The organism is Allosalinactinospora lopnorensis, from assembly GCF_000981225.1.
In the GTDB taxonomy this organism is placed as follows: domain Bacteria; phylum Actinomycetota; class Actinomycetes; order Streptosporangiales; family Streptosporangiaceae; genus Allosalinactinospora; species Allosalinactinospora lopnorensis.
Genome location: NZ_LAJC01000012.1, coordinates 1 through 57671 on the forward strand (window position 1 = coordinate 1; position 57671 = coordinate 57671).

At 69.7% G+C, this 57671-nt stretch carries 48 protein-coding genes and 2 pseudogenes (1 of these 50 running past the window's edge); 19 read left to right on the forward strand and 31 right to left on the reverse strand.

From position 1 onward, the window contains the following. The 5 genes from VS93_RS06315 to VS93_RS06335 form a co-directional block, all read left to right on the forward strand. Positions 1 to 1052, forward strand: a 1052-nt coding sequence (locus VS93_RS06315) for a CHAT domain-containing protein (protein ID WP_156184701.1), incomplete at its 5' end; no start/stop codon positions are given. Positions 1053 to 1124: 72 nt separating this feature from the next. Then, positions 1125 to 1568 (forward strand): DUF2203 domain-containing protein, encoded by a 444-nt coding sequence (locus tag VS93_RS06320; RefSeq protein WP_046469078.1) that lies wholly within the window; start codon positions 1125 to 1127, stop codon positions 1566 to 1568. A gap of 100 nt (positions 1569 to 1668) precedes the next feature. Beyond that, positions 1669 to 2067 carry an IS200/IS605 family transposase gene (tnpA, locus tag VS93_RS06325; RefSeq protein ID WP_046469079.1) on the forward strand — a complete coding sequence of 133 codons (399 nt, stop codon included), beginning with the start codon at positions 1669 to 1671 and terminating at the stop codon, positions 2065 to 2067. Positions 2068 to 2085: 18 nt separating this feature from the next. Then, positions 2086 to 3267 carry an RNA-guided endonuclease InsQ/TnpB family protein gene (locus VS93_RS06330; RefSeq protein WP_449353789.1) on the forward strand — a complete coding sequence of 394 codons (1182 nt, stop codon included), beginning with the start codon at positions 2086 to 2088 and terminating at the stop codon, positions 3265 to 3267. A 168-nt stretch (positions 3268 to 3435) separates the two neighbouring features. Beyond that, positions 3436 to 3870 carry a DUF5709 domain-containing protein gene (locus VS93_RS06335; protein ID WP_046469080.1) on the forward strand — a complete coding sequence of 145 codons (435 nt, stop codon included), beginning with the start codon at positions 3436 to 3438 and terminating at the stop codon, positions 3868 to 3870. A gap of 55 nt (positions 3871 to 3925) precedes the next feature. Here VS93_RS06335 and VS93_RS06340 read toward each other — a convergent pair whose 3' ends face one another. The 6 genes and pseudogenes from VS93_RS06340 to VS93_RS06365 form a co-directional block, all read right to left on the reverse strand. Beyond that, on the reverse strand, positions 3926 to 4579 hold the full coding sequence (locus tag VS93_RS06340; protein ID WP_046469139.1) for an MBL fold metallo-hydrolase: 654 nt from the start codon (positions 4577 to 4579) through the stop codon (positions 3926 to 3928). A gap of 73 nt (positions 4580 to 4652) precedes the next feature. After that, positions 4653 to 5435, reverse strand: coding sequence for an enoyl-CoA hydratase-related protein (locus VS93_RS06345; protein WP_046469081.1), 783 nt, complete (start codon positions 5433 to 5435; stop codon positions 4653 to 4655). 67 nt (positions 5436 to 5502) lie between these two features. Continuing rightward, complete coding sequence (locus VS93_RS06350; protein ID WP_046469082.1) at positions 5503 to 5973, reverse strand: peroxiredoxin; 471 nt, start codon at positions 5971 to 5973, stop codon at positions 5503 to 5505. An 11-nt stretch (positions 5974 to 5984) separates the two neighbouring features. After that, entirely contained in the window at positions 5985 to 7121 is a 1137-nt protein-coding gene (locus VS93_RS06355) for an alkaline phosphatase family protein (RefSeq protein ID WP_046469083.1), read from the reverse strand. Between the two features lie 29 nt (positions 7122 to 7150). After that, the gene (locus VS93_RS06360; protein ID WP_046469084.1) at positions 7151 to 7726 is read right to left on the reverse strand and encodes a DUF5998 family protein; all 576 of its coding nucleotides are present in this window, start codon (positions 7724 to 7726) and stop codon (positions 7151 to 7153) included. A gap of 411 nt (positions 7727 to 8137) precedes the next feature. Then, positions 8138 to 10863 (reverse strand): annotated as a pseudogene (locus VS93_RS06365) (bifunctional acetate--CoA ligase family protein/GNAT family N-acetyltransferase). Positions 10864 to 11104: 241 nt separating this feature from the next. Between VS93_RS06365 and VS93_RS06370 the strand changes: the two are divergent. From VS93_RS06370 to gndA, 3 genes are all read left to right on the forward strand, one after another. Then, positions 11105 to 12001 (forward strand): carbohydrate kinase family protein, encoded by an 897-nt coding sequence (locus VS93_RS06370; RefSeq protein WP_046469085.1) that lies wholly within the window; start codon positions 11105 to 11107, stop codon positions 11999 to 12001. Positions 12002 to 12178: 177 nt separating this feature from the next. Beyond that, complete coding sequence (locus tag VS93_RS06375; protein WP_236700377.1) at positions 12179 to 12766, forward strand: DM13 domain-containing protein; 588 nt, start codon at positions 12179 to 12181, stop codon at positions 12764 to 12766. A 325-nt stretch (positions 12767 to 13091) separates the two neighbouring features. Next, a complete protein-coding gene (gene gndA, locus VS93_RS06380; protein ID WP_046469086.1) occupies positions 13092 to 14531 on the forward strand; it encodes an NADP-dependent phosphogluconate dehydrogenase in 1440 nt (479 codons plus the stop codon). Between the two features lie 63 nt (positions 14532 to 14594). On the opposite strand, the gene VS93_RS06385 is transcribed toward gndA, so the two are convergent. The 9 genes from VS93_RS06385 to mbhE all read right to left on the reverse strand — a co-directional run bounded on the left by VS93_RS06385 (position 14595) and on the right by mbhE (position 24071). Continuing rightward, complete coding sequence (locus VS93_RS06385; protein ID WP_046469087.1) at positions 14595 to 16739, reverse strand: RecQ family ATP-dependent DNA helicase; 2145 nt, start codon at positions 16737 to 16739, stop codon at positions 14595 to 14597. A 96-nt stretch (positions 16740 to 16835) separates the two neighbouring features. After that, the gene (locus VS93_RS06390; protein WP_046469088.1) at positions 16836 to 17591 is read right to left on the reverse strand and encodes a sugar isomerase domain-containing protein; all 756 of its coding nucleotides are present in this window, start codon (positions 17589 to 17591) and stop codon (positions 16836 to 16838) included. A 220-nt stretch (positions 17592 to 17811) separates the two neighbouring features. Continuing rightward, a complete protein-coding gene (gene mnhG / locus VS93_RS06395) occupies positions 17812 to 18195 on the reverse strand; it encodes a monovalent cation/H(+) antiporter subunit G (protein ID WP_046469089.1) in 384 nt (127 codons plus the stop codon). Continuing rightward, a complete protein-coding gene (locus VS93_RS06400) occupies positions 18182 to 18460 on the reverse strand; it encodes a monovalent cation/H+ antiporter complex subunit F (RefSeq protein WP_046469090.1) in 279 nt (92 codons plus the stop codon). Before VS93_RS06400 ends, mnhG begins: the two co-directional genes overlap by 14 nt. After that, complete coding sequence (locus tag VS93_RS06405) at positions 18457 to 19089, reverse strand: Na+/H+ antiporter subunit E (RefSeq protein WP_046469091.1); 633 nt, start codon at positions 19087 to 19089, stop codon at positions 18457 to 18459. The genes VS93_RS06400 and VS93_RS06405 overlap by 4 nt, the downstream gene beginning before the upstream one ends. Further along, on the reverse strand, positions 19086 to 20612 hold the full coding sequence (locus tag VS93_RS06410; RefSeq protein ID WP_046469092.1) for a Na+/H+ antiporter subunit D: 1527 nt from the start codon (positions 20610 to 20612) through the stop codon (positions 19086 to 19088). The genes VS93_RS06405 and VS93_RS06410 overlap by 4 nt, the downstream gene beginning before the upstream one ends. Further along, entirely contained in the window at positions 20609 to 20983 is a 375-nt protein-coding gene (locus tag VS93_RS06415; protein ID WP_046469093.1) for a sodium:proton antiporter, read from the reverse strand. Before VS93_RS06415 ends, VS93_RS06410 begins: the two co-directional genes overlap by 4 nt. Then, positions 20980 to 21597: an MnhB domain-containing protein gene (locus VS93_RS06420; protein ID WP_236700378.1), complete on the reverse strand. Its 618-nt coding sequence runs from the start codon at positions 21595 to 21597 to the stop codon at positions 20980 to 20982. The genes VS93_RS06415 and VS93_RS06420 overlap by 4 nt, the downstream gene beginning before the upstream one ends. Next, complete coding sequence (mbhE, locus tag VS93_RS06425) at positions 21594 to 24071, reverse strand: hydrogen gas-evolving membrane-bound hydrogenase subunit E (RefSeq protein WP_082126662.1); 2478 nt, start codon at positions 24069 to 24071, stop codon at positions 21594 to 21596. Before mbhE ends, VS93_RS06420 begins: the two co-directional genes overlap by 4 nt. 509 nt (positions 24072 to 24580) lie before the next feature. Between mbhE and VS93_RS06430 the strand changes: the two genes are divergently transcribed. The 4 genes from VS93_RS06430 to VS93_RS06445 all read left to right on the forward strand — a co-directional run bounded on the left by VS93_RS06430 (position 24581) and on the right by VS93_RS06445 (position 29451). After that, on the forward strand, positions 24581 to 27067 hold the full coding sequence (locus VS93_RS06430; protein WP_046469094.1) for a DNA gyrase/topoisomerase IV subunit A: 2487 nt from the start codon (positions 24581 to 24583) through the stop codon (positions 27065 to 27067). A gap of 87 nt (positions 27068 to 27154) precedes the next feature. Beyond that, on the forward strand, positions 27155 to 27658 hold the full coding sequence (locus VS93_RS06435; RefSeq protein WP_173434271.1) for a beta-class carbonic anhydrase: 504 nt from the start codon (positions 27155 to 27157) through the stop codon (positions 27656 to 27658). A 58-nt stretch (positions 27659 to 27716) separates the two neighbouring features. Further along, positions 27717 to 28043, forward strand: coding sequence for a tetratricopeptide repeat protein (locus tag VS93_RS06440; RefSeq protein WP_046469096.1), 327 nt, complete (start codon positions 27717 to 27719; stop codon positions 28041 to 28043). 283 nt (positions 28044 to 28326) lie between these two features. Beyond that, positions 28327 to 29451, forward strand: coding sequence for an L-cysteine desulfhydrase Cds1 (locus VS93_RS06445; RefSeq protein ID WP_046469097.1), 1125 nt, complete (start codon positions 28327 to 28329; stop codon positions 29449 to 29451). Between the two features lie 9 nt (positions 29452 to 29460). On the opposite strand, the gene VS93_RS06450 is transcribed toward VS93_RS06445, so the two are convergent. Continuing rightward, positions 29461 to 31569: a DNA gyrase/topoisomerase IV subunit B gene (locus VS93_RS06450; RefSeq protein WP_046469098.1), complete on the reverse strand. Its 2109-nt coding sequence runs from the start codon at positions 31567 to 31569 to the stop codon at positions 29461 to 29463. Positions 31570 to 32089: 520 nt separating this feature from the next. Between VS93_RS06450 and VS93_RS06455 the strand changes: the two genes are divergently transcribed. Then, positions 32090 to 32320 carry a DUF7455 domain-containing protein gene (locus VS93_RS06455; protein ID WP_046469099.1) on the forward strand — a complete coding sequence of 77 codons (231 nt, stop codon included), beginning with the start codon at positions 32090 to 32092 and terminating at the stop codon, positions 32318 to 32320. On the opposite strand, the gene VS93_RS06460 is transcribed toward VS93_RS06455, so the two are convergent. Further along, the gene (locus tag VS93_RS06460) at positions 32317 to 33090 is read right to left on the reverse strand and encodes a GNAT family N-acetyltransferase (RefSeq protein ID WP_082126663.1); all 774 of its coding nucleotides are present in this window, start codon (positions 33088 to 33090) and stop codon (positions 32317 to 32319) included. The genes VS93_RS06455 and VS93_RS06460 overlap by 4 nt on opposite strands. 234 nt (positions 33091 to 33324) lie before the next feature. On the opposite strand from VS93_RS06460, the gene yaaA reads away from it, so the two are divergent. Beyond that, positions 33325 to 34122, forward strand: coding sequence for a peroxide stress protein YaaA (gene yaaA, locus VS93_RS06465; RefSeq protein ID WP_046469100.1), 798 nt, complete (start codon positions 33325 to 33327; stop codon positions 34120 to 34122). Positions 34123 to 34416: 294 nt separating this feature from the next. Here the strand turns inward: yaaA and VS93_RS06470 are convergent, their stop codons facing one another. Continuing rightward, complete coding sequence (locus tag VS93_RS06470) at positions 34417 to 36120, reverse strand: RNA polymerase sigma factor (protein WP_082126668.1); 1704 nt, start codon at positions 36118 to 36120, stop codon at positions 34417 to 34419. Positions 36121 to 36474: 354 nt separating this feature from the next. After that, entirely contained in the window at positions 36475 to 38574 is a 2100-nt protein-coding gene (locus tag VS93_RS06475) for a SpoIIE family protein phosphatase (RefSeq protein ID WP_046469101.1), read from the reverse strand. A gap of 846 nt (positions 38575 to 39420) precedes the next feature. On the opposite strand from VS93_RS06475, the gene VS93_RS06480 reads away from it, so the two are divergent. Together VS93_RS06480 and VS93_RS06485 are read left to right on the forward strand one after the other, a co-directional pair. Beyond that, positions 39421 to 39678, forward strand: a complete 258-nt coding sequence (locus VS93_RS06480) for a hypothetical protein (protein ID WP_046469102.1) — start codon at positions 39421 to 39423, stop codon at positions 39676 to 39678. Positions 39679 to 39846: 168 nt separating this feature from the next. Further along, complete coding sequence (locus tag VS93_RS06485; RefSeq protein WP_046469145.1) at positions 39847 to 41433, forward strand: hypothetical protein; 1587 nt, start codon at positions 39847 to 39849, stop codon at positions 41431 to 41433. Positions 41434 to 41447: 14 nt separating this feature from the next. Here the strand turns inward: VS93_RS06485 and VS93_RS06490 are convergent, their stop codons facing one another. From VS93_RS06490 to VS93_RS06505, 4 genes are all read right to left on the reverse strand, one after another. Beyond that, positions 41448 to 42269 carry a tyrosine-protein phosphatase gene (locus VS93_RS06490; RefSeq protein ID WP_046469103.1) on the reverse strand — a complete coding sequence of 274 codons (822 nt, stop codon included), beginning with the start codon at positions 42267 to 42269 and terminating at the stop codon, positions 41448 to 41450. 38 nt (positions 42270 to 42307) lie between these two features. Beyond that, complete coding sequence (locus VS93_RS06495; RefSeq protein WP_046469104.1) at positions 42308 to 43036, reverse strand: nucleotidyltransferase family protein; 729 nt, start codon at positions 43034 to 43036, stop codon at positions 42308 to 42310. 60 nt (positions 43037 to 43096) lie between these two features. Continuing rightward, positions 43097 to 45532: an AAA family ATPase gene (locus VS93_RS06500; RefSeq protein WP_046469105.1), complete on the reverse strand. Its 2436-nt coding sequence runs from the start codon at positions 45530 to 45532 to the stop codon at positions 43097 to 43099. 230 nt (positions 45533 to 45762) lie between these two features. Then, positions 45763 to 46455, reverse strand: coding sequence for a ribonuclease HII (locus tag VS93_RS06505; RefSeq protein WP_046469106.1), 693 nt, complete (start codon positions 46453 to 46455; stop codon positions 45763 to 45765). A gap of 153 nt (positions 46456 to 46608) precedes the next feature. Here VS93_RS06505 and VS93_RS06510 point away from each other — a divergent pair, with 153 nt between their 5' ends. The 3 genes from VS93_RS06510 to VS93_RS06520 all read left to right on the forward strand — a co-directional run bounded on the left by VS93_RS06510 (position 46609) and on the right by VS93_RS06520 (position 48261). Further along, positions 46609 to 47169 carry a DoxX family protein gene (locus tag VS93_RS06510; RefSeq protein ID WP_052745566.1) on the forward strand — a complete coding sequence of 187 codons (561 nt, stop codon included), beginning with the start codon at positions 46609 to 46611 and terminating at the stop codon, positions 47167 to 47169. A gap of 68 nt (positions 47170 to 47237) precedes the next feature. Beyond that, positions 47238 to 47930 carry a hypothetical protein gene (locus tag VS93_RS06515; RefSeq protein WP_046469108.1) on the forward strand — a complete coding sequence of 231 codons (693 nt, stop codon included), beginning with the start codon at positions 47238 to 47240 and terminating at the stop codon, positions 47928 to 47930. A gap of 139 nt (positions 47931 to 48069) precedes the next feature. Next, positions 48070 to 48261 (forward strand): hypothetical protein, encoded by a 192-nt coding sequence (locus tag VS93_RS06520; protein ID WP_046469109.1) that lies wholly within the window; start codon positions 48070 to 48072, stop codon positions 48259 to 48261. Between the two features lie 297 nt (positions 48262 to 48558). Here VS93_RS06520 and VS93_RS06525 read toward each other — a convergent pair whose 3' ends face one another. The 8 genes and pseudogenes from VS93_RS06525 to nrdR form a co-directional block, all read right to left on the reverse strand. Then, a complete protein-coding gene (locus tag VS93_RS06525; protein WP_046469110.1) occupies positions 48559 to 50007 on the reverse strand; it encodes an SPFH domain-containing protein in 1449 nt (482 codons plus the stop codon). Continuing rightward, complete coding sequence (locus VS93_RS06530; protein WP_082126666.1) at positions 50008 to 51654, reverse strand: SPFH domain-containing protein; 1647 nt, start codon at positions 51652 to 51654, stop codon at positions 50008 to 50010. It abuts the gene before it with no gap. A 177-nt stretch (positions 51655 to 51831) separates the two neighbouring features. Then, positions 51832 to 52776 (reverse strand): ornithine cyclodeaminase family protein, encoded by a 945-nt coding sequence (locus VS93_RS06535; RefSeq protein WP_046469147.1) that lies wholly within the window; start codon positions 52774 to 52776, stop codon positions 51832 to 51834. A 119-nt stretch (positions 52777 to 52895) separates the two neighbouring features. After that, positions 52896 to 53324, reverse strand: a complete 429-nt coding sequence (locus tag VS93_RS06540) for a CBS domain-containing protein (RefSeq protein WP_046469148.1) — start codon at positions 53322 to 53324, stop codon at positions 52896 to 52898. 263 nt (positions 53325 to 53587) lie between these two features. Beyond that, the gene (locus VS93_RS06545; protein ID WP_046469111.1) at positions 53588 to 54022 is read right to left on the reverse strand and encodes a type II toxin-antitoxin system VapC family toxin; all 435 of its coding nucleotides are present in this window, start codon (positions 54020 to 54022) and stop codon (positions 53588 to 53590) included. After that, a complete protein-coding gene (locus VS93_RS30270) occupies positions 54004 to 54372 on the reverse strand; it encodes a hypothetical protein (protein ID WP_201776561.1) in 369 nt (122 codons plus the stop codon). The genes VS93_RS06545 and VS93_RS30270 overlap by 19 nt, the downstream gene beginning before the upstream one ends. Positions 54373 to 54664: 292 nt before the next feature. Continuing rightward, positions 54665 to 57515: pseudogene (locus VS93_RS06555) on the reverse strand (vitamin B12-dependent ribonucleotide reductase). Between the two features lie 115 nt (positions 57516 to 57630). Continuing rightward, a protein-coding gene (nrdR, locus tag VS93_RS06560; protein WP_046469150.1) for a transcriptional regulator NrdR crosses the window boundary here: on the reverse strand, positions 57631 to 57671 show its 3' portion. The gene runs 427 nt beyond the window's last position; the window shows 41 of its 468 coding nt (coding positions 428-468); the start codon falls outside the window, past its right edge — the gene reads right to left on this strand; the stop codon is at positions 57631 to 57633.

The window sequence follows — 57671 nt, forward strand, 5'->3', positions numbered from 1 at the left end:
GACACGCCCTGGAGGAGCTGCGCCGGCTCGCGCCGCGGCTCGGAACGGCGCAATGGCACCGCGACTGCTCGGCAGACGCGAGCACCGCCGCCTCCGGCTCCGTCCAGCCGGTAACCGCGGAGCTGGCCGCGGCTCTGGACGATCACGTGTTCCTCTGCTTTACGCACACCCGCCGCGGAGCGGCCGCCATCACCATCGCGGACGGCGCCGCCAGCGCTTACGACCTCGCGCCGGCCGCGGATATCGCGGACGCCGTGGCGAAACTGCTGCACGCGGCACGATCAGCGGCTCTCTTCCCCGGCGCCCGGGGACGTGACACCGTGCGTCCGGGCGCGCTGGTGGAGCGGCTGCTCCTCGCCCCGGTGGCCGCCGCCTTGGGCACCCGCCCCCTGGTCATCGCCCCTGCCCCCTACACACGGGACCTGCCATGGGGCATGCTGCCGGGGCTTCGCGGGAGGGCGGTCACCGTCGTCCCGTCCGGGCGGAGCTGGCTCGACTGCCGGAACCGCGCTGCAGGACGCGGGCGCCGGGCACGGCGCGTGCTGCTCGCAGCGGGCCGGGAGCTGGCCGGCGCCGCGGCGGAGGTCGAGTCGCTGCGCCCGCGCTATCCCGAAGCCACCGTGCTCACCGGCCCGGCGGCGCGGGTCCCAGACGTCCTGCGCGGACTCGGCCGGGCCGACGTCGCGCACCTCAGCGCGCACGGGTCGGCCCCCGCCGACACCCCCATGCTCTCGGGGATCTTCCTTGCCGATGGTCCCCTCTTCGCCTACGACCTCGAACGGTTACCGGAGTCTCCGGCCCTGACCGTCCTGTCGTCGTGCTGGGTCGGGCGCTGCGCGCCTTCGCCGTCCGGGTTCCCGTTAGGGCTGAGCACGTCCCTTCTGGCTACGGGCGGGGTGACCGTCATCGCGGGTGTGCTTCCGGTCAGCGACGGCGAGACCACCCCGGGCATGCTCCGCCTGCACGACGCGCTGGCAGCGGATGTCCCCCCGGCCCGGGCGGTCGCGGACCATCTGGCCGATAGCGGTTTCGTCTGTTTCGGGGCCGGATGACCGTCCGCGCCGGACGGAGGCGTTCCGGTGTCCCGTTCCCACAGCTCCCGCCGCTGCCGATAGCGTTCAGGTATGAGCGACGACGTCACGCCCCCGTCCGGCGCCGCGGAGGCGAGCGGCCCGAGCGAACCGCGCATCTTCACCCTCGCCGAGGCCCGCGCCCTGATCCCCGAGGTGCGCGAGCGTGTCTCGGAGCTCGTGACGCTCAGGGCGGACTTCGCCGAGCTCGCCGCCGACCTGGATCCGCAGCGAGGGGGCGGGGAGTCGGCTCTGGGCGGCCGGGCGGAGCTGAAAGCGATGGAGGCGCGCGTCAGCGAGCTCCAGGCGTGGTTCCCGGAGCAGGGGATCGAGGTGAAGGGCCTGGCACCGGTCCTTATCGACTTCCCCGCCCTGCTCGACGGCATCTCGGTACGGCTGTGCTGGCTTGAAGGCGAATTCGAGCTCGCCTGGTACCACCGCAGCGACCTCGGCTTCATCGCACGCCGTCCCCTGCCGCCCACGACGACCGAGGGCTGATCGAAGTTCTAGCGGCGCAGACCCCCGGCTTCAGCCGTGGGGTTAGCCGCTTCTTTCGAAAGCATGAGCGATAGATATCTGTCTGCAGTATACTGCCAAGGTGGCTGTGACGTTGAGGTCGAACGGCAACGTCGTGTTCCAGTGCGCCTTCCACGTGGTGTGGTGTCCCAAGTACCGGCGCCGTGTGCTGGGTGGCCGGATCGAGGCGCGGCTGAAAGAGATCATCCGTGAGGTGGTCGCCGAGAAGGGGGCTTGGCTGGTGGAGATGGAGGTCATGGCCGACCACGTGCACCTGCTCGTGGAGGTCGACCCCCGGTTCGGCGCGCACCGGCTCGTCAAGGCCATCAAGGGGCGTTCCTCCCGCATCTTGCGCCAGGAGTTTCCGACCCTGAAGTCGCGCCTGCCCACGCTGTGGACCAACAGCTACTTCGTGGCCACGGTGGGCGGTGCCCCGCTGGAGCAGATCAAGGCCTACGTCGAGGACCAGAAGAACCGCTGATGAGGAGGGAGGTGTTCCATGCTGTCGGGCCGCAGGTACCGGCTGAAGCTCACTGAGGAGCAGGCCGCGCTGTGTTCTGAGTTCGGGGCGGTCTGCCGCGCGGTGTGGAACACCGCCCTGGACCAGCGCCGACAAGCCGTGGCCCGCTGGCAGCGCGGCTTCGACACCCCGTTTTGCGGCTACCACCTCCAGGCCGCCCAGCTCGCCGAGGCCAAACGCGAGGAGGACTGGCTGCGCGCCGCCCCCTCGCACGTGCTCCAGCAGAGCCTGCTGGACCTGGACCGGGCGTGCCAGGAACGGGGGACGTTCACCGTGGGTTGGCGGGCCAAACACCGCTGGAACCCCTCGTTTCGGTTCCCGGTCGGCAACCTCATCACCGTGGAGAAGATCAACCGCCGGTGGGGCCGGGCCAAGCTGCCCAAGTTGGGCTGGGTGGTCTTGCGCCGCACCCGCCCGCTGGGCGGCACGGTCCGCTCGGCCACGGTGTCCTACAAGGCCGGGCACTGGTGGATCTCCTTCCTTGTCGAGGACGGTCTGCTCACCCCCGAGCACCATCTCGGCGATCCGGTCGGGGTGGATCGGGGAGTGGTCGTGGCCGCCACCACGTCCACGGGCGAGTTTCACAACCGGAAGTTCGCCACTGTCGGTGAGAAGGCGCGACACCGCCGGTTGCAGCAGAAGCTGTCCCGGCAGAAGAAGGGCAGCGCGAACCGCCGCAAGACCCTGAAGTCGATGGGTCGGATCTCCAGCCGCGCGGTCGACCGCCGCGGCGACTTCTGCTCCCAGACCGCGCGCCACCTGGCGGACAAGCATTCGGTGGTCGTACTGGAGGACCTGCGCACCGCCGACATGACGTCCTCCGCCCGGGGCAGCGTGGCCGAGCCCGGGGCGCGTGTGCCTCAGAAGGCCGGGTTGAACCGGGCCATCCTCGACAAGGGATGGCACCGACTGGAACTTGCCCTCACCAACGCGGCCCGCACCACCGGGACGCAGATCGTCAAGGTCAACCCCGCCAACACGTCCCAGACCTCTTTGAGTGCCAGTATCTGGACCCGGCATCGCGTGAGAGCCAAGCGCGGTTCCGGTGCACCCGGTGCGCCCACGCAGATCACGCGGACGTCAACGCGGCCAAGAACATCCTTCGCGCCGCAGGGCATGCGGTGCCGGCCTGTGGAGACCTCGCCGTTGGGCGGTCTGTGAAGCAGGAACCAGTGGGAACCCGCGAGGAAGTACCACTCCAGCCAGAACTCCCTCCGGTTGGAATCCCCCGGCTTTAGCCGTGGAGAAGGAAGTCAATCCCGACGCGTTCGGCCCGATCCGGGACGGCCGCCCTCGAATACGACACCCCGTCCCGGTTAGCGGCCGGGTATGGACGAGAAGTACACCGAGAACAGCGAAGACCCCATCAACGACGAGGCCGTCGACTGGGAGGAAGCAGGGCTGCCCGCCCAGGAGGACAGCACGGAGGACCAGCCGCTGCCCAGCGACCGGCCCTCCGCGATGGGCGAGCACGGCAGCGGCGGTACCGAGAAGGAGGCCGGGGAATCACTGGACACCGCCCTGTCGCGGAACCGCCCCGACACCCCGGAGGCAACGGGCAGTGCCGCGCCCACCGGCACCGGGCGGCACGGGCCGCCGGCCGACGAACAGGTCGCGGGAACCCGCCTGGTCGAGGAGGACGAGGGGATCCGCGAGGACGAGGAGAAGGCGCTGACCGCCGAGGACGTCGGCGAGGACCGCGGCGCCTACAGCCCCGAGGAGCAGGCGGTGCGCACGGAGGAAGAGGGACCGGGCACGGTTTGAGGGGGCAGTGCGCCCCGGACCGCCCCGGCCGCTCCGCAACCGCGGGGAACCAGGCTCACCAACCGCGGGCGCGCCACTCGGGAAGCTGCGGGCGCTCGGCCCCAAGCGTGGTGTCGCGGCCGTGTCCGGGGTAAACCCAGGTGTCGTCGCCCATCTGGGCGAAGATCCGCTCTTCGACGTCGCCCAGCAGGGAGCGGAAGTCCACCTCCCCGCCGGTCTTTCCGACCCCTCCGGGAAACAGGCTGTCCCCGGTGAACAGGTGCGTGTGGCCGGACGGGTCGTCGTAGCGCAGCGCGATCGATCCGGGCGTGTGCCCGCGCAGGTGGATGACCTCGAGTTCGCATTCGCCGACCGGGACCCGGGCTCCGTGCTCGACCGGGTCGTCCACGGAAACGGGAAGCTCCTCGGCGTCGATCGGGTGCGCAACGGTGCGGGCCCCTGTCGTCCCGACCACCTCAGCGAGTGCCTGCCAGTGGTCCTGGTGCCGATGGGTGGTGATCACCCGGGACAGACCGGTGGGGCCGACGAGCTCCAGGATCCGGTCCGCCTCGTTCGCGGCGTCGATCAGCACCGCCTCGCCGCTGGTGGTGCAGCGCAGCAGGTAGGTGTTGTTGTCCATCGGGCCCACAGCGAGCTTGCTGATGGTCAGCTCGGACAGTTCGCGTACGTCGGCGGGTCCCCCGACCCGCATATCTCCGGAATAAGTCACGTCCCCCATTGTGGCGTCACGAGGTGCCGCGCGCTATTCCGCCCTTCTTCCCGGTCTCAGCCGGCCTGCGAACTCACAGAGTCCAGCGGGGCGGACGCTTCTCGAAGAAAGCCGCCCGCCCCTCAGCGGCGTCCTCGCTGTCGAAGAATTCCTTGGAAAGCGCTCCCATCTCGGTGAAGGCCTCCGCGCGCCCGGCGGCGCCGGCGGCACCGAGCAGAGTCTTGGTGCGAGCCAGCGCACGCGGCGCGCCCCGCCGCAGGCTCTCCAGGATCCGCTCGCTCACAACGGGAAGCTCCTCAGCGGGAACCGCACAGGTCAGCAGGCCGGCTTCGGCGGCAGCCGCGGCATCGAAGGCCTCGCCGGTAAGGAAATACCGGCTGAGGTGGCGATCGTGCATCCGGGCCATGACCGGAACCGAGATGATCGCCGGTACCACGCCGATGCGCACCTCGGTGAACGCGAACGTCGCACTGTCCGGCGCGATGGCGATGTCGGCCGCGGCGACCAGGCCGATCCCGCCCGCGCGCGCTGGGCCGTTCAGCCGAGCGACGACCGGCTTGGGCGCCTCCATGATCGCCGAGAACAGCTCCGGCATGCCGGGCGCATCGGGGAGCGCCTGTCCGGCCCGTTCCGCGGCCACCTCCTTCAGATCCGCTCCCGCGCAGAAGGCGGGGCCGATCGCGGTGAGCACGACCGCTCGGACATCGTCGTCGGCCGCGGCCACGGCCAGTCCTTCGGCGAGTTCGGTACGCAGCCGCGCCGACAGAGCGTTCCGGTTGTCCGGGGAGTCCAGGGTGAGGGTGGCGATGCCGCGCTCGACGCTCCGGCGTACCAACTGGTTCGCGGCTTCGGTCATTTCGGGCCGCCCTTTCCGTTCTCGGTGCCGACTGTCGTTGCGGTGCCCTTTCCGCCGGGCCGCGGGGTCACCCGCGCCGTTCTCGTTCCCGCAGCACCCGCAGCGCGCCGTCGGCATGGGCCCGGAAGCGCACTTCGCTGCTGATCCGGTGCAGTACCCGCATGTCGGAGCCGATCACGAACGTTTGGCGCCGAGTCGGGGCCAGGCCCGCCAGCAGGCCACCGCGGCGCACACCGAACTGCTCGGCTACGGTGCCGTCGGGGTCGGAGAGCAGAAGGTAGTCGAGGCCGTGGGCCCCGGCGAAGGCGCGCTGCCGCTCCACCGGGTCGGCGCTGATCCCGACCGGCTGTGCGCCGAGCTCGCCGAACTCCGCGCTGAGATCGCGGAAATGGCAGCTCTCGGCCGTACATCCGGGGGTCATAGCGGCCGGGTAGAAGAACAGCACCACGGGTCCGGTAGTGAGCAGAGCACTGAGTCGCCGCGGGGTGCCGTGCTGGTCGGTGAGCTCGAAGTCGGGGGCGTGCTCTCCAGCGTTCATAAGCCCCAACACTAGGCCACGGTACTGAAGCGCAGTAGGGGCACCCGCAGCTCCCCAGGAGTGAGCGAGCCGTGCTGACCGACGAGCGAACTCTCCGTGGGTTCGGCGTTCGGGGCGATGAGCGCGGTGTCGCCGCGGGCCAGCGCGAGGACATCGCCGATGCGCGGCCGGAGGGCGTCGTCGACCGCGCCGAACAGCCCCGCGGCGATCGCCTCCTCGCGGCTGACGATCTCGGCGCGGCCGGCCAGCCGCTCCCGCCAGGCGGCGAGGACGTCGTCGGCCGCGCCGTCCCGCACGTGCACCTGGCGGACCCTGGCCTCACCCGCGAGGAGCCGCACGCCCGAGCTGAGGGCCGGATCCGACTCGACGTCCACGCGGCTCGCCGATGTGCTGTCGACCATGCCGTGGTCGGCGGTGATGTAGAGCGCGGCGTCCGACGGCAGCTGACCGGCGATCTGCTCGGCGAGCCGGTCGACGTGGCCCAGGTGCAGTCGCCAGTACGCCGAATCCACACCGAACATGTGGCCGTAGGTGTCGAGGTCGGAATGGTAGGCGAAGACCAGCGACCGGTCCCCGGCGGTAAGCGAGCTCGCGGCCTTGACCGCGAGCTCGGTGATGTCGTTGGCCGCGACGTACCGGCTCCCCCGTGCCGAGGCCCGGCTCAGCCCGCTGCCCTCGTAGCCGCCGAACGCGACGTAGGCCGCGGTCACACCCGCCTGCTCCGCGCGCTGGTAAGCGGTGCCGCAGGGCTGCCAGGTCTCGGGGTCGATCTCGGGATCCCAGCGGAGCTGATTCATGATGCGGTCGCTGCCCGGAACAGCGACCTGGTAGCCAACGATCCCGTGGTGCCCGGGAGGCAGGCCGGTACCGATCGTTGTGAGGCTGGTGGCCGTGGTCGTCGGGAAACCGGCGGTTATGGGCTCGGCGGCGTCGGCCAGTGAGGAGAGGAACGGCGCGTAGGAGCGGTGGGCGCTCAGCAGGTCCCAGCCCATGCCGTCGATCAGCAGCACGCAGGCGCGGCGTACCGGCGGCAGGTTCAGCGCCGCGGTCTCCCCCGGCACCCCGAGCGACGCCAGCACCGATGGGATCAGGTCGGCGAGAGACCCCGCACCGTAGCGGGGAGCGGCGAAAGCGGCATCTGCGAACACGGCCCGGTTCCCCTTTTTCCGCTCCGGTCTCAGCGGGCGGTGGCCTCGGAGAGGACGTTGGCGAAGTTGATCATGTTGGCCACGGCGTCGGTTCCGTCAGCGGTCTGGCTCACCCGCAGGGTCAGCGGCTCGGACGTGATCGCTCCGGTGTAGCCGTGGTCGAGTTCACAGCTTTCGTCGGCGCAGGAGGCGGGTTCGAGGTCGATATGGGCAAGGGCCCCCCAGTTCACCGCGAGGCTGACGCTCAGCACGACTTCGCTGGGCAGTGTGCCGGGTACGTAGTTCGCCGGATCGGAGACCACGCGTGTCAGGGCGACGGACTGGATGTTGCCGATCTGGATGCTGTCGGTTGTGGTCGAGGCGTGCGGACGGGCCCCGCCCTCGTTGGGCGGGTGTTCGTCTGTGTGGCAGACGATCAGCCGCTTCGGAGTGAGCAGCAGGACGGTGATGTGCCGCCGCATCTCCATTGCGGGGTCGAAGGTGGCTTCGTGATGGACGACGAAGGCGTCGGCCGTCTCGTTGCCGAGAGCTGTGGCGACGGCGTCGATCACAAGGCCGGGGTAGTACCCGTTCCGCTCGATCTCCAAGCGCCAGTCGGTGGACACGGCACGCGTTTTCCTCATACCCCCATCCTGCCTTCTCTCGATAACGGATCGCACCCGTGGCAACGGTCTGCCTTCGAAAGCGCCGGCCGCGCTCTCCCGTCCGGGAAGAGCGGGCCTCCAGCGGGCGGCCGGTGCGCGCCAGTGCCTGTGTGGTCTCCCGTCCCGCATGATGCCAGGGGCTGTGCACTCCGAGCCGGATAACGGCACATGTTCTGGGTAAGGGGCCCACCATGAATGCGACCGTGCCACCCGTACCGACACCGCCGCCCCCAGGGCCGCCAATGCCGGAACCCGGCCCGGTTCCGCCCGAACCCGCCCCTGTTCCTCCGGAGCCGGTCCCGCCCGACCCCGGTCCGGAGCCCGAACCGGAGCCGGAACCGGAGCCGGAACCGGCCTGAAGGCCGCCGAAGGTTAGAAGGTCACCCCCCGAAGGCGGCGCGGCCCCGAGTCGGGGCGCAGTTCAGGGGCTTCGCGCAGCCAGACCCGCGCCCCCAGGACGTGAGCTCCTTCCGCGTTCACCATGACCGGGTCGAGGTCCACGTGGGCCACCTCCGGGAAGGCGTCGGCCAGGCGGGAAATACGGACCAGCACGTCCTGCAGCGCCTCCACGTCGGGCTGGTCCGCCAGGGAGGTAGCCCCCGGGGGCACCCCGAACAGCAGCGGGGACGAGCGCACCGCGTGCACCAGGTCGGCCGCGTCGGCGTCGGTAAGCGGGGCCAGCCGGAACGCCCGGTCGTCGAGGAGTTCGGCCGTGACGTCGGCCAGCCCGAAGGCGATCACCGATCCGAACGAAGGGTTCTCGCCCGCGCGGATCACCGTCGGGACCCCCGGGGTCGCCATCCGCTGGACCACCAGCATGGCGTCGTCGCCGAGCCTGTCGTGGAGCCCGGTGAACGCGCTGCGGACATCGGCGGACGTCCGCAGATCGGACCGGATACCGCTACCGCCGGACCGTAGCCGCAAGTCAGGAGCGTTGGCCTTGACCACTACCGGGTAGCCGAGCTCCTCGGCCGCGGCGACCGCGGCTTCGGCGGAGGAGACGGGGATGTGCCGCCACACCTCGATCCCGAAGCATCCGAGCAGTTCGCGGGCCGCATCCTGCTCCACCGCTGTCTCTTCGGAGTGCACGGGCTCACTGGTGAACCAGACCGGGTGCGCTTCGGCTCTGCTGCTCTCCTTCTTGAGGAGGGTCTCGTCGATGATCGCCCGCGACCGCTTCCCGTCGACGTCGGCGAGCTCCGGATGCCGCCCCGGATCGCGTTCGCGCCAGATGGCGTAGTGCGTAGCGTGCGCGAGCGCGCGCACGGCGTCCTCCGGAGCCGGGTACGACGGCACCGACCCGCGGAGTGTCTCCCCGCTCTGCCCGATCTGCCGGAGCTCTTCGGGCAGGCCTTGGTGGCCGAGGTAGGTGGTGATGATCGGCTTCTGCGACACCGCGGCCTTGTTCCGCACGACCTCGGCGACGTCGTCGGAGATCGGGGTCAGCGCCGGGATGAACACCACGACCACGGAGTGCACCTGGTCATCTGCGAGGGCGGTGGCCAGCGCCGCGTCGAAGTCGGCGGCGGTGGCGTTGGGCCCGAGGTCCACCGGGTCGTGGGGCTTGAGTCCGGAACGGACGCAGGCGTCCTTGACGAGCAGCCCGAGGGAGTCGGAGTTGCCGAGGATACCGACGCGCGGTCCGGCGGGCAGCGGCTGGTAGGCGAAGAGCTGGGCGACGTCGAACATCTGGGTGATGTCCTCCACCCGGACTACGCCGGCCTGCTGGAACAGCGACGTCAGCGCGTAGTCGGGCAGGGTGAGCGCCCCGGCGGCGTGACCGGTGGGAACGCCGTGCGAGGAGCCGCCGCTGCGCACGGCGACGACAGGCTTGTGCTGTGCCAGGCGCCGGGCCAGCCGGGTGAACTTGCGGGGGTTGCCCAGGGACTCCAGGTACTGCAGGACGACCTCGGTCGCCGGGTCCTCCTGCCAGTACTGCACCAGGTCGTTGCCGGAGACGTCGGCGCGGTTGCCGGCCGAGACGAACGTGGACAGCCCCATCCCTCGTTCGGCGACCCGTTGCAGGATGGCCCGGCCGAGCGCACCGGACTGGGAGAAGAAGCCGATGGGCCCCCGCGGGGGGACGTAGGGCGACAACGTGGCGTTGAGCGAGACCGCGGGATCGGTGTTGGCGATCCCCAGGCAGTTGGGCCCCACGACACGCAGGCCGGCTGCGCGGGCGGTGCGTACCAGTTCGTCCTGGCGGTCGCGCCCCTCCTTCCCGGTCTCGCCGAATCCGGAGCTGACGACCACCAGCCCGTGCACGCCCTTCTGCGCGCACTCCTCGACCACGCCGACGACCATGTCCGCACGCACCGCCACGACCGCGAGGTCGACCTGGTCGGGGATGTCCAGCACACTCGGGTAGGCACGGACCCCCGCCACGGCCTTCGCCTCGGGGTGTACCGGGAACACCGGCCCCTGGAAGTCGCCGGCCAGCAGGTTGCGCAACGCGGTCTGGCCGATGGTGTGCGCGGTGCGGCTCGCGCCGATGACCGCGACCGACTCGGGGAACAGCAGCCGGGCGATGGAACGGGACTCCGCCCGCTGCTCCCGTGCGCGCATGACCTCCTGAGCGGTGTCGGTAGGTTCCAGGTCCAGGGTGAGCCGGATGACGCCCTCGTCGAAGGTCTGCTGGGCGGTGTACCCGGCCTCGCGGAAGACGTTGATCATCCGCCGGTTCTCCGGCAGGACGTCGGCGATGAACCGGCGCACGCCACGCTCCCGGGCGGCCGCGCCGATGTGCTCCAGCAGGACGGAGGCCAGCCCCCGCCCCTGGTGGGCGTCTTCCACCACAAAGGCGACCTCGGCCTCGGCCTCGTCCACTTTGTCGTAGCGGACCACCGCGACCATGACGCCGGAGATGGTCGCGATGAGTGCGACCCGGTCCTCGTAGTCCACGTTCGTGAACCGCTCGACGTCGCGCCGGGAGAGCTTGGGGTAGGGGGCGAAGAAACGGTAGTAGATCGTTTCCGGCGACAGCGGGAGTGGAACTCCTGCAGCAGGTCGCCGTCATCGGGGACGATCGGGCGGATATGCGCGGTCCCGCCATCGGTGAGGACTACGTCTGCTTCCCAGTGGTTCGGGTAAGACTGCACGGTTTGAGGGTAATCGACGCCCCCCCCGACCGTGGCGAACCCCACCTTTTCCGGACACGCGGTCGGATCCCTCGCACCCTTAGCGAAGTACCGCGATCTCCTTGATACGTCTCGGTCTGCGACTTCGTTACCCAAGGCCAACCCGGAACCTGTTAACGTCTCTGAACACAGTTCTCTTGGGGCATGATCGCGCGCGGGACGCCGGTGACGCGGAGCGGCAAGGTGGTGACGTATGGCACGAGTGGTCGTGATCGGCGATCTCATGACCGACGCTGTGGCGAGGGCCTTCTATGCGCTGGCCCGAGGTAGCGATACTCCAGCTTCGGTGACCACGTACGGAGGTGGATCCGGGGCCAATGTCGCGGCCTGGCTCGCCATGGAGGGGACCGACACCACGTTCGTGGGCCGTCGCGGGTCCGACATCACGGGGCGCACCCGCGAGATGGAACTGATGGGCTACGGCATCGACTCCCGCGTGGTCATGGACCCTGAGCGTCCCACCGGGACCTGCGTAGTCATGATCACCCACCGGGGCGACCGCACCATGCTCAGCGACCCCGGCGCCAACGCCCGGCTGCAGCCCGAGGACCTGCCGCGCGACGTGTTCGGCCCCGACGGCCACATGCACGTCTCCGGCTTCACGCTGATCAACGAGGACTCCCGGCACGCCGCTCGGATCGCCTTGCGCTTCGCCCGCGAATCCGGCATGTCCATTTCGGTCGACGGCGGATCGCACGCCCCGCTGGAGCGCGCGGGCGCGGAGAACTTCCTGGACTGGACCACCGGCGCCCGGCTGCTGTTCGCCAACAGCGAGCAGGCCAAGGTGCTGACCGGCCGCGAGGAGCCCGAGGCCGCGGCCAGGGTGCTCACGGCGTGGTTCCCGAACGTGGTCATCAAGCTCGGCGACGAAGGGGCGCTGTGGAGCTCCAAGACCCGCGACGACATCGTCACCGTTCCCGCCGAGCCGGTTGAGCCCTCCCCCGGCTCGATCGGTGCGGGCGACGCGTTCATCGCCGGGTTCCTGCCGTCGTGGCTGGCCGGCAAGCACCCCAAGGACTCCCTGACCCAGGCCCAGCGTCTCGCCGCTCGCGCCCTGCACCAGCCCGGTGCCCGGCCCGACCTCGGCGACGGCTACTGAGACCGCGCGGCGGCGGACCCGAACGGGACACAGCGCGCAGGCCGCGGGTCCTCCCCTGTCCTTCCGCCTCCTCTCCCCGGCGTCTCCTTCCGGTGCCCGGCTCCGAATCAGGAACAAGGTGGCGCCGCAGCGGGCGTCGCCCCTGATGCATCGGGCATATCGGGAGCGAGGAACAGCGTGAGTGAGAACAGCGGCAGCGAGTCCGGTCGCCCCCGGTGGACGCGCCATCCCGCCACCTGGATCGGCGCGGTAACCCTGGTCGTGGTGCTGGCGATCGGGCTGTGGGCCTTTCAGCCGTGGCGCGTCTTCACCAGCAGCACGGTGAACGAGGAGCTACCCATGGCGGGCCAGGGGGCGGGCGAGGACACCGGAGCCGCTCCCGAAGACGAGGAGAGCGCCCCATCGGAGGAGCCCGATCCCGAGCCCGCGGTCCTGGCCGAGGGCGAGTTCGTCTCCCAGGAACACGAGACCTCCGGCACCGTCCGCGTGCTGGAACTCGCCGACGGCAGCCGCCACGTGCGGGTCGAGGATCTCGAGTCCAGCGACGGGCCGGACCTCTACGTCTGGCTGACCGACCAGGAGGCCGGCGGCGACTGGTTCAAGTACCGCGACGGCCGTTATGTCGACCTGGGGTCCCTCAAGGGCACGCACGGCGACGCCAACTACGAGATACCCGCAGACGCCGACATCGAGGGCATGACCAGCGTGGTCATCTGGTGCGACCGCTTCTCCGTGGCGTTCGGTTCCGCACCCGTGGAGCTGTGACGGCTGCCGGCCCCGGGCGATTCGGACGGGACGAGGACGCCACGGGGTCCGGCGATCGGTCCTGCCGCCCCGCAGCGCTCGGGGCAGCGGCCCGCCCCGAGCGGAACCGGGCGGGATCACGCGCCGCCGCATGGAAGAGTCCGCCGGCGGGCCGGCCCGCCACCTGGCGCTGTTCGGGCCACACGGCCCGGTGGCCGCCGCCGCGTTGAACCGGCCGGCGCCGTCCAACGTCGACACCAAAAGGATCTACTGTGCGTAGGAAAGCGCACCGCTGCGCCTCCGGAACCGCCGGGGGCCGGCGCCCACTCGTCCCAGGAGCAGCATCATGAGCATTTCGGCGGACATCGGTGTCACCGGCCTGGCCGTCATGGGCCGCAACCTGGCCCGCAATTTCGCGCGGCACGGCTACCGGGTCGCCGTGCACAACCGCACCCCGGCGCGGACCACGGCGCTGGTCGATGAGTTCGGCCACGAGGGTACGCTCGTCGCCGCCGAGACCACGAAGGACATGGTCGCGTCGCTGGCGCGCCCGCGGCGACTGGTGATCATGGTCAAGGCGGGCGAACCCACCGACGCGGTCATCGCCGAGTTCGCGCCGCTCATGGAGGAGGGCGACCTCATCATCGACGGCGGCAACGCGCACTTCGCCGACACCCGGCGACGCGAGCGGGAGCTGCGCAAACAGGGGATCCACTTCGTCGGCGTCGGCATCTCCGGCGGTGAGGAGGGCGCCCTGCACGGGCCGAGCATCATGCCCGGCGGATCGGCCGAATCCTACACCGCGCTCGGCCCGATGCTGGAGAGCGTCGCCGCCAAGGCCTCCGACGGCACGCCCTGCACGACCCACGTCGGCGCCGACGGCGCGGGCCACTTCGTGAAGATGGTGCACAACGGCATCGAGTACGCCGACATGCAACTCATCGCCGAGGCGTACCACCTGCTGCGCGAGGTCGCCGGGTACTCCCCCGCGCAGATCGCCGACATCTTCCGCACCTGGAACGAGGGACGGCTGGACTCCTACCTGATGGAAGTCTCGGCCGAAGTGCTGGCCCACACCGACCCCGCCACCGGTGCCCCGTTCGTCGACGTCGTCACCGACCAGGCCGAACAGAAGGGCACCGGCCGCTGGACCGTGCAGACCGCGATGGACCTCGGGGTTCCGGTCTCCGGCATCGCCGAGGCGGTGTTCGCCCGATCCCTGTCCGGCCACGCCGGGCTGCGCGCCGCTGCCGCGGACCTGAGCGGCCCGAGCCCGAAGCCGCTGACCAGCGGCGCCGAGCAGTTCGCCGCCCAGGTCGAGCAGGCTCTCTACGCCTCGAAGGTCGTCTCCTACGCGCAGGGCTGGAACATGATCCAGGCCGGCAGCGCCGAGTACGGCTGGGACATCGGCCTTGGGGATGTCGCGGCGATCTGGCGTGCGGGCTGCATCATCCGCGCCGTGTTCCTGGACCGCATCCGCGACGCCTACACCGCCGACCCGACCCTGCCCACCCTGCTGGTCGACGACGGGTTCGCCGCCTCGATCGGCCAGGCGCAGGACGACTGGCGCGACGTGGTGGCCACCGCGACCCGGCGGGGGGTTCCCACACCCGGATTCGCGGCAGCGCTGTCGTACTACGATGCCCTGCGCGCGGGCCGGCTCCCGGCTGCGCTCACCCAGGCCCAGCGCGACTTCTTCGGCGCCCACACCTACCGCCGCGTCGACCGCGAGGGCGTGTTCCACACTCTCTGGGGCGGGGACCGCACCGAGGTCACCGCCGGCTGATCTTCCCGCCCGCCTCGCCGCCGGTCGTGCGGAAACCGGGCCCTGACCGGGGAAACGGCGCCGTCAGGATCGGCAGGCGAGGGTGAACGGGAGCACCGCGGGTGCCCCCGCCTCGCGGAGCAGACCGGCGGCGACGGTGAGGGTCCACCCGGTGTCGGTGTGGTCGTCGACCAGCAGCACCGGCCCCCCGACTCCGGCCAGGCCGGACGCCACCTGGTCGGGGACGATGAGCGAGCGCTGTACCGAGGCCAGCCGCTGGGCGCTGTTGTGCCGCCGCGGCCCTGCCCCCTCCGGAGTGAGGTAACCGAACGCGCCGATCGGGGCCAGCCGCCCCGCCCGCGCCAGCCGCGACGCCAGATCGGCGATCATCCGCGGCCGGGTCAGCGAGGGCAGGGCCACTACGCCCACCGGGCGCTCGCGCCACGGCCACGCCGCGAGGACGTCGACCACCCCCTGGAACACCCGGTCGCTCACCGGTTCGTCGGTGGCGTCCTCGGCGAGGATCCGGCGCAGCACCGTCCCCCACCCGATGTCGGTCAGCCGGGCCAGGGCCCGGCCCTCCTCAGCGCGGAGGCCGGCGGGAATGGTTCCGGAGAGGTCGACGCCCAGCGCCGCCATGCCCGTGGGCCACTGCTTGCGCGGAGCGATCGTGACCCCCGGGCGGTCGAGATGCGCGGCGGCGGCTTCGCGCTGCTCGGGGGCGAGCTCGGTGCCCCATTCCCGACCGGTGCAGCGGTCGCAGCGGCCGCACGGCGCGGCCTCGGGGTCGTCCAACTGGCGGCGCAGGAACTCCATGCGGCACCCGTCGGTGGCGATGTAGTCGAGCATGGCCTGCTGTTCGCGCTCGCGCGCCGCCGTCACCGCCGCGTAGCGCTCGGAGTCGTAGGACCACGGCTCGCCGGTGGCGGTCCAGCCGCCGCGCACGCGGCGCGCGGCGCCGTCGACGTCGAGCACCTTGAGCATCTGCTCCAGCCGGGCACGGCCCAGGTCGACGCGTGTCTCCAGGCGCGGCAGGGACATGGGGCCGCCGGCCTCGGCGAGGACGTCGAGGGTGCGGCGCACGGTCTCTTCCGGCGGGAACGCCAGGCCGGTGAAGTAGGCCCAGATCTCGCGGTCCTCACGCCCCGGCAGCAGGATCGCCTCGGCGCGTTCCATGCCGCGCCCGGCGCGGCCCACCTGCTGGTAGTAGGCGATCGGGGACTGCGGGGCGCCCAGGTGCACGACGAACCCGAGGTCGGGCTTGTCGAACCCCATGCCGAGCGCGCTCGTGGCGACCAGCGCCTTGACCCGGTTGTTCAGCAGGTCGTCCTCGGCTCGCTGCCGCTCCTCGGGATCGGTCTGCCCGGTGTAGGCGCGCACGGCGTACCCGCGCTCGGCGAGGAACCCCGCCGTCCCGGTGGCCGCGGCGACGGTGAGCGTGTAGATGATGCCGGATCCGGGCAGCCGGTCGAGGTTCTGCGCCAGCCACCCCCAGCGCGCGGTGCTGTCGGGTAGGTCGGCGACGGCCAGGCGCAGACTTTCCCGGTCGAGCGCGCCGCGCAGGACCAGGGTCCGGGAGTCGTCGCCGATCTCCAGTTGCTCGGCGACATCGCGGGTGACGCGCTCGTTGGCGGTGGCCGTGGTGGCCAGGACCGGGACGCCGCGCGGAAGCTCCCGCAGCAGCGTACGGATGCGGCGGTAGTCGGGTCGGAAGTCGTGGCCCCAGTCGGAGACGCAGTGGGCCTCGTCGACCACCACGAGTCCCGCGCCCGCGGCCAGCTCGGGCAGCACGCGGTCGCGGAAGTCGGGGTTGTTCAGCCGCTCCGGGCTGACCAGGAGGACGTCGACCTCCCCGGCGGAGATCCGGGCGTAGGTCTCCTCCCACTCGGCGGTGTTGGCGCTGTTGATCGTGTGCGCCCGGATCCCGGCGCGCTCCGCGGCGGCGATCTGGTTGCGCATGAGGGCCAGTAACGGCGAGATGATGACGGTCGGCCCGGCCCCCTGTGCGCGGCGCAGCGCGGTGGCCACGAAGTACACCGCCGACTTGCCCCACCCGGTGCGCTGCACCACCAGCGCCCGGCGCAGCTCGGCCGCCAACGCGTGGATCGCCGCCCACTGGTCCTCGCGCAGCCGGGCGGAGTCGCCGGCGAGCGCGCGCAGGTGGCGCTCCGCCGCTTCGCGCATACCGGTGTCGGAGGGTGCCGTCTCTGGGGGCACGGAGGAGACCATGTGCTCCTTGCTACCAGAGGTGGACGACACCGGAAGCGCGTGTCCACAGCCGACCATGCGCCCGCACCGGAGCGCGGCGCCGGGGCTCGGCCCCGGCTACACCTCCATGACCAGTCCGGGCACGCGCGGGCCGTAGCGCTCCATCAGGGCCGCGTTGCGCCCGTCACCGCCCGGGACGTTGGCGCTGGTCCACCGGGGCAGCTCGACCCCGTGGGCCACGGCGAGGTCGTCGAGCGCCGCGAGCAGCAGCGACCAGGCGTAGGCCGAGAGGATCGTGGAGACCGCGGCGGTACGCGGCGCCTCGGGCGGGTACACCGCGTCGCCGGGCGGGACAGCGGTGTCGAGCACGACCGCCGCGTGGTCGACCACCCGGGAGCCCGCGCGCGCGGCGGCGCCCTCGGAGGCCGCCGCCGAGGTCACGGCGATCACCGGAACACCGCGGGCCGCGCACTCCCGGGCGACCTCGACCGGGTAGGGGTTGCGCCCGCTGGTGGAGAACACCACCGCGGCGTCCCGCACGGTCGGCGCCGCCTCCGCGACAACGGAGGCGCCCAGTCCTTCCCGGCGCTCCGCCCTGGTACTGCGCCGGGCACCGGACAGCGGCACGATCGCGGGGTCCCAGAGCGGCCGTACCGCGGCCAGCCCGCCGGCGCGGTAGAACGTCTCGTACACCAGCGCGAGGGAGTGCCCCGATCCGGCGACGTAGACGAGCCCGTCCGATCCGACGGCTCCCAGCACGAGTTCCGCCGCGCGGCCGACCGCTTCGCCGGAACCCGTGTCGACCCGGTCGAGCAGGTCCCGGACCCGCTGGGCATAGCCGTCCCGGGCGGTCCCGGGCGTGTCCTCGGCCAAGGCGAACGACCTCCTTCAGGTGTCCCGCGTCGGGCGCCGTCCGGATGGACGGCGCCCGGCGCGGTCGTCACCAGCGACGCTAGGCGACCGCGCCGCCCCAGAACACCAGATATCCGGTGGGTGATGTACCTTCCGGCGGGAAACGGCCGCACGGTCAGCGCGCGGCACGAAGGCGAGGGATCGGCCCGGCGGGAACGGTAACCGCCGGATCCGCCCCGCTTCAGTCGCCCGGCGAGCGGTCCTGCCTGCCGTCCTGATCGCCCCCCTTGGCGTGCCGCACCGCTTCGGCGAGCTCGTCGACGACCATGTGTTCGCTGCTGCTCTCGCCGCGGCTGTAGGCCACCCGGCCGAGTGTCTGGGCGAGTACGGGAATGGTGGTGAACTGGAACAGCACGACCAGCAGCAGCGGGGTCGCGACGGAGATGTCGGGAAGCTGGAAGGCCACCCCGATCAGGATCAGGATCAGACCGACCGTGTCGGGTTTGGCGGCGGCGTGCAGCCGGCCGAGCAGGGTGGGCAGCCGCACGAGCCCGATGGTGCCGACGAGAGCGAAGAGGGCCCCCAGCGGCAGCAGGACGGCCGTGATCCAGTCAGTCGCGGTCATGAGCCCGCCTCTCCGCGAACCGCACCGCTGTCACCGTCGCGACGAAGCCCAGCAGCGCGATCGACACCATCAGCCCTATGTAGGCGGCGTCGCCGCGGGCCGCGGCCTCGACCGCGATCACGCTGACCAGCAGGACCGAGATCGTGTTCAGACAGACGATCCGGTCCAGCACCGACGGCCCGCGCACCAGCCGCAGCAGCGTGAACAGCACGGCCAGCGCGAGCAGGGCGAAGGTCGCCGTGTAGACATGCTCCAGAACGTTCACGGCCGTTGCATCTCCCCGTTCTCTTCGGTGCCGGCCTCGGCGGACCGCAGCAGCGCCGCGAACTCCTCCTCGGCCGCCTCGAACCCGGTCACGTCCTTCGCGGTGCCGAACGCGCGGACGATCAGCTCCTCGGTGCGCCGGATCCGTCGGCGCAGCGACTGCGCCCCTCTGGGCGAGTCGATCGGGATACCGTGCACGTAGATGACGCCCTCTTCCCGGTTGAGCTCGATGACCAGGCTTCCGGTGACCAGCGACAGCCCTCCGCTCACCATGGCCAGCAGCAGGTCGGAGTCGGTGCGCATCGGTACCGCGACGATCGCGCCGCGCACTCGCCCGGGGCGCCACAGCACGTGGAAGGCGACCTGCACACTGGACCAGAGCAGGTCCCACCCGATGCGCGCTCCCAGGCGGAGCGCGTACCACGGCCGGAACCCCAACCGGACGGGAAGGTGCGGCAGCTTCGCCGCGGCATAGCAGAGCGACGCCACCCCGACGCCCGCGAGGAGGGTCCCCGGGCTGAAGTCGCCCCAGAGCAGCGCCCACATCACGGTCAGCCAGACCACAGTGGGCAGCCGGCCGAGCAGCCGCTGGTACGGGGAGCGGCCGGTCCGGGCCTCGGCAGCACTCATGGAGCCCCCTCGGGAAGTACGGCTTCGATGTAGGCACGGCCGTCGAGCAGGTCCCGCGCGGCGGTGAACGCGATGTCGGTCAGCGGACCGGCCGCAGCGGCCACGAGCAGCCCGACACCGACCATGGTGCCGGTGGTGGCCGCCATGAGCCGGCGCCCCACGAAGTCGGGGCCGCGCCGCAGCTCGGCCCGCGCTTCGAGCATGTCGGGCAGCGGGGTGCCCCAGAACGCGCGGGCCCAGACACGGAAGATGGCCATGAGCGTGAACAGGCTGGTGAGCACGCCCGCGGTGAGGCCGAGGTAGATGAGCCATCCGCCCGCTTGGACACCGGCCTGGAACAGCGCCACCTTGGCGACGAAGCCGGACATCGGCGGCAGCCCCGCCAGGCTCAGCGCCGGCAGGAAGAAGAAGATCGCCAGCAACGGCGACACAACGGTCAGCCCCCGGATGGAGCGCAGCGAGGTGTGCCCCACGTACTGCCGGATGAGCCCGTTCACCAGGAACAGCGTGGCCTGCACGACGATGTGGTGGACCAGGTAGACCAGGACGCCGGCGATCCCGGCCACCGAGTTCAGCGCGAGCCCGAAGACCATGAACCCGATGTGGCTGACGAGCGCGAACGACATGATCCGGTTGATGTCGTCCTGGACCAGCGCGCCCAGGATGCCGATCACCATGGTCGCGATCGCGATCCACATCATGACGGTGGAGACGTCGTCGCGGCCGAACAGCAGTGTCTGGGTGCGGATGATGGCATAGACGGCGACCTTGGTGAGCAGCGCGGCGAAGATCGCGGAGATGCGGGTGATCGCCACCGGGTAGCTGTCGGGCAACCAGAAGTGCATCGGCACGATCGCGGCCTTGATACCGAACACCACCAGGAAGAGCAGCGCCAGGACCATGCGCAGCCCGGCGGGTGCGGCGCCCAGCTTCTCGGCGACGTCGGCCAGGTTCACGGTGCCGGTGAGCGCGTAGACCAGCGCGATCCCAGTGAGGAAGAAGATCGAGGAGGTCAGGCCGACCACCGTGTAGATCATGCTCGCCCGCACCCGCGCCCGTGTCGGCGCCTGGGTGATGAGCGCGTAGCTCGCGGTCAGCATGATCTCGAAGCCGACGAACAGGTTGAACAGGTCGCCCGAGAGGAAGCTCAGGCACACGCCGGCGGTGAGCACCAGATAGATGGGGTGGAACACCTGCGGAACGGCCCGGCTGAGCCCGCTGATGTCCTGGCCGATCGCGTACAGCAGCACGATCAGCAGCACCACGCTTGAGACCAGGAGCAGCAGCGCGGCCAGCGGGTCGACCACCAGGGTGATCCCCAGGGGGGCCGCCCAGCCTCCGGCCTGGCTCGCGACCACGGTGCCGTCGGCGGTCGCCGCCAGCAGCAGGGTCGAGTCGGCGATCACCACCGCCAGGGTCACGGCACTGGCCACCTGCTGGGCGCGCGGCGCGCGGCGCAGCAGCAGGGTGGCCGCCGCGCCCAGCAGCGGCACCACGAACGGGACGGCGATCAGCAGGTTCACGAGGAGTCCTCCGGCTCGCTCAGCCGGCCGATACGGCGGTCCTCCAAGTCGTCGGGGACCTCGTCGTTGTTGTCACCCAGCCACACCCGGTAGGCGAGCGCGAGCAGGAAGGTCGTCACCCCGAACGTGATGACGATGGCAGTCAGCGCCATGGCCTGCGGAAGCGGATCCGATATCTCCCCGTTCGGCCCGCCGAGCAGCGGGGGCAGCGTGATGGCCTCGTCGGTGAGCATCAGGGAGAGGTTGGCCGCGTGGCCGAGCATGATGATGCCGAAGACCACACGCATCAGTGAGCGCTGCAGCAGCAGGTAGAACCCGCCGGAGTAGAGAACGGCCACCGCGGCGACCAGGAGGAGACCGGGGGTGCTCATCGCGGCCCGCCCCCAGTCCGCCGGAGGCGGCGCGCCCGCTCGCGCCCGGCCTTGGCCTCCTCTTCCTCGGCTTCCATCCGGGCACCAAGAGCGGAGACGACGGACAGCACCAGGCCGACGACGATCAGGAACACCCCGATTTCGAAAACGAGAAAGCTCGCGAACTTCACGTCGCCGAAGACGGGGAGAGCGGCCTCGTAGCTGAAGGTCTTCAGGAGCGGAGCGCCGAACAGCAGCGGGAGTACGGCCGTACCGCAGGCGACCAGCATCCCGAGTGCGAGCACACGCTCCGGACGCGTCGGCATGCCCGCGGCGAGCTCGTGCCTGCCGCCGGCGACGTAGCGCAGGACGTAGGCCATGCTGGCGACCAGACCGCCGGCGAACCCTCCCCCGGGTTTGTCGTGCCCGGAGACCAGCAGGAAGACCGAGAGCACCAGGATGGCAGGTATCAGCAGCCGGGCGGCCACTTCCAGCAGTACCGAGCGGGGCCCGAAGGCCGGTCGGACGACCGTGCTCAGCCAGCGCTCCCTGGGCGCCTCCCATCCCTCGGGAGGGGCGCCGCCGCTGCCCTCCGGGCCGCGGGACTCCCGCTGCCGCTCGCCGTCGATGTTCACGATCGGTCCCCCTCCCCTGCCGGTCCACTGTCCGCGCCCGTCCCGCCCGCTCCGGCCGCAAGGCCGTTCCCGGCGGCCGGGTCCCCCTCGCCGTCCGAGCCGGCTGCCCCCTCCTCTTCGAGCGGGTCCGCGCCGGACTCCTCGACCACCCGGGCGCGCCGGTTGAGCAGTACCAGGGACGCCACGGCGATCGCCGCCGTCGCGAGTACGACGACCTCGCCGAAGGTGTCCAGCGCCCGGAAGTCGGCCAGGATGAGGTTGACGAGGTTGTCGCCGCCGGCCTCGTGCGCCCTCGGGGCGTATCCCAGCGAGACGGGCGCATCGGTCCGCGCGGCGGTCATGAGCCACAGCGAGACGGCGATGAACGTCCCGGTGGCCGCGCACAGCAGCACCGTGAGCCGCTTGCCCCAGCCATTGGGGCGGGTGCCGAACGTCGCGGGCAGCCGCCGCAGCACGAACACCAGGATGACCGTGGTCAGTGTCTCCACCAGGACCAGCGTCAGCGCCAGGTCGGGCGCCCCGTACAGCGCGAACAGGCCGGCGATGCCGAAGCCCATGGCACTGATCAGGATCAGCGCCGGAAACCGCCGGTGCTCGCGGACGGTCGCGACCGCCGTGACCACGATGAGCAGCGCGACCACCCCTTCCAGGGGACTGTTCCAGACCCGGAACCCCTCTCCCGCGCCCGGCGCGGCGACATCGCCGGTGACCAGCACCACGACCAGGCGCGCACCGGGCAACGCGAGCAGCATCGCCAGGATGACGCCGAGGTAGACCGGCAGCGAGCCGCTCTGCAACCGCCGGGTGACGCCCAGCGCGAAGGCGTAGGTCGCGTGCACGAAGAGGTGGTAACCCGTCTCGGCGTCGGGCCAGCGCGGCATCGCCCGCTGTATCCGGGCCACCCCTTCGCGCCGGTAGAACAGCAGGACACCAACCGCGATGACCAGCGCGGACAGTCCCAGTGCCGGGGTGGGGCCGTGCCACAGCGCCAGGTGGTACGGCTGCCCTCCGGCGTCGAAGGGCGCCGCGTAGCTCTGTGCGAGCGGGTCGAGGAGGAATGCCAGCGCCCCCGTCGCCAGGCTCACCGCGGCCAGTGATACGGGCGCGGCGACGAAGGCCGCGGACGGATGCGGAAAGCGGCGTTCGGACACGGCCGCCTTGTCGGCGAAAGCGCCCCACACGAAGCGCGCGCTGTAGGCGAAGGTGAGGATCGAGGCGAGCAGCACCCCGGTGAGCACGGCCGCCGCCGCGCCAGGGGGCATTCCGGCTGCGTGTCCGGGCAGGAACGCCTCCAGTGCGGCCTCCTTGACGACGAATCCGAGCATCGGGGGCACCCCGGCCATGGACGCCGCCGCCAGCGCGGCCGCGGCGGCCAGCACCGGCATACGCCGGCCCAGGCCGCTCAGCGCCCCGATACTTCGAGTGCCGGCCTGGTGGTCGATCACCCCGACGGTGAGGAACAACGCCGACTTGAAGAACCCGTGCGCGAGCAGCGCGCCTATCGCGGCGACCGCGGCCACCTGCGTCCCTGCCCCGGCGAGCAGGGTGAGAAAGCCGAGCTGGCTGACCGTGCCGTAGGCGAGCAGCAGTTTCAGGTCGTCCTGACGCAGTGCTCGCCACCCCCCGATGAGCATGGTCGCCAGCCCGAAGGTGAGGACCAGCGCCCGCCAGGGATCGACGTCGGCGAATCCGGGCGCCAGCCGCGCGATCAGATAGACACCGCCCTTGACCATGGCGGCGGCGTGCAGGTAAGCGCTCACCGGTGTCGGCGCGACCATCGCCCCGGGCAGCCAGTAGTGCAGGGGCACCTGCGCGGACTTGGCGAAGGCCCCGGCGAGGATCAGCACCAGCGCTACCGGCAGCCAGGGGCTGGCGGTCGGCGGGGCGGCGACCAGCTCGGAGATCCGGTAGCTGCCGCCGATCTCGCCGAGCAGGATGAACCCGACGAGCATGGGCAGGCCGAAGCCCGCGGTGGTGATCAGCGCCTGGGTGGCGGCGCGCCGCGCTTGCTCCTTGCGGTCGTCGTTCCCGATCAGCAGGAACGAGGTGATGGAGGTCAGTTCCCAGAAGACGAACAGCGCGAAGAGGTTGTCGGTGCTGACGACACCGAGCATCGCCCCCGCGAACAGCACCAGAACGGCGGCGAGCCGCCCGATCCCGCGCTCGCCGGTGTGGAAGTAGCGGGCGCAGTAGCCGAAGATCACCGCCCCCACACCGCTCACCAGCAGCACCATGGCCAGAGCCAGGGCGTCGACCCGGAAGTCGAGGTCGATGCCGAGTGCGGGAACCCAGGCGATGGAGGACGTGGCCGGCCGCCCCGCGACGATCTCCGGTGCTCGGGAGAGTACCCAGACAACGGTGGCCGCGGGCGGCAGGCACGCCAGCAGGAAGGCGCGCGGTCCCGCAACGCGCACCAGCCACGGCAGAAGCACCGCGGTCACCGCGTGCAGCGCGAGAAGAAAGGGCAGCAGCATCAGGATGTCATCGGCGATCGGACCGGAGGCGCACGTTTCTCGCCGCCGGCGGGCGGGCGGGTGGAGTGCAACATCGAGCGGACTGACCGAGTGGCTCTAAGGCTAGCCGGGCAGCGGGCCCAACCTTGACCCTGGCGTGGACGGGTGTATGATTCGCCGCGTTTTACGGCCCCCCGTCAGACAGTTACTCTACGTATCTCTATCGAACTACCAGGGGATACGCGTTTCAGCTGGTCGTGAAGAGAATTCACATTCCCGGACTGACCGTGTTTGATCTCACTGGATCACGCGAAGAGATCGCATGCTCAAACCGCGCTCGCGCATCTAAGGGCGCAACACCATCGATTATGGTCACACAGAGTGATGACATCCGGCTTGTTCTCCGGCCACCGAACCGGCGTCGACCGCTGCACGCATGATCTTGACGGAACCTTAACGCACACCCGTCCCGCGTTCCTTTTCCGGGTTCTGATTCGCGGTGGTGGCCAGGTGGGGCCAGAATTACCACCATGGCCCGTACTACGTCCCAACCTCCCGAGGAACTCGCTGAGAAGATCATCGACATCGACGTGTCCGAGGAGATGCGCGGCAGCTTCTTGGAATACGCCTACTCGGTGATCTACCAACGAGCGTTGCCGGACGCCCGCGACGGGATGAAACCCGTCCAGCGGCGGATCCTCTACCAGATGAACGAGATGGGCCTGCGCCCCGACCGCGCCCACGTCAAGTGCGCCCGCGTCGTCGGCGAGGTCATGGGGAAGCTGCACCCGCACGGCGACGCCGCGATCTACGACGCGCTGGTGCGGATGAGCCAGGCTTTCGCCATGCGCGTCCCGCTGGTCGACGGGCACGGCAACTTCGGGTCCCTCGGCGGCGACGACGCCCCCGCGGCGATGCGTTACACCGAGGCGCGGCTGGACCGCGCCGCCCAACTGCTGACCGCCTCCATGGACGAGAACGTCGTGGAGTTCCGGCCCAACTACGACGGCCAGGAACTGGAGCCGGAGGTGCTGCCGGCCGCCTTCCCGAACCTGCTGGTCAACGGCGCGTCCGGGATCGCGGTGGGCATGGCCACCAACATGGCCCCGCACAACCTCGGCGAGGTCATCGCCGCGGCGCGGCACCTGATCGCCCACCCCGAGGCCACGCTGGACGAGCTCATGGAATTCGTCCCCGGCCCAGACCTGCCCACCGGCGGCACCATCGTCGGCCTCGACGGCCTCCGCGACGCCTACGTGAAGGGACGGGGCACGTTCCGCACCCGTGCGACCGTGTCCATCGAGAAGGTCTCGCCGCGCCGCACAGGCCTCGTCGTCACCGAGCTCCCCTACAGCGTCGGGCCGGAGAAGGTCGTCGCCCGCATCAAGGAGCTGGTGCAGTCCAAGAAGATCCAGGGGATCTCCGACCTTAAGGACCTCACCGACCGCAACCAGGGTCTGCGGCTGGTCATCGAGCTGAAGAACGGCTTCAACCCCGAGGCGGTGCTGGAGGAGCTGTACCGGCTCACCCCGATGGAGGAGTCCTTCGGGATCAACAATGTGGCCCTCGTCGACGGCCAGCCGCAGACGCTGGGGTTGCGCGAGCTGCTTCAGGTCTATGTCGACCACCGGCTGGACGTCGTGCGGCGGCGCTGCGAGTTCCGCCGCGGCAAGCGCGAGGAGCGGCTGCATCTTGTCGCCGGGCTGCTCATCGCCCTGCTCAACATCGACGAGGTCATCGCGCTGATCCGCGACTCGGAGGACTCCGCGCAGGCCCGCCGACGGCTCATGGCCACGTTCGAGCTGTCCGACACCCAGGCCCGCTACATCCTCGACACTCCTCTGCGCAGGCTCACCAAGTACGACCGTCTGGAGCTGGAGAACGAGCGCGACCAGTTGAACACCGAGATCGCCGAGCTCACCGCGATCCTGGAGTCCGACGCCAAACTGCGCGAGCTGGTGTCCACCGAACTGGGCGAGATCGCCGGCGAGTACGCGACTCCCCGCCGCACGGTCCTCATGGAGAGCTCCGGTGCCACCCGCAGCGCGGCGATCCCGCTGGAGCTGGCGGACGAGCCCTGCCACGTCCTGTTCAGCACCAGCGGCATGCTCGGCCGCAGCAAGGGCGCGGCCCTCCCGCGGATGTTCGAGGGACTGCGCACCAAGCACGACGCGATCGCGGCGTCCGTCCCGGCGAGCTCGCGCTCCGAGATCGGCCTGATCACCGATCTAGGGCGGATGATCCGCCTCCCGGTGCTGGAGCTGCCCGAACTCCCCGACGCCGCCGCGGAGGCGCCGCCGCTGGCCTCCGGCCTACCGGTGAGCGAGTTCGTGGAACTGGCCGAGGACGAACGCGTGCTCTCGGTCGCCGTGCTCGACAGTGACGGCCCGGGAATCGCAGTGGGGACCGCGCACGGGGTGGTCAAGCGGGTCGCCCCCGACTATCCGCAGAACAAGGACGACTTCGAGATCATCAATCTCAGGGACGACGATCGGCTCGTGGGGGTCACCCAGCTGTCCACGGGCGAGGAGGACCTGGTCTTCATCACCTCCGCGGGCCAGTTGCTGCGGTTCTCCGCCGAGACGGTGCGGGCGCAGGGCCGCGCGGCCGGCGGCGTGACCGGCGTCAAGCTGGCCGAGGGGGCGCGGGCACTGTGGTTCGGCGCGGTCGCGCTGCCCGAGGACTCCGTCGTCGTCACCGTCGCCGGCGACTCCACTTCCTTGCCGGGAACACAGGCGGGCTCTGCGAAGGTGACCCCGTTCGAGACCTTCCCGGTCAAGGGGCGGGCCACCGGTGGCGTCCGCTGCCAGCGCTTCCTCAAGGGGGAAGACACGCTGATCTTCGGCTGGATCGGCCGGGCACCGGCCCGCGCCAGCCGCGCCGACGGCGGGCCGGTCCGGCTGCCCGACCTCGACCAGCGCAGGGACGGTTCCGGGGAACCGCTCCCCCGCGCCATCACCGTGGTCGGGAGCGGACAGACCGATGCCGGTGTGGGCCTCTCGGAGGCCGGTAGCTAAAGTTCGACGTCGGGGCCGGCTGCGGGGCTTCGAAAAGCGTGCTTCGGAGCCGGCCGAAACGCACGTGGAGTTGTGTGGAGCTGTGTTGTGAGCAATGCCTTCGATGACGTTCTCAGCGCGAACACCGACTATGTCGAGAACTTCGCCCTGGCCGGCCTGCGCCCTGCGGCCGCCCGCGGTCTCGCCCTCATCACCTGCATGGACTCGCGCATCGAACCGCTGGGCGTCCTGGGGCTCAAGCCCGGCGACGCCAAGGTGCTGCGCAACGCCGGCGCCCGCGTCACCGACGAGACGCTGCGCACCCTGGTCCTGGCCGCCTACCTCCTGGAGGTGGAGCGCGTCATGGTGATGCCGCACACCCGCTGCAAGATGGCCTCGGTCGACAGCGACGACGCCGTCCACGGTCTCATCTACGAGAAGCACGGGGTCGACACCCGCAGCCTGGAGTTCCACACCGACAACGACCAGCTCGGCGCGCTCCGCCATGACCTGGGGCGCGTCCGGCACCATCCACTGCTCCCGAAAGGGCTTCCGGTCGCGGGTGTGATCTATGACGTCGACACCGGGAAGGTATCCCCTGTGGACGCGTGACCCCGCGGGAATGGGAGACCCGTCCCAGCCGTTGTGACGCGCGATGAAGGGAGTTCCCATGGAGGAGTCGACCTACGAGACCTTCGCACGCGGCAAGATGCGATTCGACCTCGGTGATCCGATCGGCGCGGCCAAGCTCCTCGCCCCTCTCCGCGAGAAGGAGCCCGAGAGCCGCTCGATCCTGGAACTCCTGGGTCGGGCCTACTTCCACTCCGCTCAGCTGGCAAAGGCCGAGCAGACCTTCCGCCGGCTCCTCGAACTCGACCCCGGCGACAACTGGGCGCACATCGCGCTGGCCCGGTCGCTGGAACGCCAGAACCGCGACGACGAAGCGGCACCGCACCGGCGGTTGCACGCGGCCATGTCCGGAGGGTCCCTCGACTGATCGGCTCATCGCCTCGGCCGGTGCCGCGTGGTCACCGGCCGAGGAGGCTGCCGACATCGCGTAGCGGCGGCCGTGTGGCGCGAAGCGCCCTCCCCGGCGTCGTGCAGCGAGGGAGGCACCAGCACCCACGCCCCGCCACGCGCGTACCCGGTATCCCAGCTTCCCTTCCCATCGTTCGCCGTGCTGTTTTTACCGCCTCGCTGCGGCCCAGATGGCAAAAACAGCACGGCGGCCCATCCCTCTCTCCTGCCCGCTGCCAACGGGGACGGCGTTAGCTTCAGACATGCCATCTACGCCCGAGGAATCGTCCGGCTGGGTCGACCGTTCCTGCGCACGCACACGCTCTTGGGTGGACGAGGCCATCCGCAGGGTCGTCGCCGACGCCAACCGTTCGGCGGACACCCACCTGCACGTGTTCCCGATGCCCCCCGAGTGGGGCATCGACCTTTACCTCAAGGACGAGTCGGTGCACCCCACCGGCAGCCTGAAGCACCGGCTGGCCCGGTCGCTGTTCCTCTACGGCCTGGCCAACGGGTGGATCACCGAGAACACCCCCCTCGTGGAGGCGAGCTCGGGCTCCACCGCCGTCTCCGAGGCCTACTTCGCCCGGCTCATCGGGCTGGACTTCATCACCGTGGTCCCCCGCTCGACCAGCCCGGAGAAGATCGCGCTGATCGAGCGCTACGGCGGCAAGTGCCACTTCGTGGACGTCCCCGCCAAAATGTACTCCGAGGCCGAGCGGCTCGCCGCCGAGGTCCGCGGGCATTACCTGGACCAGTTCACCTACGCCGAGCGGGCCACGGACTGGCGGGGGAACAACAACATCGCCGAGTCGATCTTCGAGCAACTCGGGATGGAGCGCCACCCGGTCCCCGAGTGGATCGTAGTGGGGGCCGGGACGGGCGGAACCTCCGCCACCATCGGCCGCTACCTGCGCTACCGGCGCCACTACACGCGGCTGGCGGTGGTCGACCCGGAGAACTCGGCGTTCTTCCCGGGCTGGGTCACCGACGCGCCCGACTACGCCACGGGCATGCCCTCGCGCATCGAGGGGATCGGCCGCCCGCGGATGGAGCCCAGCTTCGTCCCCTCCGTCATCGACCTGATGATCCCGGTCCCCGACGCCGCGAGCATCGCGGCCATGCGCCACCTGAACGACGTGACCGGCCTGTGCACCGGCGGTTCCACCGGCACCAACCTGTGGGGGGTGTGGCAGCTCATCGCCCGGATGCTGCGCGAAGGGCGCCGGGGGAGCGTTGTCACGCTGATCTGCGACGGAGGCGAGCGCTACTGGCACAGCTACTACGACGACGCGTGGATGGCGGAGAAGGGGCTGAACCTCGCGCCCTACACCGCCACGCTGGAACGCTTCCTCGCCGCCGGCGAGTGGGCCCCACCGGCCCCTTAGTGGCGGGGTTCAGGCGTCGATCCGGTTCAGGTCCAGCTCCTGGGCTCCGTTGGCGATGAACTCGCGGCGCGGGGCGACCTCGTTCCCCATGAGCAGCCCGAAGACCGAGGCCGCCTCCTCGGCGTGCTCGACGCGGATCCGGCGCAGGGTGCGGTGGCGCGGATCCATCGTGGTCTCGGCGAGCTGGTCGGCGTCCATCTCCCCCAGCCCCTTGTACCGCTGGACCGGCTCCTTCCAGCTCAGCCCCTTCTTCTCCAGCTCCAGCAGCTTACGCTGCAGCTCGGCGTCGCTGTAGGTGTAGATGTAGCGGTCCTCGGGCTTCGCACCGCGCTTCTTCTTGCGGACGTTGGTCAGCTCGATCCGGTGCAGGGGCGGCACCGCGGCGTAGACCCGGCCGGCCTCCAGCATCGGCCGCATGTACCGGTAGAACAGCGTCAGCAGCAGGCACCGGATGTGCGCACCGTCGACGTCAGCGTCGGCCATAAGGATGACCCGGCCGTAGCGCGCGCTGTCCAGATCGAACGTGCGGCCCGACCCCGCGCCGATCACCTGCAGGATCGCCGCGCACTCGGCGTTCTTGAGCATGTCGCCGACAGAGGACTTCTGCACGTTGAGGATCTTGCCGCGGATCGGCAGCAGCGCCTGGAACTCCGAGTCGCGGGCGAGCTTGGCGGTGCCGAGGGCGGAGTCCCCCTCGACGATGAAGAGTTCACTGCGGTCCAGACCCTCGCTGCGGCAGTCGACCAGCTTGGCCGGCAGGGCGGAGCTCTCCAGTGCGTTCTTGCGCCGCTGGGTCTCGCGCTGCTGGCGGGCCGCCACCCGCGCCCGGGCGGCGTTGACGACCTTCTCCAGTACGGTCCGGGCCTGCTGCTTCTCCCCGCGCTTGGTCGAGGCCAGGAAATGCCGCAACTCCTTGCCGAGCACTTGGGAGACGATCCGGGTCGCGGCGGAGGTGCCCAGGATCTCCTTGGTCTGCCCCTCGAACTGCGGCTCGGGCAGCCGGACGGCGACCACGGCGGTAAGCCCTTCGAGCACGTCCTCCTTGGTGACCGGGTCGTCGTTGGTCTTGAGCAGCTTGCTGCTGCGCAGCTGGTCGTTGACCACCCGGACCAGCGCCCGCTCGAACCCGGCGATGTGGGTGCCGCCCTTGGGGGTGGCGATCACGTTGACGAACGAGCGCACCGTGGACTCGTAACCGGTCCCCCACCGCAGAGCGATGTCCACCTCCAGGTGCCGATCGACGTCGGTGGGCGTCATGTGACCGTTGTCGTCGAGCACCGGGACGGTCTCGGTGAAGTAGCCCGAGCCCTGGAGGCGCAGCACCTCGTTGACCGGTTCGTCGGGGGCGAGGTAGGCGCAGAACTCGCTGATGCCGCCGTCGAAGCGGAATTCCTCCTCGTAGGGCGGCTCGCCTTCGGTCCGCTCGTCGCGCACCGCGATCGTCAGCCCCGGGATGAGGAAGGCGGTCTGGCGCGCGCGGTCCAGCAGCGCCTCGCGCGCGATGTCGGCCTCCTTGAGGAAGATCCGCCGATCCGCCCAGAAGCGGATGCGCGTACCGGTGACCTTCTTGGCCACCCGCCGCACCTGCTCGACCCCCGACCCCGGGGCGAAGTCGGCGTCGGGCCCCGGCGTGTCGAACCGGCCGGGCAGCCCGCGCCGGAAACTCATGGCGTGCGTGTGGCCCTGGCGGTCGACCTCGACGTCGAGGCGGGCCGAGAGCGCGTTCACGACGGAGGCGCCGACGCCGTGCAGGCCGCCGGAGGCCGTGTAGGAGCCGGAGCCGAACTTCCCGCCGGCGTGCAGCTTGGTCATGACCAGTTCGACACCGGAGAGACCCGACTTCGGCTCGGCGTCGACGGGGATGCCGCGCCCGTTGTCGCGCACCTCGACCGAGCCGTCGGCGTGCAGCACGACGTCGATCCGGGTGCAGTGGCCGCCGAGCGCCTCGTCCACGGAGTTGTCGATGATCTCCCACATGCAGTGGGTCAGGCCGCGGCTGTCCGTCGACCCGATGTACATGCCGGGGCGCTTGCGGACCGCCTCGAGTCCTTCCAAGACCGAAAGATGCCGAGCAGAGTAATCCTCGGGATCATGGACGGCAGCGGTGAGGGCGGTCACGTGGACATCTCCTGCGTTTGTGGACGGGCGCGACACCGCCCGGCGGAGCCGGACGTGTGCTGGACACGGGTGGACAGGGGGTCGGCGCTGGAGTCCGAACGGTACGGCCCACCGGCTGCGATGGGGACTCCGCTCCCGGCCGGAGCCGGGAACACCCCCGGCCAGGGCCAGGGTATCCGCGCACTCTGACATTCGCTGGCGCGAATTTCGCCGCCGGAGGAGATCGGCGCGTGGCGCCCACTTCCTACCGGCGGCAACGGCTGGGGCGCCGGGGTTCCCGCGTCCATACCACGCGCGAGATTACCACCTCGGAGCAGGAGAACCCTGTGCTCCCCTGCTCGACCGGCTAGCCTGGCGTGTCACCGGACAGGATCCCGGCCGGAGAGCCCACCACCGAGGATGATGTGGGTCACATTCCGGGCTGATTCCGCTGTCGGCGTACAGGAGGACTGGTTGGGAAGCTCCTCGTCCGGTTAGATGTTGTCCCAAGTGACTAACGCCGAGTATTGAGGAAGGCGAAGTGACTGGAACCCTTGCCCCCACCCAGCCGCTGACGGCTGCTGACCGTTGCGACCGTTGTGGTGCGCAGGCGTACGTCCGAGTGGTACTCAGCTCCGGCGGCGAACTGCTGTTCTGCGCACATCACATGCGCAAGCACGACGATTCGATTCGCAAGATCGCCTCGGAGATCCAAGACGAGACGAGCCGCCTGCACGAAACCCCGGCCACGTCCGCCGAAGATGAGCGTTAAGTCATAACAGGAAAGGCGTCCGGCGGTGGCCTCCGAACGGAGGCCACCGCCGATGTCGTGTCGGAGGCGGTTCCGCACTCACCCGCCACCCGGTAGTGGTACCGGTCGACCACGGTGAAGCCGGAACGCCTGTAGAGGCGCCGCGCCCCCGCGTTGGCCTCGGTCACCAGCAGGTAGGCGTTGCGGGCGCCCTTGTCGTGCGCCCAGCCGAGCAGCGCCGCGACGATCTGTCCCGCCAGCCCGGAGCCGCGCGCCCGGGGACGGGTCACCATGCCGTACACCCCGGCCCAGTCCCCGTTCAGGGCGACGCAGCCGCGCGCCAGACCGGAGTCGTGCAGGCCGTATCCCATCGCCGGCACCCGGTCGAGGATGCGGTGCAGGGCGCCGATCCGTTCCGAAGGGACGTCCGCCTCCCGCCACAGCGCTCTCCATGCCTCACCCGGACGGGCGCTGACCGTGACCGCGCTGGTCGCCGCGGGCCGTTCGGCCAGTTCCCGGGCCATCACCAGCGTGGGATCGACCACGCCGTATCCGCGGGCCGCGAGGGCGGCGCCGAGTTCCGCGTTCTCCGGCCAGACCTGCACGCAGGGCGCGCTGCCGCGTGACCGGTAGAAGCGCTCCATCGCCTCCACCGACACGTCACCGCCCAGCGCGATCGCGGAGTTCGCCCGTTTGGTCACGCCCTCGCTGTGACCGAGACGCCATCCACCGCGCACGTGGACCTCTGCCGATGGCCAGTCCCGGCACACCCGATCGGCCCATTCGTTCATCGGACATTCCTCGTTTCCGCTCCGCAACCGAGGCACGTGCGGATCCCCGCGAACCCGGTACGGAGCGGTTCGACACGGCTCCGTGCGAGGACGAGCGGAGCCGCCATCGGTGACCCCGCCTGGTCCCTCGATAGGATCAGCCGGTACCCGGGGATCCGTGGACCAGCGCGCACGGCCCTGGCCGTCTCCCGTTGTGGACACAACCACAGTTCCGCCACACCAGAAAGAGAACCCATGCTCATTCTGCTGCCGCCGTCCGAAGGCAAGGCCACCGCCGGGGACGGGGCGCCGTTGGACCTGGCCGCGCTGAGCCTGCCCGAGATGAACGAAGCACGGGAGACGGCGCTGGAGGCGCTGGAGGCGCTCTGTTCCGGCCCAGAGGAAACGGCCCGGCAGGTCCTGCGGATTTCGGCCGCGCAGAACGAGGCCGTGCGGCGCGACCGCGAGGTGCGCACAGCGGCGACGCTTCGGGCCGCGGACCTCTACACCGGTATGCTCTACGGCAACCTCCGGCTGCCGGAACTACTGTCCGGCGGCTCCGCGGAGCTCACCCGGCGGTCCGTGCTGATCTTCTCCGGACTGTGGGGGGCGGTCGGGGCCACCGATCCGCTGCCGCCCTACCGGTTGTCGATGGGGGTGAGACTCCCGCCGATCGGCGCTCTGGGGACGTTCTGGCGGTCGCGGCTCGCCGAGGTCCTCACCAAGTCCGCTGACGGACAGCTCGTCGTCGACTGCCGCTCCTCGACCTACGCCGCCGCGTTCAAACCGTCGGGCGGCACGGCCGAACGGACCGCGACCGTCCGCGTCCTGCGCGAGACTGTCAGCGGCGGGGTCGCCAAGCGCACCGTTGTCAGCCACATGGCCAAGGCCACCCGAGGCGCGCTCGCCCATGCCCTGCTCGCCAACCGGGTCGACGCCGGCACCCCGGCGGAACTCGCCGAGGCTCTCAACGATCTCGGCCACCCGGCCGAACTCACCGGCCCGCCAGGCAGGAACCGGCCTTTCGTGCTGGATGTCGTCGTGCGCGCCTGACCGGATCCGCGCGGGTAACAAACCGGTCTCGGTTCTTTATCTCGGTCATACATCGCGCCCGGCATCATCGTGCGTGTCAGTTGAAGAGCGCAGAGCTGCGCTGACAGCACCACGGACTTCCCAGGGAATCGCCACACCCGAGGAGCCTCTGTGGTGACGGGGTATCACCGGCAAGCGATCGGGCCGGTCTGCGCGGAGACCGGCCCGATCCGGTGGGGCTCGTACGGCCGCTGCGTTCCACGTCAGAACTCCCGGGGCCTGCACCCCGCGGCGTGGACGTAGCGAGCCGGGCCGTCAGTCGAGGTAGTCGCGCAGCACCTGGGAACGGGACGGGTGCCGCAGCTTCGACATGGTCTTGCTCTCTATCTGCCTTATGCGCTCGCGGGTCACCCCGTAGACCTTGCCGATCTCGTCCAGGGTCTTCGGCTGGCCGTCGGTGAGGCCGAATCGCATCGAAACCACACCGGCCTCGCGTTCGGACAGGGTATCGAGCACCGAGTGGAGCTGCTCCTGCAGGAGAGTGAAGCTGACCGCCTCACCCGGCTGGATCGCCTCGGAGTCCTCGATGAGATCGCCGAACTCGCTGTCGCCGTCCTCACCGAGCGGGGTGTGCAGCGAGATCGGCTCGCGGCCGTACTTCTGCACCTCGACGACCTTCTCGGGGGTCATGTCGAGTTCCTTGGCGAGCTCCTCGGGGGTGGGCTCACGGCCGAGGTCCTGCAGCATCTGCCGCTGGACACGCGCCAGCTTGTTGATGACCTCGACCATGTGCACCGGGATGCGGATCGTACGCGCCTGGTCGGCCATCGCGCGGGTGATGGCCTGCCGGATCCACCACGTGGCGTAGGTCGAGAACTTGAAGCCCTTGGTGTAGTCGAACTTCTCGACCGCGCGGATCAGCCCCAGGTTGCCCTCCTGGATCAGGTCGAGGAAGAGCATGCCGCGACCGGTATAGCGCTTGGCCAGCGACACGACGAGCCGCAGGTTCGCCTCAAGCAGGTGCCTCTTGGCGCGGCCGCCGTCCTCGGCGATCCACTCGAGCTCGTCGCGGAAGTCCGGGCTCAGGGAGCCCTCTTCCTCGGCGAGCTTCTCCTCGGCGAACAGCCCGGCCTCGATACGCTTGGCGAGCTCCACCTCCTGCTCCGCGTTGAGCAGGGCGACGTTTCCTATCTGCTTCAGATAGTCCTTGACCGGGTCGGCGGTGGCGCCGGCGGCGACCACCTGCGCAGCGGGGGCGTCGTCGTCGTCCTCGTAGAGGACGAACGCCTCGTCCTCGGAGGTGTTGGCCGCGGCTTTCTCCGGGATTCCGACGTCTTCGGGTTTGACGCCGGACCCCGCGACAGGGCCGTCGGCCGCCTCGGGCCTGTCATCGAGGTCCTCGACGAGCTCCAGCTCGACCCCGGTGTCCTCGATGTCCTCGGTCGACTCGAGTTCGAGCTCCTGGTCCTGCTCCCCCGCGGCCTCCAGGCCGGAGTCCTCCTTGGCGTTCCCGGCGTTGGCGGGCGCCTTCTCCCGCTCCCCGGCCGGCTTGGTCTCCGTGTCCGCGGAAACGGACGAGGAGGACGCGGCCTTGGCGGTGGACTTCTTCTTCGTCGACTTCTTGGCGACGGACTCGCCACGCGCAGGCGTCTCCTTCCCGCGCGCCTGCGCGGTCACCGCCCGCCTCTTCTTCGGCTCATCCTCCGGCTCGGCCGTCGTCGTCGCGCTCCCGGAGTCGACGACCGCCGTAACGGTGTCGGGCTGCTCCTGGGCCGCCGCCGCGCGCTTCGCCTTGTTCGTAGCGGTCTTCCTCGGGGTAGCCGCCTTCTTGCGCGTGGACTTGCGTCGCGCGGGTGCGGATTCCTCAGCCCCCACGACGAGAGTCACGCCTTCCTTGGTCAGACTCCGGAGCACAGTCTGGGCCTGCGACATCGGAATATCGGCCTCTTCGAAGGCACGGCGCACGTCCTCGGGCTCAAGGTACCCCTGGGACCGCCCACGCTCGATCAGCTGCTGGATGACGGGCTCTTGCAGCGACTCCTGCTGCTTAGAGCGGGTCGAACTGGCAGGTGACACAAACACCTCTCGAACGGACGTGTGGCGAGATTGCTGGACCCGGCGGCCCGATGAGCCACAAGGAGGAGTCAGGCCCCTCTCCTCGTTCTTGCCCGGGATCGTCCCCGCCTGGACGGGGAAGCCGATTTTTCTTCAGCGTATGCGCCCTCTCTAGCGTTTGGGCACATCCGCCCAGTAGGATTTTTATCCGCAGCCGTGCGGATCGAACCCCACCGTCGGGTCCTGAATCCACCCCCCGCGTGAACGGGATTGATGGCTCCTCCACCTTAGGCAAAGTGGCGGACTTCTTCGTACGGTCTACTTCTCCGGTTCGGCCTCGAGCACCGGAAGGTGGACGGCGAGCAGTGTGACGTCATCGTCCTGCTCGTACCCGTCGAGCATGCTCTCAACAAGATAATTGAGCATCTCCTGTGGATCGCCCACCACCTCCGGCCGCGCCTGTGACGCAACGGTGACAAGTTCGTCGAGGCCGGAGGCAACGGAGCGCTTCCGGTTCTCAACCAGTCCATCGGAGTAGAGGACGACGGTGTTACCGGGCTGCACGAAAAATTTGTGATGGCCGCGCCGCGCACTCACTCCGAGCGGCGTGTCGGGGTCGGCGTCCAGCAACCACGGAGCCCCGTTGTCGACCACAACCAACGGCGGAAGGTGCCCCGCGTTGCTGAGATCGATCTGGCCGGTCTCGGGATCGAGAACGAAGTAGACCAGTGTGGTCACCTGGTCCATGCCCTCGGTGGCGTGAAACATCCGGTCGAGCCCGGTGAGGACGTCGGCGGGTTCGGGCATGCTGAACGCAAGCGCCCGCAACGCGTTGCGCACCCGGCTCATCCCGGTGGCGGCCTTGATCCCCTTGCCCATGACATCGCCGAGAACACCGGCCACCCGGCCGTCGGGAAGCGGGAAGGCGTCGTACCAGTCGCCGCCCACCTGCACGTGCTGGGTCCCCGAACGGTAGAACGCCTTCATCCGGACGCCTTTGACCTCCGGAAGCTCCTCGGGGAGCAGGCTCCTCTGCAGCGCCTCGGCGGTCCGGTGCTCGCGCTCGAACAGCGTGGCGCGCCCCAGCGCGAGAGCGCACTGGCCGGCCAGTGCCTCCAGGAAGACCTTCTCCTCGTCGGAGATCTCGCGGGGGCTGGTGAACGCGAACCGCAGCGCACCGATCGGCAGCCCTGCGCTGAGCAGCGGGAGCGTGACCCAGGCCTGTTCGTCGGTGTGCTCCAGGAACGTGACGACGTCGGGATCGTCGTCGAGCAGCGCCCGCAGCTCGATCGGGCTGCCGGCGATGAAGGGCTTGCGGTCGCGCACCGCCATCGACATCGTGCCGGGGAAGTCCAGCCCGGCTTCGGCCGGGTGAGTGCCCGGAATGTCGGGCAGGACGTCGGGGTTGAGCAGGCGCAACCGCAACCGCTCGCGGTCGAGCAGCGCCACGGTCGTGCGGTCCACGCCGACCGCCGAGCGGCCGATCTCCGTCATGACCTGGACGACCTCGTCAACGGTAAGGGCCTCGGCCAGATCCGACGTCGCCTTCTGCAACCGGACGGTCCGCAGGGCCGCCTCTCCCAGCTGCTGCGTGAGACGCTGCCGCATCTCGTCGGCCTCGCGCTGGGTCGTGACGTCGGTGTTGGCGCCCACCCACTCCATCAGCTCGCCGTCACGCATGATCGGGACCGCGCGCGAGCGGTAGTAGCGGAAGTCCCCGGACTGGGTGCGGATCCGGAAGATCTCGTCGAAGGTCGCGCTGTCTGCGATCGCGTCATCCCAGGCGCGTTCGACCAGGTCCCGGTCGTCGGGGTGCACAGCGTCCAGCCACCCCCGGCCAAGGTACTGATCGACCGACTGGCCCGTGATGGCCCGCCATTCGGGGCAGTCCTCCTGGATCTCCCCGTTGGGGTCGGCAGCCCAGACGACCTGGTTGCCGGCCTTGAGGAGGGATCGGTAGCGCTCCTCGCTCCGCCGCAACGCCACCTCCACCTTGTGCCTGTCGCTCAGATCGACCGCGATGAGGGCCACCCCCTCGACCTCGCCGTCGTCACCATAGGCGGGGAACCAGGACAGCGCCCAGTGCGGCTCCTCGCCCGAAGCGTTCGGGGCACCACCGATGAGGTGGTGGTCGCTGTAGACGACGGGGCTCCCCGCGAGCACCGCGGAGATCGCGGCGTTGTGAGCGTCGACGTCCTCGGAGCGCTGCAGCACTTCACCAGGGGTCCGACCTCGGCAGTCACCGTCGTTCCGGCCGTAGACGGCGGCCAGAGTCCGGTTGACACGGCGGAACCGTCCCGAGGTGTCGAAGAAGCCGAAACCGATAGGGGCTTCCTTGAGAAGGGTCTCGAGCAGGGCGGAATCCGAGGGGTCGAGTCCGAACACGCGAGGGGGCGGAACGGACGTCTCGGTGCTCAACGATGACACCTCCGGGTCCTTCCCCCCGTTCGAGGGGGACTCATTCACGCGAGCGCCAGAGCTTAACGAATGTGGTCCAGGTGGGGACGGGAACGACATGGCCGACCTCCACCACGGAGACGCTCCCCGCGATCGCGCCAGTCACCGCCCACTGCCCAAGACTCCCCCTTGAGACGCGATCACGAGCCGGTAGTTCTGTGGCGACGGCCCCGTAGGCCGACGCCGTCGCCTCAGCATAGGCCACGACCGCCCCTTCACATCGACTGAGCCGCGGCGGAAAGTAAATGGGCATAGCGGAAAGTAAATAATACGACGCGGAAGGGCCCGCCGGGGCGTCTTACCGGATTTCGGTCAACCTATTCTCGCCCCCTCACGCGATGACCAGGTAAAATGCGTCCTATTCGCCGGAAGCCCGAATAATCGGACGGCTACCACGCGGACACGCAGCGAATATCCATCCTCCAGATCGGCGACCCCGGGCACGCCAAGCCAGTTCCCGGGTACGCCGCCCCCTCCCACCGGAGGTGGTACCAGAAGGACGGCAACCCCGACAACTCCAAACCCATTTTTACCAATTCTTTACATCTGCACGGCGGAGCCCCGCCGACCGGTCCCCCCTTTCCCACCTGCGGCCCTCCCAGGAGAATGCGGCTCTTCCGGCGGAAATGCGACGGAGGTGCCGACTACTTCCCTCGCGTCCTCGGAGGGAACCGAACGGCCCCGTTACAGGGCTACGCAAAGCCTGCGCAAGGACCGGCGTAGCGAGGGTTGACACCTCTGCCTGAGGAAGTGAAATGGATGGTGGTCGCCGTCCGGACCACTTCACCGCAAGGGGCGTGAGCGAGGATGCTCCAAATCTCTCCGGCACATGACCTCCAACAGGTCACCGCACGGCTGCACGACGAGTTCGGGGCCCTGTCGCCCCGTCGTGTCGAACGCTGCATCACCGACACTTGGAAATGCGCCGAGCATCTCGGTTTCGACGTGACCCCCGGTCTCGTGGAACGCGTTGCGCGGGAGCGCCTCCAGGCCATGGTCAAATCCGAGCCTCCGTCCAGAGAGGCCGTGCGACCGCGCCCGGACGAGCACGACCAGCTCGTTTAGCGTCCGCTCCCGGACCTCCCCCAGGGCGCCCGCCCCACGCGCGCTCCTTGTCCGAAGGGTTTCCTCCTCTGCACCAGGCGGCCCGTGCCTTAGGCTCTACGAGTGTCCGTATCACCCCTCTCACGAAAACCGGACCCCGAACCAGTGCCAGACGCCGTCTTCGCCGAAATGCTGCGCGCTGCCAGGGCGTTCCTCGCGATGCGGCACCCCCTCGACGTCGAACTCGGTGTCAGCGAAATGCTCGGTTCCTGGTGGGGGCAGAGAGTCCCCGGTGTCGACGTCGACCGGCTGCTCGGTGAAGGACTGGTCTCCCACGCCGCGAACGCCGGCACCCCGGCCGGCCTCGCGCTGCTGACCGGCGTCTCCGTCCTGGGCACCTCCCGGAGCCAGCGTGTCCTGGCCGAGGAGCAAGTGCAGCGGCTGGAGGTCAAGGGCGTCGCGCGCCCGGTATGGGCGGCCCCGCTGGGAGAGGCCCGCCCGGTCGCGGCCTACGTATCCGGCAACAAGTTCGGCGACATCGACGACATCATCTGCACGTTCCGCTACGACGACGATCCCGAGGCCGAGACCGGCGACGCCGGGCACGCGCTGATCGCCGTCATCGACCACAACACCGGCGGCGTCCTCCGAGACGCCTGGGTGACGACCAAAGTCGACCGCCTGCTGGCGCACTGCCGCCGGAAGACCGCGGACGACCTCATGGCGAGCTTCACGACGCTCACCCCCGAACACGCCCGCACGCTGCTGGAGGCCGCGTTCAAGCGGACCCACCAGGTCTTGACCAGCACTGTGGGAGAGCGCCCGGTGCGCATCACCGGCGCGGGAAACCGGGACCTCGCAGAAGGGTCGCTGGCGGCGCACCACGCCCTGGCCCTCGCCCGGGTGCGGATGCTGCCCCGCGAGAAGGATCCCGCCCCCGAACCCGTGTGGCGGCGCGACCACCGGGCCACGCTGGCCGCCCAGTTCCTCGCCTCCGACGCCGCGGCGGAGCTCTCCGACTCCTACGCCGCGAGTCGCTGCGTCGACCACATCATCGCCTACGGCTGCGATGTCGACGCAGGCCGCCCATTGCGGGTGAGCCCGCGCAAGGTCGAGGCGTTCCTGCTCACCTGGTTGCCGCGCCGGGTCGTGCTGCTGCCGGAGGAGCAGCAGGCCATGCCGCACGTGCTGGCCGCGTGGATCCGGTGGGCGGGGCCGCGCCACGGCCTGCCGGAGACCGCGGTCAAGGCCACGCTGGACGCGCTGTGGGAGTCCACCGCGGCGTTCACCACCTCCTACCTCGACCCCGCCGCCTCGTTCGGGTTACGCAGGGAGGCGATCCGCCGACTGCTGCCTGACAACGACCTTTCGGCGCTCGCCCGCCGGATGTTCGCCTTCCCGCTGCTCGCCAGCGATCTGGTGGCCGAAGCCGCAAGCGAGTTCGATCCGGCGACCCGGACGGGGCGGCGCGCCCTGCTGCGCCTGGACCACTTCGGCGAGTACGACACCACAGGGTGGCCGCGGGGCAAGCACTCGGCCGGCCAGGAGTCCGCCGGCCGGGACGCCAACGCGGACTCCGCGTCGGAAGAGGAACTCGCGGCGCACGAGCGCCTCGCCGAACGTCTGTGGAACGGTGAGCCCTCCGCACTCTGGGAGGCCGCCCAACGCCTGCTCGACCGCGGCCACGGCCGCCCGGAGGTCCTGGAGACGCTCCTCAAGGTCCTCCACGACGCCGAGGACGAGAACGACCTGGTGGTACGGCTCGGGGAGCTGTAGCCCGCCGTCTCCGATCAGCCACGCTCCAGCAAGCGCTCCCGGAGGGAACCGATGACCTCGGGAGCGAGCTTCAGACCGTCCCGGGCGTAGTCCGTGAACGTCCCGTACACCCGTTCCACCTCGGTGAAGGCGGTCTCCAGGTATTCGCGGCGCACGAGCATGATCGGGGCGACCAGTTCCCGGTCGACGCCGTTGCTGTCGGTCAGCCCGTGGACCCACCTCCGGACGTTGTCCAACCGGGCGTTGCTGGCCAGGTAATCGGCGATGATCGCCTCCTTGGGGACGTCCAGCAACGCCAGGATCAGAGCAGAGCCCCATCCTGTGCGGTCCTTGCCGGCGCTGCAATGGAACACCGCCGCCGTTGGCCCCGTGGCGACCCGCAGAACGAGCTCCGCGTAGCCGGCGCAGGCCTCGTCGCCGGTGACGAGTACCCGGTTGACGTTGTGCATGAACCGCTCGGCGCCGCCGTTCGAGAGCACCGCCCGGGCTCGCTCGGGATGCGAGAGGATCGTGGCCAGATCCCCGACCGGGGACTGCTCCTCTCCACCCGAACCGGACGGCGGGGCCGACGGACTGGGGGCGACGTCGATGACCGTGTACTCCGCTCCCGAGGGGATGCGGTCGACGTCCTTCTCGCGTTCGAGCGCGGCGCGCAGATCGATCACCTGGCGCAGGCCGAGGCGTTCCATGAGGGCGAGATCGTGGTCGTCGAGCCAGGCCAGCGCGTCGGCACGGTACAGCAGACCGCGGCGGACCCGCGCTCCGTCACTCGTAGCGTGGCCCCCGAGATCGCGGAAGTTGGGGGCGGTGGCCAGGAGTTGGGCGTCGTTCGTCACGGAAACGACCTTATCTACCGGTTATGGCCCGGTCTTATCTAGGGCATGAACGCTCCTTCGCGCAGGGCGGGAATCTGCTCGCTGGCCTCTTTGACGTCCTTGACCGTGTCGACCCCGCGCCAGAATCCGTCGATCCGGTAACCGAAAAGCCGCCGCTGCCCGGCCAACTCCGGGAAGGTGGTGGATTCGTGGTCGCCCTTCTCCGGAAGCAGCGGAGTGGTCGCGCGCTCGAAGACGTAGACACCGGCGTTGATCCAGAAGGGCAGCATCGGGCTCTGAGTGAATCCCTCGATCGTTCCGTCCTCGGTCACGTCGACGATGCCCCAGCTGGTGCGGTACTGCGTCAGAGCCAGCGTGACCAGGCCGCCCTTCCGCCTGTGGTAGGTGGTGAAGTCGTCCAGCGAGAACCAGGTGAGCACATCGCCGTTGAGGGCGTAGTAGGGGTCGTCGCCGCCCTTCAGGCCGGACGCGGCGTAGCGCAGTGCACCGCCCCGGCCGAGCGGTTCCTCCTCCACCAGCAGAGTGACCTCCGGGCCGGCGGTACGGGCGGCCACGTGCTCACGCAGCACCTCCGCCTTGTAACCGCAGGAGACGACCACATGCTCGACGCCGTATCCGGCGAGCCACTCGAGCTGGTAGTCGATGATCGGGCGGTCGGCGACCTCGACCATGGCCTTGGGGCGGGTGTCGGTGTAGGGCCTCAGGCGGGTCGCCTGGCCGCCGGCCAGGATGACGGCCTGACGGAGGGGGGAGGTGGATCCACTCATGAAGCGGAGGCTAGCAGGACGGTTGCGCGGACGCGGGAAGCGGCGGAGAGGCCGTGCCGGTCACTCCTGCGTCACCTCGCCGTACGCCTGGCGCAGGTCGGCGCTGGTCACCATGGTCAGCTCGGCGGCCGTGGCCGCGTCCCCCAGTTCCTCCGAGACCCGCAGGTCCCGGTAGGAGCAGGCCTTCTCGAACAGGGAGCGGGCGAACCGGCCGTTGCCGAGTTCGTCGATCCAGCCGGCCTCGCAGACGTAGCCGAAGATCTGCCGCAGGTCCTCCCTGGCCGACCCGTCGAACACGTCACCGGTGCGGGCGGCCACGACGTCGGCGATCTCGGTGAGCTCGTCGGGGGTGTAGCTGGGAAATCCCACCCGCACGTTGAACCGGGAGGCCAGCCCGGAGTTGCTGGCCAGGAAGCGGTCCATCTCCGCCGGATACCCGGCGAGCACGATCACCAACCGGTTCCGGTCGTCCTCCGCGCGCTTGAGCAGCGTCTGAATGGCTTCGGCGCCGAACGCGTCGCCGCCGCTGTAGCCCGGGTTGGCCAGCGCGTAGGCCTCGTCGACGAACAGCACCCCGCCCAGCGCGCGGTCGACCAGCTTGTTGGTCTTGACCGCTGTGGCCCCCAGATGCTCCCCGACGAGGTCGGCCCGCTGCGCCTCGACGACCTCCGCCCGCGTGAGCAGCCCAAGCGCGGCGAACACCCGCCCCAGGATGCGCGCGACCGAGGTCTTGCCGGTCCCGGGCGGCCCGGAGAACACGAAATGCCGCATGGGGGGCTGGGTACGCAGCCCCTGCTCCTCGCGGAGCTTGGCGACCTGCAGCTGCGCGACGATCGACCGCACCTGGCGCTTGACTGGTTCCAGGCCGATCATCCCGTCCAGTTCGGCCAGGGCCTCGGCGACGTCCGGGGTCTCACCGAACCCGGGCAGTCGCGCGGTGAGCTCCTCGTACGCGGTGGCGATGTCAGGGACGCGCACCGTGACCAGCTCCTCCGGGTCGGGCTGGTGCTCCCCCTTCCCCGAGGTCACGACGCGCACATCGCGGGCCTCGGCGGCCTTCTCCACCAGGGAGCGGACGAAGCGGCCGTTGCCGAGCTCGGCGACAACCTCCCGTTGCGCGGCCTGCTCGAACCTGCGGCGCAGCCCCGGCCGCGCCTCGCTGTCGAGCCGGTCGCCGCGCTGCTCGAACAGGGACTCGGCTATCTGCTGCAGCTCATCGGGGCTGTAGCTGGGGAAGGTGATCCTGGTGGCGAACCGGGATGCCAGGCCGGGGTTGGAGGCCAGGAAGCGGTCCATCTCCTCCTGGTACCCGGCGAGGATGACGACCAGCCGGTCGCGGTCGTCCTCCGCGCGCTTGAGCAGCGTCTGCACCGCTTCGTTGCCGAACCGGTCGGGCTGGCCGTCGCCGTCGTTCACCAGGGAGTATGCCTCGTCGACGAACAGCACCCCGCCCAGGGCGCGGTCGACGAGTTCGTTGGTCTTGATCGCCGTCGCACCGAGGTACTCTCCCACAAGGTCGGCCCGCTGGGCCTCGACCACACGCGGGGTGGGCAGCAGGCCGAAGGAGTGGAAGATCGTGGCGAGGGTGCGGGCCACACTCGTCTTGCCGGTCCCGGGAGGGCCGGAGAACACCAGGTGACGCAGCGGCTTGTCGACGGAGTAGCCGGCGTCGGCCCGCAGCCGGGCCGCCTCGATGGATGCCGCGATCGCCCGGACCTGCTGCTTGACCGGGTCCAGCCCGATCATGTCCTCGAGCCGGGCGAGGGCCTCGTCCACCGGTATCGGTTCCACCTGCTCGTCGTCGCCCTTCGCTGCCTCCTGCTTCGAGACGCCCTCCGCGGCGCGCCCGGTGCCGCGCTCCCGGCCCGGAGCGGCACCGGCCGGCTCCCTGCCCTGGGGCCCTCCTCCCTCCTGGGCTTCGCTCCGCGGTTGCAGGTCGCGCCGGAACCGGTACGCGGCGACCGCCCGCCACAGCAGCGCCAGGCCGGCCGCCACCACGGTGCAGACGACCCCCAGGGCGGGCGGCGCGGATGCGGTGAGCATGGCCCCCAAGGCGACGGCGAGTCCCACGATGAGGGCGACCAGCAGAGCCAGGAGGGTGGTGTGCCAAACGGGGAACTCCCGGATCCGGGTGGCCGCCAGGGAAACCAGCGCCGGCAGGAGTAAGAGGACCAGCACCGCCGGATCGCCCGCGAGTGGGATCTGGAACAGCGGGAAGGCGACGGCCAGCCAGGCGATGCCCACCAGGACCGTCGCGACGGCTTCGGTGGAGCGCATCAATGCCGCGAAGACGAGCAGGACCGCGACCGCCACCGAGGTCGCCAGCAGCACCGGAATACCGGTGACAAGGGCGAGCACGGCGGTGACCGTGACGACGACCAGGCCGGCGACGAGCCGCGAACGCAGCGGGTAACCGTAGTAGGCGGAGCGCAGCCGCTCCAAGGAGGACGTCCGCCCGGAACTCTCCACGGTCCGGGTCCGGTCGGCGCGCGGCATCCTGCCCCCTTATCCCCGTCGTGCCCGGCCCGGCGACGATGTCAGCCGCCTCGCTGTCACCTGTTTTCCGTAATGTCCGCGTCAGCCCCAGGCCCGGCGGCCCGCGGCCGTGTCCCATCCTGCCGTCAGTCGCCGGTTTTCCTCGGTACTGATGCCCCGTAACGGTCCGGCGTGTCGCATCCGTCCAGACGTTGTACACCACACACGCCGCTGGGATGAACGATTCGAGACTAGACCAGGGGGAGTTGGCCGTTGGGTCCCGGTCGCGGCTTCCTGAGATGCCTCCATTCGGGCAGAGCGTCGAGGTAGGCCCAACTCAGCCGGTGGTGCGGGGTGGGGCCGCACTCCGCGAGCGCCGCGCGGTGGGCGGGCGAGGGGTAGCCCGCGGCCGTCGCGAAACCGTAGCCGGGAAACGCCGGGTCGAGCTCGGCCATGTAGGAGTCGCGGTGCACCTTGGCCAGGATCGACGCCGCCGCGACGCTCACGCAGGACAGGTCGGCCTGGACCTGGGTCCGCACGTTCCACGGGCGGCCCAGGTAATCGTGCTTGCCGTCGAGGATGACGGCGTCGGGCCGCTCGCGGAGCCCTTCCAGCGCGCGAAGGGCGGCGCGGCGCAGCGCTTCGGTCAGGCCGACCTCGTCGACCTCATCGGGAGCGGCCCGGCCGAGGGCATGGTCGCACACCCATGGACGGACCTTCTCTTCCATGGCCACGCGCTGCTTCGGAGTGAGCTTCTTGGAGTCGGTCAGCCCTTCGGGGGGATCGGATCCGTCGGTCACCGCGGCGCAGACCACGACAGGTCCGGCCCAGGCCCCGCGCCCGACCTCGTCGATACCGGCGATGAGCGCCGCGCCGTTCCCGGAGAGTTCGTTCTCCAGCGCGTAGGTCGGCGGCTCGACAGCGGAGGAGGCTGAAGTGGTCACGCGCCCCACCCTAGTGGCCCGTCCGCCGGGTGCTCGCCCCGGTTCAGCGCGCATTCGGCGATCCCCGCGTGTGGCACGCGAACAATTTCGCCGCTTTAGGTAGCTTCCTGTTGACCGACGGTGTTGAGGGGGTGGTCAAGCGTGAAGTGGGGCATGCGGCGGTCCATTGGTGGCTACCGCGGGACGTTGTACGACATCACGACCCTGGCACTCCGGCTCGGGGTGGGCCTGCTGTTCACCCGGCACGCCTGGCGGAGCATCGGGGGCGGTCCCGTCGATCCCCTTACGGTCGAGCGGCTGTCGGCGGTCGGGGTTCCCGCCCCCGAAACCGTGGCCACGGTCCTGCCGCACGTCCAGCTGGCGTGCGCGACCGCTTTCGTACTGGGACTGCTGACACCACTGTCCGGAACAATATTGGCGGCGCTCGGCGCAGGAGTCCTCTGGCTGGCCTGGATCGCGGAACCGCCTCTGTCCCCCGCCACCGCACCGGCGTTCCTCGTCCTGGCCGTGACGGCCTGTCTGCTTCCAGCGGTGCACACCGGACGCCTGGCAGTGGATCACCTGGCGTTCTCCCGGCCCTCATCGCCGCGGCATCGGATAGCCGCGAGACGATCACCGCGAACCCCGCCTCCTTCCCCCAAACGGCCCGAAGAGGCCCCGGCCCTCCCCTATCCTGAAGAACAGGCCGCCGTCGGGCGGCCTTCGCAAACTTGACGCGGCCGCCGGGGCCCGTCCCGCGTCGGCCTCGTACGAGAACACGGAATCGGTGGGGGAACATTCGTATGTCCGCCGCAGCCCCCATGTCCGGCCAGGAACCGGGCGATGGGGCCGCGCAGAGCGCCGAGGGCGACTCGGTCGCGAAGCTGATCGAGATCGCGCACAAACCCACGCTCGGCGAGCGCCTCATCGCCTGGGCGTCGCGCCCGCCCGGTCGTCTCTACCTGCCCGCGTGCGTATTCGTCGGGTTGGTCCTGCTGCACGAGGACAGCATGCCGGGCGGCCACCTGTCCAGCTGGCTGATCGGAATGGGCGGCGGGGCCGTTCTGGCCGCTATGGGTGCGCTGCGGCTGGGGATCGCGTTGACGGTGGCCCGCCCGATGATCCGCTACTACTGGCTGCGTTGGGTCACGGCACCGGTGATAGCGGTGCTGACGATCGTGCTGGCGGTGACCGACCTCCCACTGCAGGCGCGCGTCGAGGTCTCCTCCGACTCCCTGGTGGAGGTGCGCGACACCGCCAACCGCTCCACCACGATCCCGATGAACGGGACGTGGGCCGGGCTGTACCCGCTCAAAGCCGTGTCCGTCACCGACGGCGTCACGCGATACACGGTGCAGGGGGCGGGGCTGCTGAACGCGTCGTCGGGGCTCGCCCACAGCCCAGAGTCACTGCCCACCGACGTCTTCGTCCGGGGGCATGGCGGCGTCGTCTACGAGCACATCTCCGGCGACTGGTACTCCTGGAGCGAGTACTGAACCCGCGCGCGTCCAGCCCTGACCGTGCTCCGGCTCACGCCCGGTTTTCCTCTTCACGCACTGAGCACTAACCCGGTTCTTGTATCAGTCCGGTAAACATGGGTGGAGTCGCGGACCGGCCGCAGGGAACGAGAGTGCGATGACAGAATTCATGACGACGCTGCATTTGCGCATATACGACGCGGTTATGGCGTTCCAGCGCGCCCACTCCCGAGGCGACGAGGACCTGTGTCTCGTCCAGCTCGGCGAGATCGAGGATCTCGTGGAGATAGCGGCGCGCCACGGCGTGGACATCGACAGCGGCTACCAGGCTCTCGAACACGCCGCGTGACGAGGCGGGCCGGAAACGAAGTCAAGAATGCTCCAATAATTGTTCCCGGATTCCTGGCATCACCTCTTGGAGGCGGCGGAATCCGGGAACAATCTCCCCCCGATACAGCGACCCTACTCGGCGTCGATTAAAGGCCGGGTAATGATGAATCCAAACTCGCGCCATACCGGGTGAAATCCAGCGGCGGGACCTATTGCCGCCGGACGCGGGAACCGTTTCCTCCCGCATGAGCGCCTCCGAACACGGACCGGGGCGGGTGCGAACCCGGCGCGCTGCCGCCCCCGCCCCGTCCATGTGTCACGTACGGCGCCGCTGCCGGCCGGCGGCCTGCTGTCCCTGCTGGTGTTCCTGGGTCATCTGCTGCTGGCGCTCGGCCGCCGCGGCCACCGCCCCCTGGACCTGAGTGAACTCGTCGGCGGGCTCCTCCGAGCGCCCCCCGCTGTTCCTCGTGGGGCCGAGCGAGGCCCGCCCGTCCGAGCGCCGGTCGCCGATGTTCGGCAGTAGCTGCGCCAGGAGCAGGGTGGACAGCGCCGAGGAGTCCCCGCCGCCTTCTTCGGCGTGGACCACCACGGGCTGCGGAGCCTTCTCGGCGAGGACGGCGCCCACATCGAGCCGCCGGCGGGCCAGCTCGTACCGGAGCACTGCGCGGTTGTCCCGGTAGGAGGTGGCGAGGTGGCGCTGCGCCTTGGCTTCGTTCTGCGCGGCCACCAGGTCGGAGCGGCCGCGCGTCTCGATCTCATAGCGGACCCGCTGCGCCTCGGTCTCCTGCTCCTCCAGCATCTGCGCGACGTCCTTGCGTGCCTTGTTCAGCGCCGCGTTGACCTCGACGATCTTCGCGTCGCGGGTCTTCTTGGAACGCTCGATGTCCATGAGCAGGGTGTCGATGCGGCGCTTGCGGGTGAGCTCCCACTCCTGCTCGTAGGCGACCAGCTCCTTGGCCACCCGCTCGCGGGTGGCCAGGTGCTGCTGGTACTGGCTGGGCAGCTGCACATCGGGGATGTTGCAGCCCATGATCTCCACTCCGTAGCGCTCCAACTGCCGGTTGAGCAGCTGCTGCATGTCAGCGACATCGGATCCGCGCAGATCGTAGGCGCTCTCGGTCCGCACCTGCCGGCTCCGCTGCCGGATCGCGTCCTGCACCGCGTTGGACAGCACCAGGTCGAAGTTGCTGGCACCGATGGTGCGTACGAACCGGACCGCGTTCTCGATCTTGAACTTGAGGAAGAACTCGATGGACTTCAGCGGCACGTTCTCGTGCGTGGGGCAGGCGAGGACGGGCGCCGTGTACGGAAACTCCGTCGAGGTGTCCACGACGAAGTCCACCCGCGACCACGGGTGCCACAGGTAGTGCCGGCCCGGTTCGAGCGTCCCGACGACCTCGCCGTAACGGGTGAGGACGCCCGTGGTGCCCTGTTCGATCTCCACGATCGACGACCGCCACCACCAGAGCAGCCCACCGAAGAGCGCGGCGAGCGCGAGCAGCAGGAACGGGATCGCGAGGAACCTCAGGTCCGCGGCGGCCGTGTTCCCGATGATCGCGACGACCAGCGCCGTGAGCAGCATGTACAGCGCGACCCAGATCAGGATGATCCACGTGAGTCCGCGGCTGTCGCGCGGGATGACAACAGGGACGAGTGCGCCCTGGTCGCCACCGCGCAGCAGGCGGGCGATGTCGCCCCAGGAGGCCAGCGACTCCTTGATGCTGGAGCCGCCGCGGCCCGACTGTGTCGGCGTCGGCTGGTTCATCTACCGGCCTCCCTCGTGCGTGTCGTCGACGACCGCGCTCAGCCGCTCGTCGATGGAGTTGTCGGACACCGACTGGCGGATCTCCTCGACACGGTCGGCGCCGGGAACGTCGTCGGCCTCCGGTTCGGCGGGAGCCACCGTCCGCTCCTCGATCTCCAGGAGTTCGGTGATCTCGGCCTGGCGCTCGGAGATGCGCTCGGAGATCTCGTTGAGCCGGGAGCGGATGGCCGCCATGTCCTCCTCGGAGAACAGCGTGCTGTCGGTCTCGCCGATAAGGCCCTGCGCAATCCGCAGGAAGTTGACGCTGGAGTCGTCCCCGCCGCTGATCCGCAGCACCTGGGGCAGGCTCTCGGCCACGGCCTCCAGCTTGTCCAGCAGGTCCTTTTGGTAGCGGTAGTTGAGGATCTCGGGCGCCTCGGCGGCGCTGACCGCCCGGATGTCCAGGGCCTGCGCCTCCAGCAGTGCCGCGTTGGCATTCGCCTCGCTCTCGGCCTCGACGAAGCGTTCACGGGCCTTCGCGCGGGCGCGGTTGGTCTCACGCTCCAGGGCGGTGTCCATCTGCGCCTGGTACTGGGCGATGTCGGCCTGGATCGCCGACAGCGTCTCGTTGAGGGAGGCGAGCTCCTTGTTCAGGTCGCCCTCGTTCTGCTCCTTGCGGAGCTGGAGCTCGTACTCGTAGGTGTAGGCCTCTTTCGCGACGCGCACCATCTCCGGTGCGGCGAGGTCCATCCGGTACTCCTGGCCGGAGGGCTCGGCGTGCGTGATGTTGGCGTTGGTGAGCCGGACCGCCGGGAGGAACTGCTGATTGAGCTGTTCGAGCAGGCGCTCGGAGTTCTCGCCGACCATGTCGTAGATCTCCGCCGCCTGCTGGTCGTAGATGAGGCTGCGCGTGGTCTCGCTGATGGCGTTGTTCAGTTTCTCCTCGAAGCCCTGCACGGCGCCGAGCACGAAGATGAACTCGCCGGGGTTCTCGATCTTGAACTGCACGAACAGATCCACCGATGCCTTGACCCCGCTCTTGGTGGGTGCCTCGCGGATCGGCGCGTTGAACGGGTACTCCCGGGTGGTGTTGACGATGTAGGAGACCCGCTTCCACGGATTGAACAGCGTGACCCGTCCGGGGCCGACGATCTCCTCCAGCTTGCCGAACTTGGTGATCAGCGCCTGGCAGCCATCGGGCACCATGACCATGCCCTGGCGCCACCACATGAACGCGGCGACGCCGAGCGTGACGACCCAGTAGTGCAGACCGAAGAACGGGTTGAGGAGGACCCCTGTCGCCAGGGAAAGGGGGAAGGTGGCCACCGAGCCGAAGAGCCCGACGACGACCAGCAGGATGGCGGGCAGCATGGCGGTGAGGGTGCGGCCACGCGGGATCACCATCGGGCAGATGACGTGCACCGAGCCGCTGCGGTTCTGCTCGAACGAACTGCGGTTGAGTACCTCGCCGGCATTGTCGAGAGAGCTGGTCTGCTGCTCGATCCGCGTCCCTACTGAGGCCCCCTGGTCACGGGCGGCGAGGAAGTCCCCCGGGTCGAGCCCGGTCCCCTCGGCCCCCTCCCTGAACGCGCCGGCGACCGTCTCCAGCGACTCGCCCTCTTGGACGGCCCTCTCGGCGGCTCCGCGCACTGTCTGAGCGAAGGACATGCGTTCGCAACTCCTTGGATGTCGTGGAACTGGGGATTCGACGCGAGAGGGGATGGTGGGGTTCCGCGCTCCCGGCCCGGAGTGACGGCATCCTCCCACACGGCCGTTGGCCGGATCAGCCGCTATGCGGTAACCATCCGCTTTCTATAGGCGTACCGCGACCCGGCTTATCTCCCATTAGGCGAGGAAGTCGAACTCCGTGCCCGCCCCGGCGTCGCGCGCGCCCCGGTAGGCCAGCCAGGCGAGGGCCAGATCCTGCCAGGGCAGGCCGGCGGGGACGTAGACCGTGATATCGGCTTCCCCCTCGCGGGCGGCCACCGTTCCGGTGAGCACCTCGTGCAGGGTTCCGTGCACGAGTGCCGTGCTCGGTACCGCGTCCGTGGTGGCGGCGAACTCGGCGTCGTCGACGATCACCCGGGCCATCCGGAACAGCCCGTCGGAGAGTTCCCGGATACCGGGGTCATCGGTGCCGAGCGAGGTGTAGTGCGCTCCGGGGCGCGCATCGGCGCGGCGCAGGAACGGCTCGCGGGACCAGGTGGCGGTCAGCACGATATCGGCCTCGGCGGCCACGGCAGCGGCGCTGTCGGCCACCCGCACCGCGAGGCCGAACTCCGTGGCGCACCAGTCGGCGAACTCACCGGCTCGTTGCCGCTCGGCATCGGCCACGATCATCCCGGATATGGGACGGAGCCGGGTCAGCCCTCTGGTGAAGAGCCCGGCCTGCGTACCGCACCCGATGATCCCGAGTACCTCGGCGTCGAAGCGCGCCAGGCTGTGCGTGCCCAGCGCGGCGGCGAGGCTGGTCCGCCATGTGGTGAGCGTGGCGGAGTCGAGCAGCGCGAGCAGCTCCCCGCTGGAGAGGTCGTGCAGGAACACCACTCCGCGCAACGCGGGGCGCGCCCGCGGGAAGACGGCATCGGTCCTGACCGTGTAGGCGGTGACACCGGGAAGCAGCCCCGGCATGAGAACAGCGGCCGTCCCGGCGCTCCCCGGCAGTTCTGTGCGGACACGGCGGTTCGCGATCCCCGCGGTCGGGGCGGTGAACCCGTCCCACAGCCGGTCCAGGCAGGCGTGCACATCCAACACCCTGAGCAGGTCCGACCGGCCGATACACAGCGTCACGGGTTCATTGTCGCACCGCAGCGGCACGCCGGCGGGTATCCGGCGCCTCCACGGGCGTTGTGCGGCATCTGTGTGCCCGGCGGCGCTGCCGGGCACGGGGACGAGAGGAGGGAGAGGGGTCAGCCCTGGGTGATGTACTTCTCCAGCTGCTGCCGGTCGAGCTCGAGCTGGCTGATCCGGCTCTTGACGACGTCGCCGATGCTCACGATCCCTATGAGTGCGCCATCGGAGATGACGGGGACGTGACGCACACGGTTCTCGGTCATCAGAACGGTCAGGGTGTCGTCGGTGTCGGTGGTCGTACAGGTGATCACGGCGGCGGTCATGATTTCGGAGACCGGGGCCTCGAGGAGGTCCGCGCCTCTCTCCTCAAGCCGGCGCACGACGTCGCGTTCTGAGGCGATACCCGCGACTCTGCGGCCCTCGGTGACGACGACCGCCCCGACGTTGTGTCTAGCCATCGCGGTCAGCAACTGCGCCACTGTGGTTTCCGGACTGACGGTCACCACCTCCGAACCCTTAGCGCGCAGGATCTCGGCAATCAGCATGGCGGCCACCTACCTTTCGCTGGGTGCTCGGGAGTTACCCGATCGGGATCCCCCTTAATCGCCGGACCTTTGAAACCGCGGGACGGGGGCACGGCCCGGTCGCTCCGCGTGAAGGCCGCGGCGACCGCCTCACTGGTGCAGGGCGGTTATTCGGAGGGCGCGGCACTCCCCCCGGATCAGCCGCCCTCGATCCAGTACCTCTGCGTCCTGGCGGCGGCTTCCTCCTTGTTCATCGCCGCGACTTTCACTGCGACCGCGGTTCCTCATACATGAACAACGACCACCCACTGCGGCTTAGGGCGTCCGGGCTCTTCGACGAGTCGGTTAATGTCGTCGAGGTCACTTGTCAACAGCACCACCGGGCGCGGTTGCTGCAGTGCGGTCGCCGCGACCACGGCGTCGAGTGCGTAACGGTGGCCGGTCAGCCCGGTCGCGCCAAGCAGTTCCCCGGCGCGGCGCGCGATCTCGACCGTGACCGGGAGCACTGTAATACGCGACAGCACACGATGCACAGCGGCGTCGCGCGAATCGCCGCGAATGACCTCGGTCAAGGTGACCGCGCTGACCACAACTCGGGCGCGGCGGCGACGGGCGGTCTCCATATGTGCCCGTGCACGCCGGTCACCGGCTGCAAGCTTCGAGAGACCTTCACTGTCGAGGACGAGAGCTCCGCTCGCGGCTAGTCGGCGTCCGGCCACGCCGCCTCCGCTTCCGCCAAGGCGTCTTCGGGCACAGGGCCGTGTTCCTCCTCAAGCAGCACAGAGAGTTCGGCCAGCAGATCCAACTCCAACTGTTTGGCGACCGCCTCGGTCACATAGCGGCTGAACCCGCCCCGCCCGACGCGCTCTTGGACAGCGGCGCTCAGCTCCTCTGGCATCGAAACACTGACCTTACGGGCCCGGCTACCGGTGCTGGAGGCGTGCCCTCGCTCTTCGTCAACACGGGCCGCCAGTACCTGTGCGGCCCTCTGGGACTCGGGGGAAAGCACGTCGATGTCGCGAAGCGCTCCAAGAGCCAGGGCAAAGGTGTGCGACTCGTTTGACTCCATGGCTTTCACCAGTTCGCGGCGGAGTTCTCCAGCGGAGCGCTCATATGTCTCCGACCGTCTAGCGTGATCCGACTCCATCGGCTCAGCTTTCATGTCGATGATCCTACCAACGGTAGTAACTTCATGCCCGCCCTACGCGTGATCACACTGGGCGACGCTCTTCAGTTCTCCGGTCTATCGGATACCCGGGCATTCAGGCGCGATCGACGGTCCGCCGCATGAAGAGGAGCGGTGGCCCGAACCTCTCTCGGGCCACCGCTCTGAGTTTGTGTTCTCTCCCGCGAGCCCGCTCCTAGCTGCAGCCGCTGGTGGAGCCGCAGCCCTCGCAGACGTAGCAGCTGCCCGACGGGCGCATCTTGGTGCCGCAGGTGACGCAGAGCGGGGCGTCGGTGATGAAGCCCTGCTTGGCCTCGGCGTACTCGGCCGTGCTGTGCGGCTCATCCGGCCTGGCGGAGGGGGCGGAGTCGGGGCGCTCCTCCGTCTCGGCCGTGTCCTGCTCCCCGGCGTCCCCGGGGACCACCGGGGCCGACTGGGCGTACGACTCCACCTGGGCGGCGACCTGCGACGGGTCCTCGCCGGCGGCCTGGGCGCGCCGCTCCTCCGCGGACAGCACACCGAGCGCGGCCCGCTCCTCGTAGGAGAGGTGGTCCAGCGCCAGGCGGCGGAAGATGTAGTCCACCACCGACTGGGCCATGCGGATGTCCGGGTCGTCGGTCATGCCGGCCGGGTCGAAGCGCATGTTGGTGAACTTCTCGACGTAGGTCTCCAGCGGCACGCCGTACTGCAGCGCTATGGAGATCGCGATCGAGAACGCGTCCATGACGCCGGCCAGGGTCGAGCCCTGCTTGCCGAGCTTCATGAACACCTCGCCGAGACCGTCGTCGGGGTAGGAGCCCGCGGTGATGTACCCCTCGGCACCGCCGACCGTGAAGGACGTGGTCTCGCTCGGCCGCTTCTTCGGCAGCCGCCGCCGGACCGGCCGGTTGACCTCGACGATCTGGGGCTCGGGCTTCTCCTCCGCCTGATTCTCGGTCGTGGCCGTGGACAGCGGCTGGCCGACCTTGCAGTTGTCGCGGTAGACCGCCAGCGCCTTCAGGCCGAGCCGCCACCCCTCGAAGTAGATGTGCTCGAAGTCCTCGACGGCGGCCTCTTCCGGAACATTGACCGTCTTGGAGATCGCCCCCGACAGGAAGGGCTGGACCGCGGCCATCATCTTCACGTGGCCCATGGGCTCGATGTAGCGCTTGCCCATGGCGCAGTCGAACACCTCGTAGTGCTCGGGGCGCAGGCCGGGGGCATCGACCACGTGGCCGTACTCCGCGATGTACTCGACGATCGCCTCGATCTGCTCCTGCGGGTAGCCGAGATTCTTCAGCGCGCGCGGGATCGCCTGGTTGACGATCTGCATGGACCCGCCGCCGACCAGCTTCTTGAACTTGACCAGCGAGAAGTCCGGCTCGATTCCGGTGGTGTCGCAGTCGAGCATGAAACTGATGGTGCCCGTCGGCGCGAGCAGGCTCGCCTGGGCGTTGCGCCAGCCGTTCTTCTCGCCGACCGTGAGGCAGTCCTGCCATGCCTTGGTGGCGGCCGTGCGGATCGGCTTCTCCGTCTGCCCGATCGTGCGCAGGTCGTCGTTGGCCGCCGCATGCTTGCGCATGACCGCTTGTGCGCCTCGGCGTTCTTGGCGTAGCCGTCGTACGGGCCGACGACGCCGGCCAGCTGCGCGCTGCGCTTGTAGGCCACGCCCGTCATCAACGAGGTGATGGCCGCCGCCACCGCGCGGCCGCCTTCGGAGTCGTAGGCGTGCCCTGTGGCCATGAGCAGCGCGCCGAGGTTCGAGTAACCAATGCCGAGCTGGCGGTACGCGCGCGTCACTTCCGCGATCTTCTCCGTGGGAAAGTCGGCGAAAGTGATGGAGATGTCCATCGCGGTGATGATCAGTTCGGTGAGCCGAGCGAATTTGTCGACATCGAACGAGTCGTCCTCACGCAGGAACTTCAAAAGGTTGATCGAGGCCAGATTGCAGGACGAATCGTCCAGGCTGAGATATTCGCTGCAAGGATTGCTCGCGCTGATCCGTCCGGTCTCGGGGTTGGTGTGCCAGTCCTGGATCGTGTCGTCGTACTGGATTCCCGGGTCGGCGCACTCCCACGCGGCCTTCGCCATGCCGTGGAAGAGTTCCTTGGCCTCGACGGTGGCGACGACTTCACCGGTGGTGCGGGAGGTCAGGCCGAAGTCGGAGCCGCTCTCCACGGCGCGCATGAAGCGTCGGAGACCCGCACCGAGTTGTTGGCGTTCTGGTACTGGACGCTGACGATGTCCGAACCGCCCAGGTCGACGTCGAACCCGGCGTCGCGCAGAGCGCGGATCTTGCGCTCCTCGCGCGCTTTGGTCTCGATGAACTCCTCGACGTCGGGGTGGTTCACGTCGAGCACGACCATCTTGGCCGCGCGGCGGGTGGCGCCTCCGGACTTGATGGTGCCGGCGGAGGCGTCGGCACCGCGCATGAAGGAGACCGGACCGCTGGCGGTGCCCCCGGAGGACAGCAACTCCCGGCTGGAGCGGATCCGGGAGAGGTTAACCCCGGCGCCGGAGCCGCCCTTGAAGATGATCCCCTCCTCCTTGTACCAGTCGAGGATCGACTCCATGGTGTCGTCCACCGACAGGATGAAGCATGCCGAGACCTGCTGCTGGGAGGCGGTTCCGACGTTGAACCAGACCGGCGAGTTGAAACTGAAGAGCTGGTGCACCAGCGCGTGCTTCAGTTCGTGGTCGAAGATCTCGGCGTCCTCGTCGGCGGCGAAGTAGCCGTGCGCCTTACCGGTCTCGGTGTACGTGCCGGCCACTCGGTCGACCAGCTGTTTGAGGCTCCATTCGCGTTCCGGGGTGCCCACGGCGCCGCGGAAGTACTTGCTGGCGACGATCTGGGTGGCGTTCATCGACCACGACGCCGGGAACTCCACACCGCGCTGCTCGAAGTTGACCGAGCCGTCGCGCCAGTTCGTCATGACCACGTCGCGGCGTTCCCATTCCATTTCCTCGTAAGGATGGACACCGGGCGAGGTGAAGACACGCTCCATCTTCAGCCCCTTGCGCTGCCCCTTGCCCTTACGCGTGGACGTGCCGCTGGTGGTCTCCGTCATTTCGCTCCCCCTGTTCTCGCCAGATTCCCGGTTCCGCCGCGCCAACCGTCCTGGACGGCGGTCCCTCACATCTCGTCGGTCCCTCGCTCGCCGCGGCGCCTTATGGGTCCGCCGCTCAGTCCCGCTCGTTCGCCACGGCCCTGCCGGTCCGCAGCA

What these genes read in the sequence shown, in the direction of transcription:
- VS93_RS06320 (WP_046469078.1), top strand. Translation starts at nt 1,125, where the DNA reads ATGAGCGACGACGTCACGCCCCCGTCCGGCGCCGCGGAGGCGAGCGGC.
- VS93_RS06330 (WP_449353789.1), top strand. Translation starts at nt 2,086, where the DNA reads ATGCTGTCGGGCCGCAGGTACCGGCTGAAGCTCACTGAGGAGCAGGCC.
- VS93_RS06335 (WP_046469080.1), top strand. Translation starts at nt 3,436, where the DNA reads ATGGACGAGAAGTACACCGAGAACAGCGAAGACCCCATCAACGACGAG.
- VS93_RS06345 (WP_046469081.1), bottom strand. Translation starts at nt 5,435, where the DNA reads ATGACCGAAGCCGCGAACCAGTTGGTACGCCGGAGCGTCGAGCGCGGC.
- VS93_RS06350 (WP_046469082.1), bottom strand. Translation starts at nt 5,973, where the DNA reads ATGAACGCTGGAGAGCACGCCCCCGACTTCGAGCTCACCGACCAGCAC.
- gndA (WP_046469086.1), top strand. Translation starts at nt 13,092, where the DNA reads ATGAGCATTTCGGCGGACATCGGTGTCACCGGCCTGGCCGTCATGGGC.
- VS93_RS06385 (WP_046469087.1), bottom strand. Translation starts at nt 16,739, where the DNA reads ATGGTCTCCTCCGTGCCCCCAGAGACGGCACCCTCCGACACCGGTATG.
- mnhG (WP_046469089.1), bottom strand. Translation starts at nt 18,195, where the DNA reads ATGACCGCGACTGACTGGATCACGGCCGTCCTGCTGCCGCTGGGGGCC.
- VS93_RS06405 (WP_046469091.1), bottom strand. Translation starts at nt 19,089, where the DNA reads ATGAGTGCTGCCGAGGCCCGGACCGGCCGCTCCCCGTACCAGCGGCTG.
- VS93_RS06415 (WP_046469093.1), bottom strand. Translation starts at nt 20,983, where the DNA reads ATGAGCACCCCCGGTCTCCTCCTGGTCGCCGCGGTGGCCGTTCTCTAC.
- mbhE (WP_082126662.1), bottom strand. Translation starts at nt 24,071, where the DNA reads ATGCTGCTGCCCTTTCTTCTCGCGCTGCACGCGGTGACCGCGGTGCTT.
- VS93_RS06430 (WP_046469094.1), top strand. Translation starts at nt 24,581, where the DNA reads ATGGCCCGTACTACGTCCCAACCTCCCGAGGAACTCGCTGAGAAGATC.
- VS93_RS06440 (WP_046469096.1), top strand. Translation starts at nt 27,717, where the DNA reads ATGGAGGAGTCGACCTACGAGACCTTCGCACGCGGCAAGATGCGATTC.
- VS93_RS06445 (WP_046469097.1), top strand. Translation starts at nt 28,327, where the DNA reads ATGCCATCTACGCCCGAGGAATCGTCCGGCTGGGTCGACCGTTCCTGC.
- VS93_RS06460 (WP_082126663.1), bottom strand. Translation starts at nt 33,090, where the DNA reads ATGAACGAATGGGCCGATCGGGTGTGCCGGGACTGGCCATCGGCAGAG.
- yaaA (WP_046469100.1), top strand. Translation starts at nt 33,325, where the DNA reads ATGCTCATTCTGCTGCCGCCGTCCGAAGGCAAGGCCACCGCCGGGGAC.
- VS93_RS06480 (WP_046469102.1), top strand. Translation starts at nt 39,421, where the DNA reads ATGCTCCAAATCTCTCCGGCACATGACCTCCAACAGGTCACCGCACGG.
- VS93_RS06485 (WP_046469145.1), top strand. Translation starts at nt 39,847, where the DNA reads ATGCTGCGCGCTGCCAGGGCGTTCCTCGCGATGCGGCACCCCCTCGAC.
- VS93_RS06495 (WP_046469104.1), bottom strand. Translation starts at nt 43,036, where the DNA reads ATGAGTGGATCCACCTCCCCCCTCCGTCAGGCCGTCATCCTGGCCGGC.
- VS93_RS06500 (WP_046469105.1), bottom strand. Translation starts at nt 45,532, where the DNA reads ATGCCGCGCGCCGACCGGACCCGGACCGTGGAGAGTTCCGGGCGGACG.
- VS93_RS06510 (WP_052745566.1), top strand. Translation starts at nt 46,609, where the DNA reads ATGCGGCGGTCCATTGGTGGCTACCGCGGGACGTTGTACGACATCACG.
- VS93_RS06515 (WP_046469108.1), top strand. Translation starts at nt 47,238, where the DNA reads ATGTCCGCCGCAGCCCCCATGTCCGGCCAGGAACCGGGCGATGGGGCC.
- VS93_RS06520 (WP_046469109.1), top strand. Translation starts at nt 48,070, where the DNA reads ATGACAGAATTCATGACGACGCTGCATTTGCGCATATACGACGCGGTT.
- VS93_RS06525 (WP_046469110.1), bottom strand. Translation starts at nt 50,007, where the DNA reads ATGAACCAGCCGACGCCGACACAGTCGGGCCGCGGCGGCTCCAGCATC.
- VS93_RS06530 (WP_082126666.1), bottom strand. Translation starts at nt 51,654, where the DNA reads ATGTCCTTCGCTCAGACAGTGCGCGGAGCCGCCGAGAGGGCCGTCCAA.
- VS93_RS06540 (WP_046469148.1), bottom strand. Translation starts at nt 53,324, where the DNA reads ATGCTGATTGCCGAGATCCTGCGCGCTAAGGGTTCGGAGGTGGTGACC.
- VS93_RS30270 (WP_201776561.1), bottom strand. Translation starts at nt 54,372, where the DNA reads ATGGAGTCAAACGAGTCGCACACCTTTGCCCTGGCTCTTGGAGCGCTT.